Source organism: Stenotrophomonas sp. 3diitr2024, from assembly GCF_042136455.1.
In the GTDB taxonomy this organism is placed as follows: Bacteria; Pseudomonadota; Gammaproteobacteria; order Xanthomonadales; family Xanthomonadaceae; genus Stenotrophomonas; species Stenotrophomonas sepilia.
Window position 1 is genome coordinate 1 of record NZ_JBHHMJ010000557.1, and the last position, 53,841, is coordinate 53,841.

Annotated in this window: 53 protein-coding genes, 9 tRNA genes and 1 riboswitch; of the genes, 46 read left to right on the plus strand and 16 right to left on the minus strand. The window is 66.1% G+C overall.

Annotated features, from left to right (window positions below; all coding sequences use genetic code 11):
* Positions 1 to 229 precede the first annotated feature (229 nt).
* The 8 genes from ppnN to ABGA94_RS14215 all read left to right on the plus strand — a co-directional run bounded on the left by ppnN (position 230) and on the right by ABGA94_RS14215 (position 8,818).
* The gene (gene ppnN, locus ABGA94_RS14180) at positions 230 to 1,618 is read left to right on the plus strand and encodes a nucleotide 5'-monophosphate nucleosidase PpnN (RefSeq protein ID WP_005415960.1); all 1,389 of its coding nucleotides are present in this window, start codon (positions 230 to 232) and stop codon (positions 1,616 to 1,618) included.
* A 161-nt stretch (positions 1,619 to 1,779) separates the two neighbouring features.
* Positions 1,780 to 2,295 (plus strand): Tfp pilus assembly protein FimT/FimU, encoded by a 516-nt coding sequence (locus tag ABGA94_RS14185; RefSeq protein ID WP_005415961.1) that lies wholly within the window; start codon positions 1,780 to 1,782, stop codon positions 2,293 to 2,295.
* Positions 2,292 to 2,789, plus strand: coding sequence for a type IV pilus modification protein PilV (gene pilV / locus ABGA94_RS14190; RefSeq protein ID WP_005415962.1), 498 nt, complete (start codon positions 2,292 to 2,294; stop codon positions 2,787 to 2,789). Before ABGA94_RS14185 ends, pilV begins: the two co-directional genes overlap by 4 nt.
* An 8-nt stretch (positions 2,790 to 2,797) precedes the next feature.
* Positions 2,798 to 3,955, plus strand: a complete 1,158-nt coding sequence (locus ABGA94_RS14195; protein ID WP_065186108.1) for a PilW family protein — start codon at positions 2,798 to 2,800, stop codon at positions 3,953 to 3,955.
* A gap of 5 nt (positions 3,956 to 3,960) precedes the next feature.
* A complete protein-coding gene (locus tag ABGA94_RS14200; protein ID WP_095378756.1) occupies positions 3,961 to 4,482 on the plus strand; it encodes a PilX N-terminal domain-containing pilus assembly protein in 522 nt (173 codons plus the stop codon).
* Between the two features lie 13 nt (positions 4,483 to 4,495).
* Positions 4,496 to 8,263: a pilus assembly protein gene (locus ABGA94_RS14205; RefSeq protein WP_005415965.1), complete on the plus strand. Its 3,768-nt coding sequence runs from the start codon at positions 4,496 to 4,498 to the stop codon at positions 8,261 to 8,263.
* Between the two features lie 23 nt (positions 8,264 to 8,286).
* The gene (locus ABGA94_RS14210; protein WP_005415966.1) at positions 8,287 to 8,694 is read left to right on the plus strand and encodes a type IV pilin protein; all 408 of its coding nucleotides are present in this window, start codon (positions 8,287 to 8,289) and stop codon (positions 8,692 to 8,694) included.
* A gap of 47 nt (positions 8,695 to 8,741) precedes the next feature.
* Positions 8,742 to 8,818: transfer RNA gene (locus ABGA94_RS14215), tRNA-Asn, on the plus strand.
* A 52-nt stretch (positions 8,819 to 8,870) separates the two neighbouring features.
* Here ABGA94_RS14215 and ABGA94_RS14220 read toward each other — a convergent pair.
* A complete protein-coding gene (locus ABGA94_RS14220) occupies positions 8,871 to 9,416 on the minus strand; it encodes a GspH/FimT family pseudopilin (RefSeq protein WP_005415967.1) in 546 nt (181 codons plus the stop codon).
* 128 nt (positions 9,417 to 9,544) lie between these two features.
* On the opposite strand from ABGA94_RS14220, the gene uvrB reads away from it, so the two are divergent.
* The 3 genes from uvrB (at position 9,545) to ABGA94_RS14235 (ending at position 11,923) form a co-directional block, all read left to right on the plus strand.
* A complete protein-coding gene (gene uvrB, locus ABGA94_RS14225; protein ID WP_005415968.1) occupies positions 9,545 to 11,569 on the plus strand; it encodes an excinuclease ABC subunit UvrB in 2,025 nt (674 codons plus the stop codon).
* Positions 11,570 to 11,675: 106 nt separating this feature from the next.
* Positions 11,676 to 11,750, plus strand: a tRNA-Val gene (locus tag ABGA94_RS14230).
* Positions 11,751 to 11,848: 98 nt separating this feature from the next.
* Positions 11,849 to 11,923 (plus strand) — tRNA-Val (locus tag ABGA94_RS14235).
* A gap of 126 nt (positions 11,924 to 12,049) precedes the next feature.
* Here the strand turns inward: ABGA94_RS14235 and ABGA94_RS14240 are convergent.
* A complete protein-coding gene (locus ABGA94_RS14240) occupies positions 12,050 to 12,352 on the minus strand; it encodes a hypothetical protein (protein WP_005415969.1) in 303 nt (100 codons plus the stop codon).
* 182 nt (positions 12,353 to 12,534) lie between these two features.
* On the opposite strand from ABGA94_RS14240, the gene ABGA94_RS14245 reads away from it, so the two are divergent.
* Positions 12,535 to 12,675: a hypothetical protein gene (locus ABGA94_RS14245; RefSeq protein ID WP_005415970.1), complete on the plus strand. Its 141-nt coding sequence runs from the start codon at positions 12,535 to 12,537 to the stop codon at positions 12,673 to 12,675.
* A gap of 96 nt (positions 12,676 to 12,771) precedes the next feature.
* On the opposite strand, the gene ABGA94_RS14250 is transcribed toward ABGA94_RS14245, so the two are convergent.
* Both ABGA94_RS14250 and ABGA94_RS14255 read right to left on the minus strand, forming a co-directional pair.
* Positions 12,772 to 13,056 carry a hypothetical protein gene (locus ABGA94_RS14250; protein ID WP_005415971.1) on the minus strand — a complete coding sequence of 95 codons (285 nt, stop codon included), beginning with the start codon at positions 13,054 to 13,056 and terminating at the stop codon, positions 12,772 to 12,774.
* Positions 13,057 to 13,087: 31 nt separating this feature from the next.
* Positions 13,088 to 13,855 carry a MipA/OmpV family protein gene (locus ABGA94_RS14255; protein ID WP_111127111.1) on the minus strand — a complete coding sequence of 256 codons (768 nt, stop codon included), beginning with the start codon at positions 13,853 to 13,855 and terminating at the stop codon, positions 13,088 to 13,090.
* A 145-nt stretch (positions 13,856 to 14,000) separates the two neighbouring features.
* Between ABGA94_RS14255 and ABGA94_RS14260 the strand changes: the two genes are divergently transcribed.
* From ABGA94_RS14260 to ABGA94_RS14320, 13 genes are all read left to right on the plus strand, one after another.
* Positions 14,001 to 14,672, plus strand: coding sequence for a response regulator transcription factor (locus ABGA94_RS14260; RefSeq protein ID WP_005415973.1), 672 nt, complete (start codon positions 14,001 to 14,003; stop codon positions 14,670 to 14,672).
* A 1-nt stretch (position 14,673) separates the two neighbouring features.
* A complete protein-coding gene (locus ABGA94_RS14265) occupies positions 14,674 to 16,017 on the plus strand; it encodes a HAMP domain-containing sensor histidine kinase (protein ID WP_065177374.1) in 1,344 nt (447 codons plus the stop codon).
* Positions 16,018 to 16,076: 59 nt separating this feature from the next.
* Positions 16,077 to 18,476, plus strand: a complete 2,400-nt coding sequence (locus tag ABGA94_RS14270) for a DNA internalization-related competence protein ComEC/Rec2 (protein WP_197598918.1) — start codon at positions 16,077 to 16,079, stop codon at positions 18,474 to 18,476.
* A gap of 3 nt (positions 18,477 to 18,479) precedes the next feature.
* A complete protein-coding gene (locus tag ABGA94_RS14275) occupies positions 18,480 to 19,142 on the plus strand; it encodes a MotA/TolQ/ExbB proton channel family protein (RefSeq protein WP_005415976.1) in 663 nt (220 codons plus the stop codon).
* Positions 19,143 to 19,145: 3 nt separating this feature from the next.
* On the plus strand, positions 19,146 to 19,568 hold the full coding sequence (locus tag ABGA94_RS14280; protein WP_005415977.1) for a biopolymer transporter ExbD: 423 nt from the start codon (positions 19,146 to 19,148) through the stop codon (positions 19,566 to 19,568).
* Positions 19,565 to 21,313 (plus strand): lipid A export permease/ATP-binding protein MsbA, encoded by a 1,749-nt coding sequence (msbA, locus tag ABGA94_RS14285; protein ID WP_005415978.1) that lies wholly within the window; start codon positions 19,565 to 19,567, stop codon positions 21,311 to 21,313. The genes ABGA94_RS14280 and msbA overlap by 4 nt, the downstream gene beginning before the upstream one ends.
* A complete protein-coding gene (gene lpxK / locus ABGA94_RS14290) occupies positions 21,313 to 22,332 on the plus strand; it encodes a tetraacyldisaccharide 4'-kinase (protein WP_262221447.1) in 1,020 nt (339 codons plus the stop codon). The genes msbA and lpxK overlap by 1 nt, the downstream gene beginning before the upstream one ends.
* A gap of 75 nt (positions 22,333 to 22,407) precedes the next feature.
* On the plus strand, positions 22,408 to 23,181 hold the full coding sequence (kdsB, locus tag ABGA94_RS14295; protein ID WP_053500516.1) for a 3-deoxy-manno-octulosonate cytidylyltransferase: 774 nt from the start codon (positions 22,408 to 22,410) through the stop codon (positions 23,179 to 23,181).
* Positions 23,178 to 23,666: a low molecular weight protein-tyrosine-phosphatase gene (locus ABGA94_RS14300; protein WP_375367591.1), complete on the plus strand. Its 489-nt coding sequence runs from the start codon at positions 23,178 to 23,180 to the stop codon at positions 23,664 to 23,666. Before kdsB ends, ABGA94_RS14300 begins: the two co-directional genes overlap by 4 nt.
* Positions 23,663 to 25,075 (plus strand): hypothetical protein, encoded by a 1,413-nt coding sequence (locus ABGA94_RS14305; protein WP_111174715.1) that lies wholly within the window; start codon positions 23,663 to 23,665, stop codon positions 25,073 to 25,075. The genes ABGA94_RS14300 and ABGA94_RS14305 overlap by 4 nt, the downstream gene beginning before the upstream one ends.
* The gene (uvrC, locus tag ABGA94_RS14310; protein ID WP_053500510.1) at positions 25,072 to 26,916 is read left to right on the plus strand and encodes an excinuclease ABC subunit UvrC; all 1,845 of its coding nucleotides are present in this window, start codon (positions 25,072 to 25,074) and stop codon (positions 26,914 to 26,916) included. The genes ABGA94_RS14305 and uvrC overlap by 4 nt, the downstream gene beginning before the upstream one ends.
* 18 nt (positions 26,917 to 26,934) lie before the next feature.
* On the plus strand, positions 26,935 to 27,561 hold the full coding sequence (gene pgsA, locus ABGA94_RS14315; RefSeq protein WP_005412825.1) for a CDP-diacylglycerol--glycerol-3-phosphate 3-phosphatidyltransferase: 627 nt from the start codon (positions 26,935 to 26,937) through the stop codon (positions 27,559 to 27,561).
* A 236-nt stretch (positions 27,562 to 27,797) separates the two neighbouring features.
* A tRNA-Gly gene (locus ABGA94_RS14320) sits at positions 27,798 to 27,873 on the plus strand.
* A gap of 149 nt (positions 27,874 to 28,022) precedes the next feature.
* Here the strand turns inward: ABGA94_RS14320 and ABGA94_RS14325 are convergent.
* Positions 28,023 to 28,472 (minus strand): hypothetical protein, encoded by a 450-nt coding sequence (locus ABGA94_RS14325; protein ID WP_057500270.1) that lies wholly within the window; start codon positions 28,470 to 28,472, stop codon positions 28,023 to 28,025.
* Positions 28,473 to 28,836: 364 nt separating this feature from the next.
* Here ABGA94_RS14325 and ABGA94_RS14330 point away from each other — a divergent pair, with 364 nt between their 5' ends.
* The 6 genes from ABGA94_RS14330 (at position 28,837) to ABGA94_RS14355 (ending at position 34,760) form a co-directional block, all read left to right on the plus strand.
* Positions 28,837 to 29,943, plus strand: a complete 1,107-nt coding sequence (locus tag ABGA94_RS14330; protein WP_375367594.1) for an NAD(P)/FAD-dependent oxidoreductase — start codon at positions 28,837 to 28,839, stop codon at positions 29,941 to 29,943.
* Positions 29,944 to 30,059: 116 nt separating this feature from the next.
* A tRNA-Gly gene (locus tag ABGA94_RS14335) sits at positions 30,060 to 30,135 on the plus strand.
* 369 nt (positions 30,136 to 30,504) lie between these two features.
* A complete protein-coding gene (locus tag ABGA94_RS14340; RefSeq protein WP_111174720.1) occupies positions 30,505 to 31,968 on the plus strand; it encodes a TolC family protein in 1,464 nt (487 codons plus the stop codon).
* A complete protein-coding gene (locus ABGA94_RS14345; protein ID WP_262221450.1) occupies positions 31,965 to 33,104 on the plus strand; it encodes an ABC transporter permease in 1,140 nt (379 codons plus the stop codon). The genes ABGA94_RS14340 and ABGA94_RS14345 overlap by 4 nt, the downstream gene beginning before the upstream one ends.
* A gap of 10 nt (positions 33,105 to 33,114) precedes the next feature.
* The gene (locus ABGA94_RS14350) at positions 33,115 to 33,843 is read left to right on the plus strand and encodes an ABC transporter ATP-binding protein (RefSeq protein WP_032954076.1); all 729 of its coding nucleotides are present in this window, start codon (positions 33,115 to 33,117) and stop codon (positions 33,841 to 33,843) included.
* Positions 33,840 to 34,760, plus strand: coding sequence for an HlyD family secretion protein (locus tag ABGA94_RS14355; RefSeq protein ID WP_049431501.1), 921 nt, complete (start codon positions 33,840 to 33,842; stop codon positions 34,758 to 34,760). The genes ABGA94_RS14350 and ABGA94_RS14355 overlap by 4 nt, the downstream gene beginning before the upstream one ends.
* Before the next feature lie 6 nt (positions 34,761 to 34,766).
* On the opposite strand, the gene ABGA94_RS14360 is transcribed toward ABGA94_RS14355, so the two are convergent.
* The 3 genes from ABGA94_RS14360 to ABGA94_RS14370 all read right to left on the minus strand — a co-directional run bounded on the left by ABGA94_RS14360 (position 34,767) and on the right by ABGA94_RS14370 (position 37,503).
* Positions 34,767 to 35,018 (minus strand): hypothetical protein, encoded by a 252-nt coding sequence (locus ABGA94_RS14360; protein ID WP_229301604.1) that lies wholly within the window; start codon positions 35,016 to 35,018, stop codon positions 34,767 to 34,769.
* 189 nt (positions 35,019 to 35,207) lie between these two features.
* The gene (locus tag ABGA94_RS14365; protein WP_375367598.1) at positions 35,208 to 36,914 is read right to left on the minus strand and encodes a hypothetical protein; all 1,707 of its coding nucleotides are present in this window, start codon (positions 36,912 to 36,914) and stop codon (positions 35,208 to 35,210) included.
* Positions 36,915 to 37,029: 115 nt separating this feature from the next.
* Positions 37,030 to 37,503, minus strand: a complete 474-nt coding sequence (locus ABGA94_RS14370) for a hypothetical protein (RefSeq protein ID WP_005415993.1) — start codon at positions 37,501 to 37,503, stop codon at positions 37,030 to 37,032.
* Between the two features lie 133 nt (positions 37,504 to 37,636).
* On the opposite strand from ABGA94_RS14370, the gene ABGA94_RS14375 reads away from it, so the two are divergent.
* The 5 genes from ABGA94_RS14375 (at position 37,637) to ABGA94_RS14395 (ending at position 39,594) form a co-directional block, all read left to right on the plus strand.
* A tRNA-Gly gene (locus tag ABGA94_RS14375) sits at positions 37,637 to 37,712 on the plus strand.
* 142 nt (positions 37,713 to 37,854) lie between these two features.
* Positions 37,855 to 37,930, plus strand: a tRNA-Gly gene (locus tag ABGA94_RS14380).
* A 66-nt stretch (positions 37,931 to 37,996) separates the two neighbouring features.
* A tRNA-Cys gene (locus ABGA94_RS14385) sits at positions 37,997 to 38,070 on the plus strand.
* Between the two features lie 121 nt (positions 38,071 to 38,191).
* A complete protein-coding gene (locus ABGA94_RS14390) occupies positions 38,192 to 39,106 on the plus strand; it encodes an ADP-ribosylglycohydrolase family protein (RefSeq protein ID WP_111108373.1) in 915 nt (304 codons plus the stop codon).
* Positions 39,107 to 39,324: 218 nt separating this feature from the next.
* Positions 39,325 to 39,594 carry a hypothetical protein gene (locus ABGA94_RS14395; protein ID WP_005415995.1) on the plus strand — a complete coding sequence of 90 codons (270 nt, stop codon included), beginning with the start codon at positions 39,325 to 39,327 and terminating at the stop codon, positions 39,592 to 39,594.
* A gap of 22 nt (positions 39,595 to 39,616) precedes the next feature.
* On the opposite strand, the gene ABGA94_RS14400 is transcribed toward ABGA94_RS14395, so the two are convergent.
* Positions 39,617 to 40,699: an alpha/beta hydrolase family protein gene (locus tag ABGA94_RS14400; RefSeq protein WP_375367600.1), complete on the minus strand. Its 1,083-nt coding sequence runs from the start codon at positions 40,697 to 40,699 to the stop codon at positions 39,617 to 39,619.
* A 181-nt stretch (positions 40,700 to 40,880) separates the two neighbouring features.
* Here ABGA94_RS14400 and ABGA94_RS14405 point away from each other — a divergent pair, with 181 nt between their 5' ends.
* Entirely contained in the window at positions 40,881 to 41,714 is an 834-nt protein-coding gene (locus ABGA94_RS14405; RefSeq protein WP_053500376.1) for an AraC family transcriptional regulator, read from the plus strand.
* A gap of 3 nt (positions 41,715 to 41,717) precedes the next feature.
* Here ABGA94_RS14405 and crcB read toward each other — a convergent pair whose 3' ends face one another.
* A complete protein-coding gene (crcB, locus tag ABGA94_RS14410; protein ID WP_329915589.1) occupies positions 41,718 to 42,110 on the minus strand; it encodes a fluoride efflux transporter CrcB in 393 nt (130 codons plus the stop codon).
* Between the two features lie 81 nt (positions 42,111 to 42,191).
* Positions 42,192 to 42,255: riboswitch (Fluoride riboswitch) on the minus strand.
* Between the two features lie 22 nt (positions 42,256 to 42,277).
* The gene (locus ABGA94_RS14415; protein WP_061478466.1) at positions 42,278 to 42,679 is read right to left on the minus strand and encodes a helix-turn-helix transcriptional regulator; all 402 of its coding nucleotides are present in this window, start codon (positions 42,677 to 42,679) and stop codon (positions 42,278 to 42,280) included.
* 111 nt (positions 42,680 to 42,790) lie between these two features.
* Here ABGA94_RS14415 and ABGA94_RS14420 point away from each other — a divergent pair, with 111 nt between their 5' ends.
* Both ABGA94_RS14420 and ABGA94_RS14425 read left to right on the plus strand, forming a co-directional pair.
* On the plus strand, positions 42,791 to 42,994 hold the full coding sequence (locus ABGA94_RS14420) for a hypothetical protein (protein WP_005416000.1): 204 nt from the start codon (positions 42,791 to 42,793) through the stop codon (positions 42,992 to 42,994).
* A 359-nt stretch (positions 42,995 to 43,353) separates the two neighbouring features.
* Positions 43,354 to 43,590 (plus strand): hypothetical protein, encoded by a 237-nt coding sequence (locus tag ABGA94_RS14425; RefSeq protein WP_005416001.1) that lies wholly within the window; start codon positions 43,354 to 43,356, stop codon positions 43,588 to 43,590.
* Positions 43,591 to 43,599: 9 nt separating this feature from the next.
* Here ABGA94_RS14425 and ABGA94_RS14430 read toward each other — a convergent pair whose 3' ends face one another.
* The gene (locus ABGA94_RS14430) at positions 43,600 to 44,649 is read right to left on the minus strand and encodes a 4Fe-4S dicluster domain-containing protein (protein ID WP_005416002.1); all 1,050 of its coding nucleotides are present in this window, start codon (positions 44,647 to 44,649) and stop codon (positions 43,600 to 43,602) included.
* The gene (locus tag ABGA94_RS14435; RefSeq protein ID WP_014036651.1) at positions 44,646 to 44,933 is read right to left on the minus strand and encodes a hypothetical protein; all 288 of its coding nucleotides are present in this window, start codon (positions 44,931 to 44,933) and stop codon (positions 44,646 to 44,648) included. The genes ABGA94_RS14430 and ABGA94_RS14435 overlap by 4 nt, the downstream gene beginning before the upstream one ends.
* A 179-nt stretch (positions 44,934 to 45,112) precedes the next feature.
* On the opposite strand from ABGA94_RS14435, the gene ABGA94_RS14440 reads away from it, so the two are divergent.
* On the plus strand, positions 45,113 to 45,553 hold the full coding sequence (locus ABGA94_RS14440; RefSeq protein WP_032954077.1) for a group III truncated hemoglobin: 441 nt from the start codon (positions 45,113 to 45,115) through the stop codon (positions 45,551 to 45,553).
* Positions 45,554 to 45,597: 44 nt separating this feature from the next.
* On the plus strand, positions 45,598 to 47,007 hold the full coding sequence (gene hemN / locus ABGA94_RS14445; protein WP_111174731.1) for an oxygen-independent coproporphyrinogen III oxidase: 1,410 nt from the start codon (positions 45,598 to 45,600) through the stop codon (positions 47,005 to 47,007).
* Between the two features lie 21 nt (positions 47,008 to 47,028).
* Here the strand turns inward: hemN and ABGA94_RS14450 are convergent.
* Positions 47,029 to 47,115, minus strand: a tRNA-Leu gene (locus ABGA94_RS14450).
* A gap of 130 nt (positions 47,116 to 47,245) precedes the next feature.
* Between ABGA94_RS14450 and ABGA94_RS14455 the strand changes: the two genes are divergently transcribed.
* The 4 genes from ABGA94_RS14455 (at position 47,246) to ABGA94_RS14470 (ending at position 51,387) form a co-directional block, all read left to right on the plus strand.
* A complete protein-coding gene (locus ABGA94_RS14455) occupies positions 47,246 to 47,680 on the plus strand; it encodes a BLUF domain-containing protein (protein ID WP_005416006.1) in 435 nt (144 codons plus the stop codon).
* A gap of 143 nt (positions 47,681 to 47,823) precedes the next feature.
* Positions 47,824 to 49,110, plus strand: a complete 1,287-nt coding sequence (locus tag ABGA94_RS14460) for a nucleotide sugar dehydrogenase (protein WP_375367602.1) — start codon at positions 47,824 to 47,826, stop codon at positions 49,108 to 49,110.
* A 55-nt stretch (positions 49,111 to 49,165) separates the two neighbouring features.
* The gene (locus tag ABGA94_RS14465) at positions 49,166 to 50,788 is read left to right on the plus strand and encodes an FMN-binding glutamate synthase family protein (RefSeq protein WP_095377480.1); all 1,623 of its coding nucleotides are present in this window, start codon (positions 49,166 to 49,168) and stop codon (positions 50,786 to 50,788) included.
* 137 nt (positions 50,789 to 50,925) lie between these two features.
* On the plus strand, positions 50,926 to 51,387 hold the full coding sequence (locus ABGA94_RS14470; protein WP_053500365.1) for a GNAT family N-acetyltransferase: 462 nt from the start codon (positions 50,926 to 50,928) through the stop codon (positions 51,385 to 51,387).
* Positions 51,388 to 51,426: 39 nt separating this feature from the next.
* On the opposite strand, the gene ABGA94_RS14475 is transcribed toward ABGA94_RS14470, so the two are convergent.
* Both ABGA94_RS14475 and ABGA94_RS14480 read right to left on the minus strand, forming a co-directional pair.
* Positions 51,427 to 52,674, minus strand: a complete 1,248-nt coding sequence (locus tag ABGA94_RS14475) for a TIGR03862 family flavoprotein (RefSeq protein WP_197598909.1) — start codon at positions 52,672 to 52,674, stop codon at positions 51,427 to 51,429.
* Positions 52,661 to 53,095 (minus strand): FKBP-type peptidyl-prolyl cis-trans isomerase, encoded by a 435-nt coding sequence (locus tag ABGA94_RS14480; RefSeq protein WP_065179310.1) that lies wholly within the window; start codon positions 53,093 to 53,095, stop codon positions 52,661 to 52,663. Before ABGA94_RS14480 ends, ABGA94_RS14475 begins: the two co-directional genes overlap by 14 nt.
* A 70-nt stretch (positions 53,096 to 53,165) precedes the next feature.
* On the opposite strand from ABGA94_RS14480, the gene ABGA94_RS14485 reads away from it, so the two are divergent.
* Positions 53,166 to 53,531 carry a DUF6164 family protein gene (locus ABGA94_RS14485; protein ID WP_111202140.1) on the plus strand — a complete coding sequence of 122 codons (366 nt, stop codon included), beginning with the start codon at positions 53,166 to 53,168 and terminating at the stop codon, positions 53,529 to 53,531.
* The last annotated feature ends 310 nt before the right edge of the window (positions 53,532 to 53,841 follow it).

Here is a 53,841-nt window from a genome sequence, read left to right on the forward strand (position 1 = left end):
GTGGAAACGGCCGGGGAAACCCGGCCGTTTCCCGTTCAGGCGAAAGTCCTTGCAGGGCGTGGGGCAACGGCGTAGCATCCAGAAATGTGCGCGGTGCCAACGCCGCCGATGCGGTCCCGGAATGGCGGACGCGGGTGGCACACATCCAACGGTCGGGTTTCCCGGCCGTTTTGCTTTTTAAGGGGGCGGCAGTACAGTCGGAAACCTTGAAGGAAGCGAAAAATTGGATATGACCACGAACGAAAAATCGGCCCGTGCACTGCCGGTGCAGGATGCCCGGATCTACCCGCGCGGTGGGCTGGATGTGCTGTCGCGGGCCGAGGTGGCCCGCCTGCGCGATGCCTCCGCCGGCGGCATGCATGAGCTGCTGCGCCGCTGCGCGCTGGCCGTGCTGACCAGCGGCAGCGCCTCGGACGATCCGCGCGCCGCGCGCGATCTCTACCCTGATTTCGACATCCAGGTGGCGCAGCAGGATCGTGGCGTGCGCATCGATCTGGTCAACGCGCCGGCGATGGCCTTCGTCGACGGCGAGATCATCCGCGGCGTCGCCGAACTGCTGTTCGCCGTCGTGCGCGACCTGGCTTACATGGCCATCGAAATGGGCCCGGCCTACGCGGCCGAGCTGGAGTCATCCGAGGGCATCACCAACGCGGTGTTCGGCCTGCTGCGCAACGCGCGCATCCTCAATCCGGGTGATCCGAACCTGGTGGTGTGCTGGGGCGGACACTCGATCTCGCGCGACGAATACCTGTACACCAAGCAGGTGGGCTATGAACTGGGCCTGCGCGGCCTGGACATCTGCACCGGCTGTGGCCCGGGTGCGATGAAGGGCCCGATGAAGGGTGCCACCATCGCCCACGCCAAGCAGCGCCGTACCGCGACGCGTTACATCGGCCTGACCGAGCCGGGCATCATCGCCGCCGAGTCGCCGAACCCGATCGTCAACCACCTGGTGATCATGCCGGACATCGAGAAGCGCCTTGAGGCCTTCGTCCGCATCGGGCACGGCATCATCGTGTTCGCCGGTGGCGTCGGCACCGCCGAAGAGATCCTGTACCTGCTCGGCATCCTGCTGCGCGAGGAGAACAAGGACCTGCCGTTCCCGCTGATCCTGACCGGCCCGACGGTAGCGGCACCGTACTTCGAGCAGATTGATCGCTTCATCCGCCTGACCCTGGGCGATGCGGCTGCCGAGCGCTACGAGATCATCATCGGCGACCCGGTGGCGGTTGCGAAGAAGATGGCCACTGGCATCAAGCGCGTGCGCGAGCACCGCCTGGCGCAGAAGGACTCGTTCTTCTTCAACTGGTCGATCGAGATTCCGTGGGAGTACCAGCAGCCGTTCGTACCCACCCACGAAGCGATGGCGGCGTTGGACCTGCACCACGGGCGTGCCCCGCACGCGCTGGCGGCCGACCTGCGCCGCGCGTTCTCGGGCATCGTCGCCGGCAACGTGAAGGAAGACGGCATGCGCCGCATCGAGCAGTTCGGGCCGTTCCAGATCCACGGCGACCCGGACATGATGCAGGCGCTGGATGCGCTGCTGCGCGCCTTCGTCGAACAGCGCCGGATGAAGATCTCCGGCGAGTACCAGCCCTGCTACCAGGTGCTGGCCTGAACCCGGGCCGGCGCGATGGGGATCGCGCCGGCACTGGCAGGGAAGGGCGGGTCGTCAAGCCTTTGACGCCCGTCGCCCCGGATTGACCGTTCATCCTGCCGCCGCTTGCCGGTGGCGGGGCGATGGCCCATCGTGGCCACCAACACGCTGGGGAGCGTCCAATGTCTTTGCGCCGGCAAAACGGCTTCACGCTGGTTGAACTGATGGTCACGCTGGCCGTCTTCGTGGTCCTGGCGTCGATCGCCTATCCGAGCTTCCGCGGCATGATCCGCTCGAACCGGCTGGCGACCGCCAACAACGAGCTGATCGCGCTGGCCAACCTGGCCCGCAGCGAAGGCATCCGCAACAGCAACGGTGGCGGCGTCTGTGGCAGCGCCGATGGCAAAGCCTGTGATGGCGACTGGTCCAAGGGGGTACTGGCCTGGTCGGACCTGGATGGCGACGGCCAGATGGGCAGCAATGACGTCGCGCTGCGCTTTTCACAGGGCAATCCGCAGCTGAGCGTAGTTGGCCCGCCGGGCGCGGTCATCGCCTTCGACGGGCGCGGCCGGCGCAGGGCGGTCGCCGATCAGACGCTGGTGCTGTCGCCGGATGCGTGCAAGGCCGGCGAATCGAAAAGCACGTTGACGATCAACCAATCCGGCCAGGTCCGGGTGACCAAGGGAACCTGCTCATGAGCCGCCGCAACCTGGCCCGCCCGCGTTCGTCGCAGGGGGGCTTCAGCCTGATCGAAGTGATGGTGGCGGTGCTGATCCTGGCATTCGGGCTGCTGGGCTTCGCCCTGCTGCAGACCACCAACGTCCGCTTCGTGCAGAGCGCGAACTACCGCACCCAGGCGACCAACCTGGCCAACGACCTGATCGAACTGATGCGCGCGCAGCGCACCGACACCCTGGCCGGTGGCGCCTATTCCTCGGCCTCGTTCTCGGCCGGCTCGGTGAAGCCCAGCGGCGCCTGCGCCTGGCCGACCGGCGCCGCCGTGACGCCGCAGGCGAACGTCGCGCGCTGGCAGTGCGAGGTCGCACGCACGCTGGGCGAGAAGGCCAGCGCACAGGTGACCTTCGTGCAGAGCACCGGCGAGGTCACCGTGGCCATCAGCTGGGGTGACCAGCGCTGGGATCCGAAGGACCCCGACAGCCTTACCACCTTCGGCCTGACGACCTTCCTGTGAACATGCCCATGAGTCCAATTTCGCGCACCCGAGGCCTGTCGCTGATCGAACTGATGATCGCCATGGTCATCGGCCTGGTCCTGATGCTGGGCGTCACCCAGATCTTCATCGCCTCGCGTGCGGCATCGCGCCTGTCCGAAGGTGCGGCCCGTACCCAGGAGAACGCGCGCTTCGCGCTGGACTTCCTGCAGCGTGACCTGCGCATGGCCGGCCACTTCGGCTGCGTCAACGACCAGGCCCATGTGGTCAAGAACACCGGCGATGTGGGTTATCACCTGGGCATCAGCTCGGGCAGTGGCGACCCGCAGGATTTCTCGGTTCCGGTGCAGGGGTATGAGGCGGCAGGTACGGCGCCGGGCGCCACCCTGACCCTGGGCCGCGCGTGGAGCGCGGCGCAGTCGGTGCCGAAGAGCATCGCCAACCTCAAGCCGGCGCCACTGCCGGGCAGCGACATCCTGGTGCTGCGCCTGATGAGTCCGGAAGGGGCCGTGGTGACCGGCATCTCCGTGGCCGCGGGCGCGACCACGCTGACCGTCTCCAGTGATGGCATGGCCCGGCTGAAGGCCAACGCCGCAGGTGCGCCGACGGTCTTCGGCATAGCCGACTGCACCCGTGCCGACGTGTTCCCGGCCACCATCAGCGGTTCGACGGTGAAGGTGGACAAGGTCGACCTGAGCAACTATTCGATCAACAACGCGATGACCATGCTGTATCGCGCCGATGGCATGGCGTACTACATCGCGACCAATCCCAATGGCGAGCCGGCGCTTTACCGGGCACGCGCGAATGGCGCCGGCGGCTACGCAGATGGCGAGGAGCTGGTGGAAGGCATCGAGAACATGCAGTTCCTGTACGGACTGGATGCCACCCCGGATATCGCCCTGCCCACGCCGCCGACCGGTCGCATCGTCGACCAGCGCGTGGCCAGTGCGGTCAGCACCGGTACCGATGCCACCGCCGCAGGGCAGTGGCGCCGCGTCGGCATGGTGCAGGTCGGCCTGCTGGCGCGCAGCCCGCAGCGTGCGTCGGCCGAGGCGCCGGGCAGCGCGGCCACCTATCCGGCCATCCTCGGGGTGGGCTTTGCCCCGGCCAATCCTTACGACCAGCGCCATCGGGGCGCCTATGAAGCGTCCGTTGCGCTGCGCAACCGCTTGTTCGGGAACTGACGACCATGCGCACTCATCCTTCCTCCCGACGCCGTCCCTTCGTTGCCCAGGCACGACAGCAGGGTGCCGTTCTCTACGTCGCGCTGATCATGCTGGTGCTGCTGGCCCTGCTGGGCGTCATCGGCATGCAGGTGGCCGGCATGCAGGAGCGCATGGCGGCCGGCTACCGGGCGACCAACATGGCGTTCCAGAACGCCGAAGGCGCGGCACGCAGCGCCGAGAACGCGGTGGAGAACATCGCCAATCGCAAGGATGCCGGTGCCAATCCGGCCGTAGCGTCCGCCGACATCAGCCAGCAGTGCGATGACGGCTTCGATCCGTCGGCCTGGGTCGCGAAAACCAAGCTGGGCGGCAAGCCGGCCATCTATGTCCGTGAGATCCAGGGTTGCATCCAGGGGGAGGGTGCGCTGGACATGGGCAAGTCGGTGGAGAAGCCAACGCCGGTCTACCAGATCACGACCTATGCCGGTGATACCACCAGTGATGCGACGTCGCGTGCGGCGATCGATACCGTATTCAAGCTGTGAGGGTGGGGAACCCATGAACACTCGCAACCGCAGGATCCTGGCAGGCGTTGGCCTTGCCGTGTTGGCCGCTGGCGGCTATCTGGCGCATACCTTGTTTGCCGCACAGGCGCAGGGCGTGCTGGCACAGGAGCCGATGAACGTGCAGACTCGCGCGACACCGGCGTTCATCATGGCGGTGGACGATTCGGGTTCGATGAACTTCGAGCGCATGTTCCCCGGCGGTGACGGCCGCATGCGCTGGAACAGCAACACCAACAGCTTCTTCAACAACGACGGAAGCTTCTTCAGCGTGGGCTCGGCGTGTGCCAACAACTCGGTGGACTGTTACCTCTACCTTTACCCGCACGCGGAATTCAACAAGGAATATTCACCGGGCCGGGCCATTCCGCCGTTGGACATCTACGGTTTCGCGCGTTCGCATGTCTACAACGCCAGTTACTTCAATCCGGCAGTGACCTACCGGCCGTGGACCAATGCCGACGGCACGCTGTGGCCGAATGCCTCGATCACCCAGACCCGCGCCGATCCCCGGTCCGGGCAGCGCGGCTACAATGCCGTGTACAACATGACCGTCAATCGCGCCGAGACGTCGGAGAAGTTCCAGTTCGTCAGCGGCATGCGGATTCCCGACCTGTCCGGCACCGGCAATGAATACTATGTCGACAACTGGTGGGATGGCGGGTGGAAGACCGCTGCGATCAGCAACACCGGCAATACCACATACGCGATCAGCTACTTCCCGGCCACCTTCTACCTGCCGGCCGCAGCGCCTGCACCGGACGGATACAAGACCGACGACGCCAGTCGCCCGGTGATCAAGGGTGCCTGTGGTCCGGGCTGCGACATGCGCCGCTACCAGATCAAGCCGGGCAACTACTCGAGCCCGGCCGCCTACAACGCCGCGATCCAGAATTTTGCCAACTGGTTCCAGTACCACCGCAACCGCGTGCTGGCGATCGTCGGTTCGTCGACTGCGGCGCTGGTGAGCGTCGATACGATGCGCGTGGGCTACTTCACCATCAACAAGCTCAGCAACGCGACCATGTATGACATGGTCACCAATCGTGCCGATCTCTACAAGCAGATCTACACGCTCACCGGCAATGGCGGCACGCCCAACCGCCGCGCGGTTGAATATCTGGTCGACCAGTTCCGTCGTACCGATGCCGACGCCCCCGTGCAGCTGGCCTGCCAGCGCAATGGCGGCATGCTGTTCACCGACGGCTACACCAACTCCGGCAATGCACCCAACGGATCGTTCGGTGATGCGGACTCGGTGAATTCCACGCACCTGCCGTCCATTCCGTTCGCCGATGGCTACAGCAATACCATCGCCGACATCGCGGCGGCGGCCTATGCCGGCGCCCGCACACCCCTGCGCACCGGCACCAGCTTCCCGGCCGGCCAGGTGCCGGTCAGTGACAAGTGCAGTTCGCTGGACAAGAGCAGCCCGGACTGGAAGCGCCTGGACTGCCAGACCGACCTGCACATGAACTTCTACGGCGTGACCCTGGGCGCGCAGGGCAAGATCTATGGCGTCAACCAGGCAGCGACCGACGATCCCTACAAGAACCCGCCGAACTGGGCTGGCAACGGCAACCCGCTGAATGTCGACGACGGTACGGTCATCGATGAACTGTGGCACGCGGCCGTCAACAGCCGTGGCGAGTTCATCAATGCGCAGACGCCGGCCGACGTCACCGAGGCCATGCGCCGGGTACTGTCCTCGATCACCGGTGGTGCGTCGCCTTCAGGCACGATCGGTATCAGTGGTGCACGCATCGGTACCGGTTCGCTGGCGGTCACCCCGCGTTATGACATCACCAACAGCGGCACTGATTGGTCGAGCAAGCTGACCGCGTCCAGCGTCAAGGTCAACGCCAACCAGGTGGCCGAGCTCACCGAGGTGTGGGAAGCCTCCAGCCGCCTGACATCGTCCGGTCGCCGGATCGTCGCCAACAAGCTGGGTTCGCCGGTGGATTTCAACAGCGCCCGCATCAGCCTGCAGGACCTGTGCAGCAAGCCCAGCGGCAAGTACGCGACGATGCTGGTGTGCTCCACCGACAAGCTGACGGCGATCAAGGCTGATCTGGCCAGTGCCATCAACTATCTCAGTGCCGACAGCTCGACCGAGGTCCGCAACGGCGGCAAGTATCGTGACCGCACTACGCCGCTGGGTGACATCGTCAATTCGGCGCCGGTGGTGAGCTCGCCGCTGGACGACTACGGTTACCGCCAGTTGGGTGGCACCTACGCAAAGAGCTATACGGACTACCTGGCCACCAAGGCCAAGTCGCAGCGGTACATGGTCTATGTCGGCGCCAATGACGGCATGCTGCACGCCTTCGACGGCGGCATGAAGGCCGATGCCAAGCAGGACGGCACCGGTGGCACGGAGAGCTTTGCCTACATCCCGGCCACCGCGCTGGGCCACATGGCCAACCTGCTGTTCCCCTACAAGTCCGACACGGCCGACCAGACCTTCCGTCATCGTTACTACGTCGATGGTCCGGTGACGGTGTCCGATACGTTCAACGGCACCGCCTGGCAGACCAGCCTGGTAGGCACCACGGGTGCGGGTGGCCGTTCGGTGTTCGCACTGGACGTCACCACGCCGGGCAGCTTCGGCACCGGCAACGTGCTGTGGGAAATCAGTGACATCAATTCGTCGCTGCGGGATGAGGTGCGCAACAACATCGGTTTCGTGCTGGGCAAGCCGGTGATCGTGCCGGTGAAGAGTGGCACCGGCGTGGCCTGGAAGGCGATCTTCGGTAATGGCTACGGCAGCGCCAACGGCAAGGCGGTGTTGTTCGTGGTCGATATGGCCAGTGGCGACATCCGGATGATCGAAGCCGTCGAGGGTACCTCGGGCGCTGGCATCTCCGGTGACAACGGATTGGGCAATGTGGTCGTTGTCGATCGTTGGACCGGTACCAATCAGGATGCGCGCGGTCGTGATGGCCTGGCCGACACCGTCTATGCCGCCGATCAGCGTGGCGCCGTGTGGAAGTTCGACCTGACCAGCAGTGCGAATACCACGTTGACCGTGCCGATGTTCACCAGCCAGGTTGCCCAGGACTCCTCCAACAGGACCTACCGTCAGCCGATCACCGGTGGCATGACCGCCGCGACCGGTCCTTCGGGCGGCGTGATGCTTTACTTCGGCACCGGCAGCTTCTCCTTCACCAGCGACAAGGATGACAAGTCGCAGCAGGCGCTGTACGCCGTGAACGATCTGTCGGGGAAGACGGTGACCTCGACGGTGACCGCTGCCAACCTGGTTCCGTACACGGCCGCGGCCGCCGCTGCAGGCGTTGATGAGCGCAAGATCACCGCGGGTGCGGCGCCGGCCAACGCCCGCGGCTGGATGATCCAGCTGCCTGCCGGCAACGGTGAACGCGCAGTAGGTAACCCGATCCTGGTCAGTGGCATTGTCTTCATGCCGACCTATGTACCCAACATGGAAACGGTTGGCTGTTCGACCAGTGGTTCGAACTGGCTGTTCGGGTTGTCGTCGATCAGCGGCCTGCCGATGCTGGAGAACGTCCGTTATGGCTCGCCGACCGGCAGCCGACCCGCCTCCGGCACCGCAGCCATTGCATTGAAGACAGGAGGAACCGCGCCGGTGCGTGACGTTTCGCTGTCGGTGTTGCCACGTCCGACGGACAACAAGGCACCGCCCGGTGGCAGCTCCTGCTGGATGGCGGTGGGCGCTGCGGGCAGCCAGTCGCTGTATCTGCCTTACCCGTGCGGTCGCCAGTCCTGGCGCCAGCTCCAGTAACCCAAGTGCGAGGATCCACGCCCATGTTGCACACTCCCATGCCTCGCCGCGCGGCTGGCTTCACGCTGATTGAATTGATGATCGTGGTGATCGTCATCGGCATCCTGGCGGCGATCGCCATTCCGTCTTACCAGGAGTACGTGCGCCGATCGCATCGCGCCGTGGTGAAGGCGGACCTGGCCGAGTATGCGCAGCGTGCGGAGCGCTACCACACCAGCAACAACTCCTACACCGGCTACGCACTGCCGACCAAGGTGTCGCCGCGTGATGGAGGAACTGCGCGCTACAACCTGGATTACAAGGGAGACGGCACCAGCTTCACCATCACCGCCACCCCGCAGGGCACGCAGGCCAAGGACAGCTGTGGCAAGTTGAGCGTGGACCAGGCCAACCGCAAGACGGCCGACGGTGGCGTTGCCAGCTGCTGGTGAAACAGGTGTTGATCTTCCTGTAATCGACCAGTACAATGCGCCTCCCCGCCCGAATAGCTCAGCCGGTTAGAGCACTTGACTGTTAATCAGGGGGTCGTTGGTTCGAGTCCAACTTCGGGCGCCAGATACTGCAGAAGCCGCGAGAAATCGCGGCTTCTGCTTTTCTGCGCAGGCATTCAGCAGGGTGTATCGCGGTTCACGCGCTCACTCCGGACGCGGCCGCCATTGTTGACGATCAATGCGCCATGCAGCTGGTTGCCCGCGCAGATGCGCAGGGTCAGGTTGGCCCCCGGGCTGCGTCCATCTGCCTGGAAGAACAGCAGCGGACGCCCGCTGCTGGCCTGGGCAAGGATCGAGACGTCCGAGCGCCCGGTGTGGTGGCTCAGGATCGCCTCCGGCGAGGCAGGCTCCCCGCGCTGGTCGCCGCTGCGGTAGATGATCCAGCCGGCGCTCCAGTCGTCACTGCAGTGCCGGCCGTCGACACTGGCGCAGAGGCCGATCAGCTCCCGTCTGCGCACGGCCTCGCTGCGTGCGCCGGACAGGCTGGCATGCAGGGTCAGTTGCAGTGCATCGGCGCGTTGCCGCAGCAGCAGGGGCTGCAGCGCCGGCCAGGACGCGGCCAGCAGCACCGCCAGCACAGTGATGACCACCAGCAGTTCGGTCAGGTGCACGCCCCGCGCAGAGCGGGGGCCGAGCGGGCAGGGGGCTTGGGCAGTGCGCATGCATCCAGCCTCCGCGCCCGGCTGTGCGGCCGCCATCGGGAAACCCCGTAGCGTCCTGCCCGGCAACCCCTCAGCCGGCCGTCACCCCTCGCCCCGTATACTGCCCCTTCCCGGGAACTGGCAACACCATGAGCGACAGTTTTGAACTTGTCTCGCCGTATTCGCCGGCGGGCGACCAGCCCAACGCCATCGCGAAGCTGACCAGCAACTTCGAGGCCGGCATCGCCAAGCAGACCCTGCTGGGCGTGACCGGCTCGGGCAAGACTTACACCATCGCCAACGTCATCCAGAACGTTCAGAAGCCGACGCTGATCATGGCACCGAACAAGACGCTGGCGGCGCAGCTGTATGGCGAGTTCAAGGCGTTCTTCCCGCACAACGCGGTGGAGTACTTCGTCAGCTATTACGACTACTACCAGCCCGAAGCCTACGTGCCGTCGTCGGACACCTTCATCGAGAAGGACAGTTCGATCAACGAACACATCGAGCAGATGCGGCTGGCCGCGACCAAGACCCTGCTGTCGCGCCCGGACGCGATCGTGGTGGCCACGGTGTCCGCGATCTATGGCCTGGGTGCGCCGGAAGACTACCTTTCACTGCGCCTGATCCTGTCCAAGGGCGAGCGCATCGACCAGCGCGACCTGATCAACCACCTGACCCAGCTGCAGTACACGCGCAATGAGTACGAGCTGCAGCGCGGTACCTTCCGCGTGCGCGGCGAAGTGATCGACGTGTTCCCGGCCGAGTCGGACAGCGAAGCACTGCGCCTCGAACTGTTCGATGGCGAGGTCGAGAAGATCACCCTGTTCGATCCGCTCACCGGCGAGACGCTGCGCAACATGCAGCGCTTCACGGTCTACCCGAAGACCCACTATGCGACCACGCGCGAGCGCGTGCTGGCGGCGATCGAGACGATCAAGGTAGAGCTGAAGGAGCGGCTCGAGCAGCTCTACGCGCAGAACAAGCTGGTGGAGGCGCAGCGCCTGGCGCAGCGCACGCAGTTCGACCTGGAAATGATGGCCGAGGTCGGTTACTGCAACGGCATCGAGAACTACTCCCGGCACCTGACCGGCAAGAATGCCGGCGAGCCGCCACCGACCCTGTTCGACTACCTGCCGCCGGATGCGCTGCTGGTGATCGACGAATCGCATGTGACCATTCCGCAGATCGGCGCCATGTTCAAGGGTGACCGCTCGCGCAAGGAAACCCTGGTTGAGTTCGGTTTCCGCCTGCCGTCGGCGCTGGACAACCGCCCGCTGCGCTTCGAGGAATGGGAGGAGCGCTGCCCGCGCAGCATCTACGTGTCGGCCACGCCCGGGCCCTATGAACTGCGTGAAGCCGGTGACGAGATCACCGAACTGGTGGTGCGCCCAACCGGCCTGATCGACCCGGTGGTGGAGATCCGGCCGGTCGGTACCCAGGTCGACGACCTGATGAGCGAGGCCAACGCGCGCATCAAGGCGGGCGACCGCGTGCTGGTCACCACGCTGACCAAGCGCATGGCTGAAAACCTCACCGAGTACCTCACCGAACACGGTATCCGCGTGCGCTACCTGCACTCGGACGTGGATACGGTCGAGCGCGTGGAGATCATCCGCGACCTGCGCCTGGGCAAGTTCGACGTGCTGGTCGGCATCAACCTGCTGCGCGAAGGCCTGGACATGCCCGAGGTATCGCTGGTGGCGATCCTCGATGCCGACAAGGAAGGCTTCCTGCGCTCCACCGGCTCGCTGATCCAGACCATCGGCCGCGCCGCACGCAACGTGCGCGGCAAGGCGATCCTGTACGCCGACAAGATCACCCGCTCGATGCAGGCGGCGATCGATGAGACCGACCGGCGCCGTGCCAAGCAGGTCGAGTACAACGAAGAACATGGCATCGTGCCGCGCTCGGTGGCGCGCCCGATCGTCGATGTCCTCGAAGGCGCGCGTTCGGATGCCGCCGAGAAGGAAGCCAAGAAGGGTAAGGGCAAGGGCCGGGCGAGTGTGGCCGAAGAAGCGGCCGACTATCGTTCGCTGTCTCCGGCGCAGCTGGCGACCCGTCTCAAGGCGCTGGAACAACAGATGTACCAGCACGCCAAGGACCTGGAATTCGAAGATGCCGCACGGGTGCGTGACCAGATCCGGCAGCTGAAGGAAGCCAGCCTGGGCTGAACGTGGCAGTGCAGCATCATCTTCACAAAAGTGTTGCGCTTCACGGCCCGCATCCGTAATATACGCGGCCTGCACCGACGCAATCGCGGAAATGCAGAAGCAAAACGGGCGGTTAGCTCAGCGGTAGAGCACTACCTTGACATGGTAGGGGTCACAGGTTCGAACCCTGTACCGCCCACCACGAAGTCCTCGGAAGAGGGCTGTCGTGAACTGCAAAGCCCGGCCCTGGCGCCGGGTTTTTACGTAACAAGGCCAGCCTTCGGGCGGCAAGAACAAGATGGGCGGTTAGCTCAGCGGTAGAGCACTACCTTGACATGGTAGGGGTCACAGGTTCGAACCCTGTACCGCCCACCACCTGCTCCCGGCGTTGCCGGTGAAGTGGTGGAAACGATGAAAGCCGGCCCCGGGGCCGGCTTTTTTCGTTCCGGGGAGCCTGGCGTTCCCGCGAAGCTGCATCCGTGCCGGTTCAGTGGCATGAAATCAGTGGGTAATGCTGATCGAACGCTGGATGCGCCAGTGGCCGTCGACGCGTTCCCACAGCTGCGCCACACCTACCCGGGCCAGCGCAGGATGAGGGCTGGCGCCAGTGTCGTCTGGCGATTGCTGGCTGCCCAGCCGCAGCACGCGGTCCTGGCGCAGGTGATAGAGCTGAAGGGGCTGCGCTTCATGCATGGCCTGCCGATCTTCGTTGCGCAGGATCTGGCTGCGCAGGGCATCCTCGGTGGGCCCGCAGCCGTCGCCGAACAGGCTGGAGAACAGCAGGATCAGGGCAAGCATCGGCATGGCACGGTGCTCCAGCGGGAAAGTGCGTGCAGACTGGCATGGTCGGCCGGGCACCGCAGCCGGCCTGCGACGAAGGCGGGGATTGGGCCGCCAAAGGCAGGCAGATGGCGATGAATCCGGGCCGCGCAGGCGTAGACTCGGCGCTACTGCGCAACTGCGCAATTACTGCAAGGAACTGCCGCATGAGTGATCACGTCCCGGTGTCCAGGCCCAATCCGCTCCTGGAACGCCTGTTCGGCGGCAACATGCTGGAAGGCACGTTCAAGGCAGTGATCTGGGTCGCAATCCTGAGCGCGCTGCTGGCGTGGACCACGCTGCGCTGAACGACGCTGCCGCGCCCGGCCTGCCGGGTGGCGGGACCTGCTGACCCGATGGCTCCCGCTGCCGCTGGTGCGGCGGCAGTGCCTGTGCGGGTGCTGTCAGGCGCTGAAGGCCTGGCGCAGGCTGCGCAGGGTGGCCTGGCGATGTTCCCTGGCCGTTGGCTCGCCCATCTCCAGCTCCTGCAGGCGCAGTCCGACCAGAGTCATCGACAACGCATAGCCGCGTGCCGCGTCGGCAACGCGTGACAGGCCCACTGCACGGCGGGCCAGTGCATTCACATGTTCAAGGTCGGGCATCAGTCCCAGATAGGCGCGTTCTGCGCTGTCCAGGTCCGGTGCACGCAGGATCGCGTGAGCGTCTGCGGTGGGGAAGACGGAGGCCATGGGGGTCCTTGTCCGTAGCGGGGGCGCTCGTTCAGAACGAGCGCATCAGGGAAATGAAGGCCGAGGTCTGCGTGCCGCGTCGTGCCATCGGGCTGTCCTTCACTGCATCGCCGAACCACTGGTTGGCCACCACGCCGGTCGCGCGCCACTTCATGCCCAGTGGCGTGCTGACCGCGATCTGCAGACTCGGTGAGGTGGCACTACCCGGACGGTAGCTGGCAAGGCCTGAGCGCAGTGCCTCTTCGTCACTGATGCCGTAGTAGTAGTCGAGCAGCCGTGCACTGGAATGCACGACACCCACCCGCGGCACCCAGGTGAAGCGGCCTGCCTGGATCGGATGGCTGTAATGCAGGCGCGACTCGATACCACCGCCATGGCCGGTCACGTCCCGCATCACGCTGGCCTCGACCATGCCCCAGTCGGCACTGTACTCACCGTTGATGCCCGCCATGGCCGACATCTGCCGGCTGTGCAGGCGGCGCAGCTGAGCATCATTCACGTCGCCGGTCTTGAAGCGCAGGGTGTAGGGCGTGACCGCCGCCGACAGCCGCCACCCCCGATCCTTGTAGAGGTACATGCCAAGTGAACCGGGGCTGGCGAAGAAGCGCTCGCCCTGCCAGGCGATGGCCGGTACCACCAGCGGTTTGACGTCATAGTGCGCGTACGCACCGGAGGTCGCGCCAGCGCTGATGCCGGCCTGCACGCCGGGGTTCTGCCCGGCAGCGTGGGCGAGCAACGGCACGCCGAGGGCCGTGGTGAGCAGTAGCGGGCGCAGCAGGTGCGGGGACAGCGACGGCATCGATCAGCCACGTTGCAGGGGATGGCTGCGCATGGTGACGGGGCAACATTGTCAGAACATTGCGCCCGCGCGTTCGGCATGCATGGGCGCAAAATCACGGCGCCAGGCACTATGATCGGCAGCGTTTCCGGTTGACGAGTCCCTGATGCGCATCCTCCTGGTCGAAGACGATCCTGATCTGTCCCGCGCCCTGCAATCGGGCCTGGAGCGGCAGGGCGTGGTCGCCGATGTGGTCGGCAGCCTGGCCGAGGCCGCGCTCGCCTTGCGCGAACCGGTGCACCAGCTGCTGCTGCTCGATCGCCAGCTGCCCGATGGCGATGGCGCCGGATTCGTCGCGACGGCGCGTGCGCTGCGGCCGAACCTGGCGGTGATCATGCTCACCGCCAAGGGGACGCTGTCGGACAAGGTCGAAGGCCTGGACGTCGGTGCCGATGACTATCTGGTCAAGCCGGTGGCGATCGAGGAACTGATGGCACGCATCCGCGCGGTATCGCGCAGGCCTTCGGCGATGGTGACGCCGAGCCTGCGGCTGGGGCGGCTCGAGTTCGATTTCGAATCGCTGCAGGCACAGGTGGAGGGCCAGCCCCTGGCATTGCCACGTCGGCAGGTGCTGGTGCTGCAGGCGTTGGCGATGCGGCAGGGCCGCACGGTTACCCGCAGTGCCCTGGAGGCTGCAGTGTACGGGTTCGATGATGAGATCCAATCCAATGCGCTCGATGCGCATATCTCCAAGCTGCGCAAAGCGCTGCAGCAGGCCGGGGCGGGGGTGGAGATCCACGTGATCCGCGGCGTCGGCTACCTGCTGGCGGAGGCTTGAGATGGCCCGTCCGATCCGTTCGATCACCCTTGGCCTGGCTTGGCGCCTCTTCCTGGCGCAGGCCTTCACCGTACTGTTCGCGGTGGTCGCATTGATCCTGACCTGGGGTGACAAGGACTCCTGGGGCATGGACATGTTCGTTGCCGAGGCGGTGGCCAAGGCGGTGCACAGCGAAGGCGGGCGCCTGGTGCTGGACCAGGCGCGCTGGGACAAGCTCGATGCCAACGCCGGGGGCAATCTCTGGTTCGCCGCGGTGGATGACAAGGGCATGTGGCTCGAGCGCGGCACCATCCCAGCCATCCACGCGCCGATGCTCGCGCGGCTGCCGACCGTGGGCGCCACGGAACTGGGCTCGCTGGTGCCCCCCTATCTGGACGTGGCGCGGGTGATGATCCGCAACGAGGACGGGCGCCGCATCACCGTGATGGTCGGTGGCGCGCCCAAGGGCGGGCTGCTGGATGGCGCGCTGATGGTGCTGCGCCTGATCGGCCTGTGGTTCTTCCTGCCACTGATCGTGGTCACCCTGCTTGTGATGCCGACCGTGATCCACCGTGCCATGCGCGGCGTGCGCCGTTCTGCGCAGCAGGCCAAGGAACTGGATATCGGCCAGCCCGGTGCGCGGCTGGATGCGCGGCTGGTCTCCACGGAAGTGGCGCCGCTGGTGGAAGCCTTCAACGATGCCATCGACAAGGTGCAGCAGGGCTATGCAGCGCGCGACAAGTTCCTCGCCGACGCGGCGCACGAATTGCGCGTGCCGATCGCCGTGGTGCAGGCGCGACTGTCTCAGCTGCCGCAGGGCGAGCTGAAATCGCAGTTGCTGACCGATGTGGCGCGGCTGGGCAATGTTGCCGAGCACCTGCTTGATCTGCAGCGCCTTGACCGCAATGTCGGCGCATTGCAGCGGCTGGACCTGGCCCTGCTGGTGCGTGAGGCAGCCGCGGACCTGGCGCCGTTGGTGGTGGGCGCCGGCTATGGATTCGAAGTGGACGCGCCGGAGGCGCCGGTGTGGATCCACGGCGACAGTCTGGCGCTGGGGCGGGTGATTGCCAACCTGGTGCACAACGCGATCGTGCATGGTGGTGGCCGTGGCACCATCTGCGTGCGGTTGGATGCGCGCGGCTTGCTGGAGGTCAGCGATCAGGGTGCGGGCATTCCAGTGAGCGACCGCGAGGCGATCTTCGAGCCGTTCCATCGCCTGCGCGCGGCGGGCAGCGGCAGTGGCCTGGGCCTGCACCTGGTGAAGGAGATCGTGCAGCACCACGGTGGCTCGGTCAGTGTCGGTGAGGCTGCGGGAGGCGGCGCAAGCTTCCGGGTCAATTTCCATCGCGGTAGCGTCCGGCGCTGACGCGTTTGCGGGGAAAGTCCCGATAGGCAAGCTGCCGCCGGTAGCGGCAGGCTGGACCCATGGCCGTCCAGCTTTCCCCGTCTCCCTTGCTGGGCAGTGGCGCCGCTGCGGCGCTGACACTGGGGGCGCTGGCCTGCGTGCAGCTGCCGCGGCTGCCGCCGCTGTGGGTCTGCACGGTGATGATCGTGCTTGGCATGGCGGGGTGGGGCCTGCGTTGGCGGGGGCGCCTGCCCGCGGTCGTGCTGTTCGGTGCCGGATGGACGGCGCTGCACGGGCACTGGGCAATGCAGGAACAGCTGCCGCCAGGCCAGCCAGCACGGGATGTGGTGGTCAGTGGACGGGTCATCGATCTGCCGGACCATGGAGCCGCGCACACCCGCTTCCTGCTGCAGGTCAGCGAGAGCAGCGAACTGCCATCGCTGCGCGGCAAGCGCCTGCAGGTCACCTGGAACGATGCCTGGCGTGCCGCTGACGCCACCGACGCCGGGCGTGGGCGCCATCAGGTCCTGGCCGGCGCGCAGTGGCATCTGGCCTTGCGCGTGCGGGCGCCGCGTTCGCGGATCAATCCCGGTGGTTTCGACGGTGAACGCCACGCGTTGCTGCGCGGCGTGTCCGGCAACGGCACGGTGCGGGCGCCGGCCAGCGCGCGCGAGCTTCAGGCCGCGCATGGCCTGCCGGCATGGCGTGAACGCACCAGCGCCGCCATCGCCGCGCAGGTGGCCCATCCAGCCGCGCGCTTCGTGCAGGCACTTGCCCTGGGCGATACGCGTGGCCTGTCCGACGCCGATTGGGATCAGCTGCGGGCGCTGGGCCTGACCCATCTGGTGGCCATTTCCGGATTCCATGTCGGGGTGGTGGCCGGGCTGGGGGCGTTGCTGTGTCGAGGGCTGTGGTGGCTGTGCCCGCTGCTGGCCCGGCATTGGCCACGCCCCCAGGCGGCGGCCTGCGCCGCGGCCCTGTCCGCAGCGGGCTATGCGGTGCTGGCCGGCGGTGAATTGCCGACCGTGCGCACTGCACTGATGATCGGGCTGGTGGCGCTGGCGCGTAGCGGGCGGCGCCCACTGGGTCTCGTGCAGGGGCTTGCACTGGCGGCGCTGGCGCTGCTGCTGCCGGCGCCCCTGTCAGTGCTGTCCGCAGGCTTCTGGCTCAGCTTCGGCGGCGTCCTGTGGCTGGTCTGGTGCCTGCCGCAGGGACGTCCGCGTGGGGTGATCGCCAACCTGCGCGGGTTCCTGGCCGCACAAGGGGTGGCCAGCGTCGGCCTGTTGCCGCTGGGCATCGCCTTGTTCGGTGGCACCGCCTGGCTGGGGCCGTTGGTGAACCTGCCGGTCATCCCGTGGTGGACATTGCTGGTGGTGCCCTTGTCGCTGCTCGGCACCGCCCTGCAGGTGCTGCATGACGGCGCCGGGCGCTGGGCGTGGCGCGCAGCGGCGTGGTTGTTCGAAACCAGCTGGCAGGCCCTGCAGCCACTGGCTGCGCATCCACAGGCGATGTGGTGGTTGGCCGAGGCACCGGCCTGGGCAGTGCCGGCGGCGCTGCTGGGCGTGTTCTGGTGGCTGCTGCCACGCGGTGCCGGGGGCGGGCTGGCTGGCCTCCTGCTGTGCCTGCCGCTGCTGTGGCCGTTGCGCGAGCGGCCGGCCGAGGGAGAGCTGGAGCTGCTGGTGCATGACGTCGGGCAGGGCACGGCGGTATTGCTGCGTACCGCGCGGCATGCGCTCTGGTACGACGTGGGGCCGCCGATCGGAGGTGAGGGCAGCGAGCGGGTCCTGGTTCCGTCATTGCGGGCGCTGGGGCAGGCACGGCCCGACCGCGTGCTGATCAGTCACGACGATCTCGATCATGCCGGCAACCTGCCGAGCCTGCGCCTTCAGTTGCCGGAGCTGCCCCTGTTGGCGCCGCCGGGCAGCACGATCGCCGGGGCCGGGCGCTGCCAACGCGGCCTGCGCTGGCGCTGGGACGGCGTCGACTTCCAGGTGCTGCACCCGGATGCAGGCAGCCAGCGGGCTGAAAACGAGGACAGCTGCGTGCTGCGCGTGGCCAGCGCGTATGGTGGGGTCCTGTTGCCAGGGGACATCGGCCGCCCGGCCGAACAGGCGCTGCTGCGGGCGTCTCCGGCGGCGCTGAAGGCGGATGTGGTGCTGGTGCCGCACCATGGCAGCGGCGGCAGCTCCAGCGCGCCCTGGGTGGCGGCGGTGTCAGCCCGGCTGGCGCTGGTTTCGGCCGGGCACCAGAACCGCTTCGGCCACCCGCGCCGGGACGTGGTCCGGCGCTGGCAGGCGCAGGGAGCCGAGGTGGTGTCCACTGCGGAGTCCGGGGCGATCCGCGTATGGCTTGGCGCACAAGGGCTGCAGCTGCGTGAACAGCGTATCCATGCATCCCGGTGGTGGGATGCCGCTGGGCGGGCGCGGTCGGCTGTTATCCTATCGCCGATCAAACAAGCGGCCGTTGGGCCGGAGGGTTGAAACGTGTGGGAACTGGTCAAGGCCGGTGGCTGGCCGATGGTGCCGCTGCTGCTGTTGGGCGTACTGGCTTTGGCGATCATCCTGGAGCGTTTCTGGTCCCTGCGGCGGACTGAAGTGCTGCCGCCCGGCCTCGGCCAGGAAGTGCGCAACTGGGCCGCACGCGGCAAGCTTGACCCGGCGCACCTGCAGACCCTGCGTGCCAACTCGCCGCTGGGCGCATTGCTGGCGGCCGCGCTGGAAGCCCGCAATCGTCCGCGCGACCAGATCCGCGAGCGCATCGAGGACACCGGCCGCCACCTGGTGCACCGCATGGAACGTTTCCTCAACGCGCTGGGCACCATTGCCTCGGCCGGCCCGCTGCTGGGCCTGCTGGGCACGGTGATCGGCATGATCCAGATGTTCCTGGGCATCCTCGACCATGGGGTGGGCGACGTGAACCAGCTGGCCGGCGGTATCGGCAAGGCGCTGGTGTGCACCGCCACGGGCATGATCGTGGCCATTCCGGCACTGATGTTCCATCGCTACTTCAAGGGCCGCATCCACGGCTACGTGGTGGAAATGGAGCAGGAAGCCAGTGCCCTGCTGGACACGCTCGACGGTCGCCCCGGGGTGATGAACCCGGCCGCGCCGGCGCGACCGGCCAACGCCGCGACGGCGAAGGCCTGATCGATGCGTATCGGCAATGACCGCTCCCAGGATGAGCCGCATATCGATCTGGTTCCGCTGATCGACGTCATCCTGGTGCTGATCATCTTCTTCGTGGTCACCACCACCTTCGATGCGCGCTCGACGCTGCAGGTGCAGCTGCCTACCGCCAGTCAGCAGCCCAACAACGAGCCGCCGCGTTCGCTCAGCGTGCTGATCAACGCCGAAGGCCGCTATTTCATCAATGACCAGGAAGTGCTGCGCAGCGACGTCGAGTCGGTCAAGCAGACCATCGCGTCCGTGGCCGGCAGTGACCGCAGCCAGCCCGTGCTGCTGCGCGCCGACGCACGCACTCCCTACCAGGCCGTGGTGACCGCGCAGGACGCGCTCGGTCAACTCGGTTTCCGTCGTATCGCCATTGCAACTGCGCCAGAGGTGCGTCCATGAGTTCCCATCACGCGCCGGTGTGGCCGATCTACAAACGTCTGCTGGGCTACACCCGCACCTACTGGGTGTTCATGGTGGGCGCGGTCATCGCCATGGTGGTCGAGGCCCTGGCCGGCTACCACTTCACCAAGCTGATGGAGCCGCTGGTCAACGAAGGTTTCGTCGACCCGCAGCCGCGCGCGGCCGTGGTGCTGCCGCTGACCATCCTCGGCCTGTTCCTGATGCGTAGCGTGGCCACCTGGGTCAGCGACTACACGCTGGCCAAGACTGGCCGCAGCGTGGTCCGCGACCTGCGTGAGCAGGTGCTGCAGAAGTACCTGCACCTGCCGTCGTCGCACTTCGATACCGAAGCGACGCCGGTGATGGTCAGCCGCCTGAACTTCGATACCGAGCAGGTCACCCAGGCCAGCGCCGACGCGCTGAAGACCGTGGTGGCCGACACCCTCACCATCATCGCGATGCTGGCGGTGATGCTGCAGATGAGCGTCAAGGTGACCTTGGCAATGCTGCTGGTGGTGCCGCTGATCGGTGGCATCGTGTCCTACGTGGGCAAGCGCTACCGCCGCATCAGCCGCGGCATCCAGGACGGCATGGGCACCATGGCGCAGACTGCCGAGCAGTCGCTGGCCGCGCAGCAGGAAGTGAAGGTGCACGGCACCCAGCAGCATGAGATCTCGCGCTACTCGCGCCTGGCCAACCGCATGCTGGCGCTGAACATGAAGGTCGAGGTCACCCGCGCCGCCGCCTCCAGCGTGGTGCAGTTCCTGGCCGCACTGGCGCTGGCGGTGATCGTCTGGGTATCGACCCGCGAGGCCCTGGCGGGCCGGCTCAATGCCGGCCAGTTCATGGGCCTGATGACATCGATGATGGCCATCATTCCATCGCTGCGCCGCCTGACCAGCGTACAGACGTCGATTTCGCGCGGTGTCTCTGCTGCCGAGCGCCTGTTCGGCATTCTCGACATGCCAGTGGAGCGCGACCAGGGGCAGCGACACGTGCAGCGCGTGCGGGGCGAACTGGCGTTCGACCACGTCATGCTGCGTTACCGCGAGGACAGCGGCATCGCCCTGGATGACATCAGCTTCGTTGCCAAGCCAGGCACGGTGACGGCCATTGTCGGCCGTTCCGGCAGTGGCAAGACCAGCCTGATCCGGCTGGTGCCACGCTTCTACGAGCCCAGCGGCGGTGTCATCACCCTCGACGGCGTGGCACTGGACGACTACCCGCTGGCCGACCTGCGCCGGCAGGTGGCAATGGTCGGGCAGAAGGTCATGCTGTTCGATGACACCATCGCTGCCAACATCGCCTATGGCATGGAAGCGACCGACGAGCAGATCCGCGCGGCGGCCGAGGCCGCCAACGCGTGGGAGTTCATCGCACGCATGCCGCAGCAGCTGCAGACCCCGGTGGGCGAGAATGGCGCGCTGCTGTCCGGTGGCCAGCGCCAGCGCCTGGCGATTGCCCGCGCGATCCTGCGCGACGCCCCGATCCTGATCCTCGACGAAGCCACTGCGGCGCTGGACAACGAATCCGAGCGCCTGGTGCAGGACGCGCTGCAGCGCCTGATGCCCGAACGCACCACGCTGGTCATCGCGCACCGGCTGTCGACCATCGAGCATGCCGACCAGGTACTGGTCATGGATCATGGCCGCATCGTTGAACGCGGCACGCACAAAGAGCTGCTCGAACTGGGCGGCCTGTACCAGCATCTGCACAGCATGCAGTTCCGCGAAAGGCAGGACTGATGGCCGGCAAGGGCACCCAGACCCCGCCGTACTGGTATGACGGCACCCCGGTTCCGTGGGCGATGCGCCTGCTGGCGCCGCTGTACGCAGGTGTCACCGCACTGCGCCGGCGCGCCTATCGGCGTGGCTGGCGCAAGCGCCACTCGCTGCCGGTGCCGGTCATCGTGGTCGGCAACATCACCGCCGGTGGTACCGGCAAGACGCCGCTGACGATTGCCCTGGTCGAGCGCCTGCGCGCGGCCGGCTGGAAGCCGGGCGTGGCCAGCCGCGGCTATGGTCGCGAAGACGCCGACAAGCCGCTGTGGGTGCAGGCCGATACGCCAACCGCGAAGGGCGGTGACGAACCGGTGCTGATCGCCTGGAAGACCGGCGTGCCGGTGCGCGTGGACCGTGACCGTGTCGCCGCCGGCAAGGCGCTGATCGAGGCCGGCTGCGATGTAATCGTCTGCGACGACGGTTTGCAGCACTACCGGCTGGCGCGCGACATCGAGATCGAAGTGGTCGATGCCCAGCGTCGCTATGGCAATGGCCGGATGATCCCGGCCGGGCCGTTGCGCGAGCCGGTCAGCCGCGCGAGCGAGTGCGATTTCCGCGTGGTCAACCTCGGCCAGGCCGATGAGCAGACCGCGGCACAGGCCTGTGGCTTCGGCCAGTGGCCAATGTCCCTGCACATCGACAGTGCGCAGCCGCTGGCCGGTGGCCGCGCGCGCCCGCTGGCGTACTTCAAGGGCCAGCGGGTGCACGCGGTGGCCGGCATCGCCCATCCACAGCGCTTCTTCGACATGCTGCGCGCGCGCGGGATCGGCGTGGTGCCGCATGCGTTCGCCGACCACCAGGCCTACCAGCCGCAGGATCTGTCCTTCGGCAGCCAGTTGCCGGTACTGATGACCGAAAAGGATGCGGTGAAATGCCGGGCGTTCGGCAACGACTGGCACTACGCGGTTCCGCTGCGCGCCGAGTTGCCCGCCGCGTTCTGGGTGGCGTTGACCGATCGCCTGGACAAGCTGCGACCGAACTGAGTGGCGCGGCGGCGCTTGCATTCACGCGCCGCTGGCCGCATTCCCGTTGTAACGAGCCTGCCGAGAACCGCCCGCATGACCGAATTCGTCGTCGCCATTCCGGCCCGCTTTGCCGCCTCGCGGCTGCCGGGCAAGCCGCTGCGCCCGCTGGGCGGTGAGCCGCTGGTGCTGCATGTGGCGCGCCGCGCGCTGCAGGCCGGTGCCCGCGAGGTCTGGGTGGCGACCGACGACCAACGCATTTCCGATGCGCTGTCCGGGTTGGCCGAGGTGAAGGTGGCGATGACCGCGACCACGCATGCCTCGGGCACCGATCGCCTGGCCGAGTGCGCACGCATTGCCGGCTGGGCCGATGACACGGTGGTGGTCAACCTGCAGGGCGACGAACCGTTCGCGCCGGCGACCGGCATCCGCGCGGTGGCCGATGCGCTGGTCGCTGGCACTGCGCCGATGTCGACTCTCGCCACGACCGTCGAGGACGCGCACACCCTGTTCGACCCGAACGTCGTGAAGCTGGTGCGCAACGTGCGCAACGAGGCGATGTACTTCAGCCGCGCGCCGATCGCCTGGCACCGCGACGGCTTCGCACGCAGCCGCGACACGCTGCCGGACGGCCATCACTGGCTGCGCCACATCGGCATCTATGGCTATCGCGCCGGCTTCCTGCAGCAGTTCGCGGCGATGCCGCCGGGCCAGCTGGAGCAGGTCGAATCGCTGGAGCAGCTGCGCGTGCTGGAAGCGGGCTACCCGATCAGCGTGGCGATCTCGCCCGAGCCGTTCCCGCCGGGCATCGATACGCCCGAGGACCTGGAGCGCGCCGAGGGGCTGCTGCAGGCGATGGCCGCGCGATGAGGCTGCTGGTCGTCTGCCTCGGCAACATCTGCCGTTCGCCGATGGCCGAAGGCGCGCTGCGCGCACGCCTGGATGCCTCGCCGCTGGCCGGGCGGGTGCAGGTCGATTCGGCCGGCACGGGCGACTGGCACGTGGGCGAGCCGCCGGACCGCCGCGCGATCGCCTGCGCGGCCGGGCACGGCGTGGACATCGGCGGCCTGCGCGCACGCCAGCTGCAGGCCGTGGATTTCGAACGTTTCGACTGGATCCTGTGTGCCGACGAGGCCAACCTGCGTGATGCCGGGCGCCTGGCGACGGCGGCCCAGCGTGAACGGCTGGCGTTGTATCTGCCCTGGTCCGGCGGGCAGGGGCGGGTAACCATCCCTGATCCCTACACCGGCGGCAGCGATCATTTCGAACAGGTCTGGTCGCTGGTCGACGATGCTGCAAAACGTGCGGTGGCACGACTGTTGCATGACGCCGACTCCGGCATAATCAGGTCATGAACGTCCAGCCCGTCCCGGACCTGCCCGAATTCGCCACCTGGCTCAATGCCACTCCCTGCACCCTGACCGAACTGCGCGGCCGGCCGGTCGCGCTGCTGTTCGTCAATGCGGCCTCCGCCTGGAGTGCGCAACGCCTGGCCGAGTTCGGCCAATGGCTGTCGCGCCACCCGGGCAAGCTGCAGCCGCTGGTGCTGCAGGTGCCGCGTTTTGATTTCGAACGCGATGCCACGGCCGCACTGAAGCTGCTGCGCCGTCAGGGCCTGACCATGCCCGTGCTGCTCGATGCCGACTGGGATGGCTGGCGCCGCTTCGGCGTCACCGCCTGGCCGACCATGGTGCTGCTGGACGCGCAGGGCCGTGAACAGCAACGGCTGGTCGGGCAGGGCGCGCCCGGTGAACTGGAGCGCGCCTTGAACGCGCTGTGCCACGGCGCACCTTCGGCGCCGCCGCGTGGCGGCAGCGAACTGCATCCGGAACCGCGCCAGGCCCTGCGCTTCCCGCAGGGGCTGGCGGTCAGCACCGAACGTCTGTACATCGCCGACAGCGGTCATCACCGCATTCTCGAATGCAGCCATGGCGGCCGCATCCTGCGTCAGTTCGGCCTCGGCACCGCCGATTTCATGGATGGCAATCTCGCCGAAGCGGCGTTCCACCGCCCGCAGGCGCTGGTGCTGGAGCGCGATTCGCTGTACGTCGCCGATACCGGCAACCATGCCGTGCGCCGCATCAATCTGCTGACCGGCATCGTCGACACGCTGTGCGGCAACGGGCGACCCGGCGCGCCGGTGGAGGGCCCGGTGGCGCAGGCGCGGCAGGTCTCGCTGGACCATCCGGTTGGCCTGGCCATCGCCGACAACCAGCTGCACATCGCAATGGCCGGCGACAACCGCATCTGGAGCTACCACCTGGGCCAGCGCAGCCTGCAATGGCGCGCCGGCAGTGGTTCCATCGACGAGCGTGATGGCAGTGGTCATCTGGCTGCCTTCGCGCAACCGACCGCGCTGGCCGTGGTGCAGCAGGTGCTGTACGTCGCCGATGCGTTGGGATCCTCGATCCGTGCACTGCAACTGCGTGGTGACCTGGTGCAGACACTGGTCGGGCAGGGGCCGTGGCGCTTCGGCAGTGAAGACGGCCCGCGTGCGCAGGCCAGCCTGCAGTTCCCGCAGGCGATCGCACTGGGCGCGGACGCCCCGCTGCTGTGGATCGCCGACACCGGCAACGGTCGCCTGCGCACGCTGCGCCTGGGCGGCGGTGAACTGACCACCCAGCCGCTGCCGCGCCGCCTGCACGGCCCGGCTGGCCTGGCCGTGGGCGCAGGTGCGGTGTGGATCGCCGAGACCGACGCCCATGCCGTGCTGCGATTCGACCCCGACAGCGGCGTGCTCAGCGAAGTCCCGATCAGCGAATGACCGACGTTCCCGCCCCGGCCTTCGACGGCAAGGCCTTCGCGGCCCAGCTCAGCACCGCCCCCGGCGTGTACCGCATGTACGCGGCCGACGACACCCTGCTGTACGTGGGCAAGGCGCGCGCGCTGCGCAACCGCGTCGGCAGCTATTTCAACGGCAGCCCGAAGAACGCGCGGATCATGTCGATGATCTCGCAGATCACGCGCATGGACGTGACCGTGACGCGCTCGGAAGCCGAGGCGTTGCTGCTGGAGAATCAGCTGATCAAGTCGCTGTCGCCGCGCTACAACGTCTCGCTGCGCGACGACAAGACCTACCCGCATGTGCTGCTGACCCGCGAGGACTGGCCGCGCATCGCCCTGCATCGTGGCCCGCGCGCCATTCCCGGCCGCTATTTCGGGCCGTATCCGGGCGTGACCGCAGTGCGCGAAACGCTGAACCTGATGCACAAGCTGTTCAAGCTGCGCAGTTGCGAGGACAGCGTGTTCCGCAACCGCTCGCGGCCGTGCCTGCAATACCAGATCGGCCGCTGCAGCGCGCCCTGCGTGGAGCTGGTGCCGGCCGCGGACTACGCCGAATCGGTGCGCCGTGCTGCGCTGTTCCTGGAAGGCAAGAGCGACGAGCTGACCCGCGAGCTGGGCGAGCAGATGCAGGCCGCCAGCGAGGCCCTGGAGTTCGAGCAGGCCGCGCGCCTGCGCGACCTGATCTCCTCGCTGCGCAGCATGCAGACGCGCCAGTACGTGGACGGCCGCGCCGCCGACCTGGACGTGCTGGCGGTGGCCATGCAGGGTTCGCAGGCCTGCGTGCTGCTGCTGGCTTTCCGCGATGGCCGCAACCTCGGCACCCGCCCGTTCTTCCCGCGTACCAACGGCGAGGAGAGTCCGGAGGAAGTGCTGGCCGCGTTCGTCTCGCAGTACTACATCGAATTCGAGCCGCCGCGCGAGATCCTGCTGGATCGCGAGATTCCCGATGCCGACCTGCTGGTTGCGGCGCTGTCGGCCTCGGCCGAGCGCAAGGTGCAGCTGAAGTGGAACGTGCGCGGCGAGCGCGCCGGCTATGTGGAGCTGGCCAGCCGCAACGCGCAGCTGACCCTGGCCACTGAACTCAACAGCCGCAATGCGCAGCATGCGCGCAGCGATGCACTGCGCGAGATGCTGGGCCTGGCCGAGCCGGTCAAGCGGGTCGAGTGCTTCGATATCAGCCATACGCTGGGCGAGGCCACTGTGGCCTCGTGCGTGGTGTTCGACGCCGCCGGTCCGGTACGCGCGCAGTACCGCCGCTTCAACATCAGCGGCATCGAGCCGGGCGACGACTACGCCGCGATGCGCCAGGCCATCGATCGGCGCTTCCGCCGTGCGGTGGAAGAGCAGGGCGTGCTGCCGGACGTACTGCTGATCGACGGTGGTGCCGGTCAGCTGGCGCAGGCGCAGGCCGCGCTGGCCGACCTGGGCGTGGAAGGCGTGCTGCTGGTGGGCGTGGCCAAAGGCGTGGAGCGCCGCGCCGGCCACGAAGCGCTGGTGATGCCCGATGGCCGCGAGCTGCGCCCGGGCGCGGCCAACCCGGCGCTGCAGTTCATCCAGCAGGTGCGCGACGAGGCGCATCGCTTTGCCATCACCGGCCACAGGGGGCGCCGCCAGAAGGCGCGGATGACCAGCAAGCTGGAGGATATCCCCGGCATCGGGCCGCGCCGCCGCGCCAGCCTGCTCAAGCATTTCGGCGGTCTTGTGGGCCTGAAAGCCGCTGGCGAAGCGGAAATCGCCAAGGTGGAAGGCATCAATGACGCCCTCGCGGCACGTATCTACGCTAACCTGCACGGGTTGGCCACGCCTGATGCGGCCGAGTAGAGAGAGAAGCACGCAAGCATGAAGTTGACCCTGCCCACCTGGCTGACGTTGTTGCGGATCGTGATGATCCCGGTGCTGGTGCTGGTGTTCTACCTGCCCTACACCTGGACCAACTTCGCTTCGGCGGCGATCTTCGGCCTGGCCGCGATCACCGACTGGCTCGACGGCTGGATCGCACGCCGTTACCAGCTGGAGTCGGCCTTCGGTGCGTTCCTCGACCCGGTCGCGGACAAGCTGATGGTGGCAGTGGCACTGTTCCTGATCGTGCAGGGCCACCCGACGCCGTGGATGGCGTTCTGGGCGGCGGTGATCGTCGGCCGCGAGATCGCGGTGTCGGCGCTGCGCGAATGGATGGCCGAGCTGGGCCAGCGCGCGAAGGTGCGCGTGGCGATGATCGGCAAGATCAAGACCACCGCGCAGATGGTCGCGCTGCTGTGCCTGCTGTATTCGGTGGCGCCGAACGTGCCGGTGGAAGACATCTGGATGGGCTGGCCGGTGTTCCACATCGGCGACTGGACCCTGGCCATTGCCGCCGTGCTGACCCTGTGGTCGGGCCTGCAGTACCTGCACGCCGCTTGGCCGAGCCTGCGCGATGACGAGCGCGCCGCGCGCGAGCGTGCACGGCAGAAGAAGCTGGGCAACTGAGCCCCGGGGTCGGATCCCTTTCCGAAGGAAAGGGCTCTGACCCCATCGATGCGCTATCCACGCATGGCGTGGATGTACTGGAAATGCTGCGTCCACGGATGGTGCGGATCCATCGGTTTGCGGGGATGCCGTGGTAGATCCACGCCATGCGTGGATAGCGCGGTGCTGGGCGTCTCGCAGGTCCTGAAAAAAGCGCTTGACGCCATTCTTGGAATAGGTAAAATTTCGCCTCCCAAGCGGGAATAGCTCAGTTGGTAGAGCGCAACCTTGCCAAGGTTGAGGTCGCGAGTTCGAGTCTCGTTTCCCGCTCCAGATTCAAGAAGAACGCTCCCGCAAGGGGGCGTTTTTCGTTATGGGCCGTCAACGTGCCCCGAGGTGATTTCGAGCAGAGTATGGGAGTGGCTTGATGTGGTGGGCATCGCCATCTGCTTGCGAGGCTAGGTGCATTGCAGGAAGAGGGCCTAGAACGGCAACCCTCCGGAGACGATCGCCAGTTTTCCGTGCTTGTCGAATGTCATATGGATTCGATAGTTGCCGCATATCCAGCGCATGCGGCTGTTCTCCGGGTTCTTCCATTCTGGTTCGCCAAACATTGACAGGATTTCGTCCCTGCCTTGGCCGAAAGTGAGGTCGTGGGGCAAGGCACCTTGGTAAATGGAAAAGTCCCCAATCTGCCGTCCGTAGTAGCGGAAGTTGGATAGCACCAGCGCATTGGTCGGATAGTCGCGGGCAGGGGAGACCAAAGACTCAGAATCCGAGAGGGTCAGCTCGATACCTAGTGACTCATTTGATAGGTAGGCATCCGTCCATTCGGATTCCAACACGGGAACATCGACTATGCCAAGCTCCATCAGAAGGTGCTGGATTTCTTCTTCGCCGTAGTAGTATCCAAGATGGTCAAAGTGATCCATGTGCGTTCTCGAATGTTCTGATCCGGGCTGGTCGCTCGTCCCTGATTTCCATTGGGAGAAGACGTTGCGTGGAGTGTTCAGTTCCCCGCCGGCCGATTGACAACGTTCAATCGCTTCTGCCAATGCTCACCTGCAGCTTGCCGTTCTCATGTGACGGGTATCGGTTTGATTGGCAATCCCCAAGACTGGCTTGGTGATTCACTGACCGCAAAATATCGATGGTCATCCTGACTCAGTCCATACAAGTTTTCTGAATTGCTGGCTGATCGGAAGAGGTGGCTTCATCCCCACTTCACCCACACCCCATCGCCCTACCATCCGCGCTGGCGAACCTGCATCTCCGATTCTCCAAGGCGATGCAGCCATGCCCCAAACTCCTTCCGCCTACGACCATGATGTGGTCATCGTCGGCGCCAGTTTCGCCGGTGCCGCCTGCGCATTGGCCGCTGCCCAGTACGGGCTGCGCGTCTGCGTGGTGGAACGCAAGGCCGACCCCGGCGAGCGCTTGCACACCACCGGCATCGTGGTGAAGGAAGCGATGGAGCAGACCTGGCTGGGGCGCATGCCCGAACATCTGGTGCAACGGGTCGCCAACGTGCGCCTCTATGCGCCGAACCTGCGCAGCGTATTGCTGGCCGCACCGGGTTACTACTTCCTCACCACCGATACGCCGAACCTGATGCGCTGGCTGGCCAGCGAACTGCATGCGAACGGTGTCGACCTGCGCCTGCAGCAGTCCTTCACCGACGCCCATCGCCGCGGTGACGGCTGGCAGGTGGAAGGGGCAGGGAGCTGCGCCTATCTGGCTGGCGCCGATGGCGCGCGCTCACGCGTGGCCCGGCGCACCGGCCTCGGCCAGGTACGTGACAACCTCTACGGCGTAGAACGTGAGTTCGCCGGTCAGCAGGTGGCGCAGGGCGATGCGCTGCATTGCTTCGTCAGCAAGCGCTACGCCCCGGGCTACATCGGCTGGGGCGCCCAGAATCCGAGCGGTCTGCAGGTCGGGTTGGCGCTGCGTCACGATCCGCAACGGGTGCGGCCGCCGGACATTGAGGGTTTCCTCGACCACGTGCGCGGTGTGGTCAACATTCCGCCTTCGGCGCGCCCCTCGGCCACCCGCGCCGGCCTGGTGCCCTGCGGCCGACCGGATGGCCCGATCACTGGCCACCGGCTGATCCTGACCGGCGACGCGGCGGGCATCGTCTCGCCGCTCTCCGCCGGGGGTATCCACTCCTCGTGGCGGCATGGCTGGGCGGTCGGCGAGGCGATTGCCCGCCATCTGCGTGGGCAAGGGCCGGAAGCGGAACGGGTGGCGCAGCAGGTGGCGCCGGCGTTCCATGGCAAGCGCCTGCTGCGCTGGGCGATGGATCATCTGCAGGTGGACTGGCCGTTCAACGCGCTGCTGCATACGTCCGCCACGCGGCGCATCGCCGAGCAGATCTATTTCCATCGTCGTGGCGTACGCGCGTGAAGGGTACCGGCAGGCGTGCCTGGGCGCCGTCCCTCGCTTCCCGTGAAAATTCCTGTTGACGCCGTGCAGCGATATCGACACAATAGCGCTCCTTCGACGCAGGTCGAACGAAATCTGCGGGAATAGCTCAGTTGGTAGAGCGCAACCTTGCCAAGGTTGAGGTCGCGAGTTCGAGTCTCGTTTCCCGCTCCAGATTCATGAAGAACGCTCCCGAAAGGGGGCGTTTTTCATTTGTCATGATGTTGGCGGCAGGGGCCGCTACAGTCGCGCCACGGCATCTTCATAGCGGGCGTGATATCACTCGCCCGGCGTGACGAATCCGAGGTCAGTGTCGCAATCGGAATGGCGGGACGCATCGGTCGTGGGGACGACCGCAGGCGAGGGAAGCGGAGAGCGCGTCAACAAGACGCAATGGCCTGGATGTTGCACCAGCGTTCCGCGCGTCGCATGCACTGAAAGGCTGGCGAAAGGCCAACACCATCGTTGCCTGAACCGCACGCGTGTTGTGACCGTTTTCGGACCAATTCTCCATGTTCGCTCCACAATCGCACGGTAGCCTTCATGCTCCTTCTACACGTTGGCGGGCTGGTGGTCAGGCGTATCACTCCAGTGGCAGTGCCCAGGACCGGGCGCGGACTCTCCCTGCAGGCAGTGCTGCGCCCGGGCGCGCTGCTGACCAGCCTGGCGCTGGCGGGTTGCATGTCGGTGCCGGCTCCGGACCTGCCTGATCGCACACCCAGCACCTGGACCCAGGTGCCGCAGGGCCAGGGCGTGGCGGTGGATGCCAGGCAGTGGTGGAAGGTGCTGGCCGACCCGGCGCTGGACGGCCTGGTCGATCAAGCCATCGCCGGCAACCTTGATCTGCAGCAGGCCACGTTGCGCCTGCAAGCAGTGCGGATCGTCGCCGGCACCTCGGATTCGCGCTTCCTGCCGGAGATCTCGGCCAGCGCCAAGCAGGTACAGGACGCCGCCGCGGTCGACACCTATTTCCATGCAGGCATCGAAGCGATCTGGGACCTGGGCCTGTTCGGCGCCGCCGAGAGTGCCCATCTCAGCGCGCAGGCCTCGGCCGGCAATGCTGAGGCGTTGCGCAATGCCGCACAAGTGGCGGTGATTGCCGACGTGGTGCGCAGCTATCTGGACCTGACCGTAGCGCAGGCCCAGCAGGATCTGCTGGTCAGACAGCAGGCCGTGGATGATCGCGGCGAACAACTGGCACGGGTTCGCCTGCGCCTGCGCCTGGATGAGCCGGGCGAGCTGGAACGCCTGCGCGCGCGCCAGGCGGCGACCCGGGCAGCGACGGCGCAGGCCCGCGAAAATGCGGACAACGCGGCCCGCGCGCTGGCGCTGCTGCTGGGGCGTGACGGGCCGGATCCCGCCTGGCGCGCGTACCGCGCGCCGCCGAAGCTCGGTGCATTCTCGCTGCAGCAGGTCCCTGCGGATCTGCTGCGCTACCGCCCGCAGATCCTGCTGGCCGAATCAGAGGTGATGCAGGCAGCGGCCAGCAAGGGTTCGGCGCGCGCAGCGATGTATCCACGGGTCAGCCTTGGCGGCTCCATCCTGTACGCGTACAACCTCACCCAGAACGCCCGCTCCAATTCCGATTCGAGCCCGTCGATCGGCCCGTACATCGATATTCCGCTATGGGACTGGGGCCAGCGTCGCGCGCGCTTCCATGCCAATGAAAAGCAGCTGGATGCCGCCTTGCTCGGATACCGCAAGGCGGTGCTGGAAGGCGTGAGCGAAGTGGAAGGCGCGCTGGGCAGCCTGGCGCGGCAGGACAGCAGCATCCAGTCGTTGCGCGCGGCCAACGACGCCGCCGGGCAGCAGGTCAAGCGCCAGGCGCGGCAGGTGCAGCTGGGTCTGTCCAGCGAGTTCGATGGACTCGACACGCAACGCGCCGCACTCGCCTCGCAGGCTGATCTGATCGCTGCGCAGGGTGCGCGCGTTCTGGCCTTTGCATCGCTGTACCGCGCCCTCGGCGGCGCCCCGCTGCCTGCCGAGGGTGAGGGCGAACCACAATGATCGCACTCGCCCGCAAGACCCTGGCCTATGAGTGGCGCCGGTTCCTGCCGGTGGTGCTGGCGATGTGTTTTGCCGGTGTGCTGTTGATCGTGCAGGCCGCACTGGTGCTGGGCATCTTCGGTACCGCTGCGATCTATGTGAAAGCGTCCTCGGCTGATATCTGGGCTGGTTTCCCCGGCACCCAGAGTGTGAATTACGGCCATGCAATCAGCGCGGATGTGGAAAGCCATCTACGCATGGACCCGGATGTCACCCGCGTCGAGCCCTACGAGTGGGTCGATGGCGAATGGCGATCCGGCGCGCAGGGCACCGGCAATGTGTCGGTGTACCTGTCCGGTATCTCCACCCGGGACGATGCGATGATGTTCGCGCGCATCCTCCCTGCCAACCTGCGCGCGCAGCTGCGCGAGCCGGGTGCGGTGATCGTCGACAGCGCCGATCTGGATACGCTGGGCGTGGACCTGCAGAACAACCGTGCCTGGATCAATGGCAAGGCGGTGCGCGTGGTCGCTGCACAACCGGGCCTGCGGGGCCTGGGCGGCGTCAACGTGCTGGCCTCGCTGGATACTGCGCGTGCCATCGCCGGTACCGACCCACATGAGGGCAGTACCTACTTCGTGGCGGGCCTGCGCTCGCCGGCCCTGGCCGGTCGTGTGCGTGACCGCTTGTCCGCGTCGATGGGCCGGGCCACGCCGGTCGAGTTCTGGACCGCGCCGGAATTCGCCAGCCGCTCTCAGCAGTACTGGTTGTTCGATACCGGCGCGGGCATCGCGGTGTTGTTCATGGCCGTCATCGTCTGCTTCGTCGGCGCGGTGATCACCAACCAGTCGTTCGCGTCGGTGGTGGCTGGCTCAGTGCGCGAGTACGCCACGCTCAATGCGCTCGGTGCCGGTCGCTACGCGCTGGCGCGGGTGGTGTTCGAGCAGGCCTTGCTGATCGGCGGCGTGGGCATGTTGCTGGCGGCAGCCTTCAGCACGGTGGTCCTGTTGATCGCGCAGACCCAGCGCGTGCCGGTGCAGCTGACACCGATGGTGATCCTCGGCTGCGTGGCGCTGGTGGCGGTGATGGCCATGCTCTCCAGCATCATGGCGGTGCGCAGTGTCGTCCGCTCCGATCCATCGTTGCTGCTGCGTTGAGGACCGGCCGATGACTTCTACACGCGCCGTCGCTCCGACCCTGCGGGCCGACGCATTGGAAAAAGGCTTCATGTCCGGTGATGTGCAGGTGCCGGTGCTGCGCGGCCTGTCGCTGGACATCTATCCCGGCGAGCTGACCCTGGTATCCGGCCCGTCCGGCTGCGGCAAGAGCACGCTGTTGTCGCTGCTGTCCGGCCTGTCCGCACCCGATGGCGGTCGCGTGCACGCGCTGGGCCAGGACGTGGGCCACATGACCCGCAATGAAGTGGAGCGTTTTCGCCTGCACCATGTCGGCTTCGTGTTCCAGGGCTTCAACCTGTTCCCGGCACTGACTGCGCTGGAACAGGTGCAGCTGCCGCTGGGCTACCGCGGCATGCGCAATCGCGAAAGCGAGCCGCTGGCCCGCAAGGCGCTGGAAGAAGTCGGCCTCGGCCATCGAAGCCACATGCGCCCGGCTCAGCTGTCCGGTGGCGAGAAACAGCGCGTGGCGGTTGCCCGCGCGTTTGCCAAGTCGCCGACCCTGATCTTCGCAGACGAACCCACCAGCGCGCTGGATGCCGAGAACGGCCAGCGCGTGATCGACATCCTGCATCGCTACGCACGTGCGCATGGCGCCACCGTGCTGTGCGTGAGCCACGATCCGCGCCTGATCCGGCATGCCGATCGGGTGATCGCCATGGAAGACGGCATGGTCCGTGATGACCGCCGCCAGAACGAAACCGTAGAGTCCGCCCCATGACCAAGACGTCGCATCTGCTTCCCCTCAGCCTGGCCCTGTCCGCGGCACTGCTGCTCGGCGCCTGTTCCAGGGAAGCGCCCACCGCTGCATCGGCCCCCTCAGGCAAGGAGGGTACTGCCGCCGCCGGCAAGGTCGCCGTGGCGCGGGGCATCATTGACGTCGAAGGTGGCCTGATCGCACTGGCGCCGCCGGTGGATGGCTCGATCACTGCAGCGCCGGTGAAGGAAGGCGCCACGGTGAAGAAGGGGCAGTTGCTGCTGTCGCTGGATGGCGCCCTGTTGCAGCAGGAAGTGGCAATGGCCACCGCCGATCTGGCCTTGGCCAATGACCGCCTGAAGGGCAGCCAGGCGCAGCTGCGCGAACTGGAACGCAACGCCACCCGCCTGTCCACGGGCGCCAGCGAAGGTGTGTCCTCGAACCAGCAGGCCGATGCGGCCAAACAGCAGCTGGCCGGTGTGCGTGCCGATGTCGACGTGGCCGGTGCGCAGGTCGACATGGCGCAGCACAAGCTGGAGCACGCGAAGCTGAGACTGCAGCAGATGTCGTTGAGTGCGCCGGAAGCCGGCACCGTGGTCGGCCAGGTGCCGGGCGTCGGTGCCTTCGTGCAGGCCGGCAAGCCGGCGATCTCGTTGTTGCCGGCGCGCCCGCTGCAGGTGCGTGCCGAACTGAGCGCCGCCTACGCCGATGCGGTGCAGGTAGGCATGAAAGCGGCGGTGGTACCGGACAGTGATGGTGCCGAGAACACCGGCACGCTGCCGACCGCACGCGTGGTACGCATCAGCCCTGTGTTCGCGCAGGCACGCCTGCCTGAAGATGCAGGGCGTGGCGTGGCCAAGGTGGTGGAGTGTGTGCTGGAGTTCGATGGCGAGGCCAAGGCGCGCTTCGGCCAGCATGTGCGGGTAGAGTTCCGGAAGTAGGTCCGGTCAGCCGTTGAGCCAGCGGCGTAGGCGCGGGCAGGCGGAGGCCGCGACCACGACCAGTAGTGCCACAAGAAGAAAGGCGGCAACGGCGAGCACCCAGTTCAAATGCACATCGCGCACGGGTGATTGGTGCCTGGCGGTCACGCCCCAAAGTACTGTCCAGCCCAGCCAGGGAAAGGCACAGACAAACATCCGCAGCCACAGGCGGTGAAACCGCCATGGCTGCACGATCAGGCCCAGGACAACAATCTCCACCAGAATGATCAGCGCGAAGGTGAAGACTGAATCTGTGGGGTAAGGCAGTGTCCCGGGCTCGATGTGACACAGTTGCCAGTAGTCTGGCTTGAAGCCGGCATGGATGAGTGCGAAGGCCAGCAGCCATATAACGGATGCGGATAGCTAGAAGGCCTGGACTGCCGTCGGTTTCTGAAAGAACTCTGGCATCTACTCGGGCAGGTATCCCTGCTGCTTCCAGAAGTTCACCGCGAACGCATGATCTTTTGCGAAGTAGGGTGTTCTTCCTTTCAGTAGGCCTGAATTTGTGCCGTGCATTTCCCTTGCGCCACGCTTGAAAAGTTGTAGTGCGTCGGCCAGCGCCTCCCCTCCGACAGGATCTATCTGAACCGGCGAGTCTTCAGTGCGTAGGTCTGCCTTGTAACGAATGTGAACGCGCTCCCGTCCATCCATGCAGGTCTCAACGTAGTAGTAGTAGCTTTCGGTGACGCTGCTACCGTCGGTCTGTTGAAGTTCCCGTGAAAGTCGGAGCATGGGCCCCTCGCTGCCGGGCCCGCGTTTCTCTTGGCGAAACGCCGCATGACAGTGACCCACCCACAATCCGCAACGGTCACCATCGCCATAGTCGTCGTATGGCTGACAGATCGGAAGCGCCAGTAGACCGCGTATCTCGGCCGCTGAAATTGTCTCCGCAGTCCTTTTTCGGTTCGATGCGCCTTCCTCAAGAAATCGCCACCCGCCGAGGATGAGTGCGATGAAGGGTGGCTGGATGTCATGTGACTCAACCTCGTCCCATTCGCGCTGATCCTGTCCAGCATCGCTGCAGATGTACTTCAGTAGGCTCCAGCCAGATCCAGCACCTCCTATGTAAGAGGCCGTGGTGCTGGCGGTTGCATCGGTGCGCCACATTACGAGGCGTGCAGCGATGTTCTTCGAAGGATCTTCCATCTGCACGGTGTATACGCGGGCGTCGGCGTCGGCGTTGGCGGTGCCAGCACTTGCTAGAAGTGAGATGCCGCTGCGGTGGAATTCATAGGTCCGGGTATCCATGGGAAGCATGTCTTCTCCACAAATGCGTAGCAGGCTTTCTGCACTGACAGTGGCGTCGCTAAACAGGTTCATTGTGCATAGCATCGGGTCTCGCGCTGACAGACCCTCCGCACGGATGACGCTCTTCCCGGCAGTGAGCCTTTGCAGCATGGCTCCCGCGTCCAATGACCAGAAGCTGTCCGGACCCTCGGATTCGCGTAACAGACAATCGGGTTCGATGATCTGCTCAATTCCGTCGTCAATGATGGCTTCGTCGTCCATCCTGCGAATGCAGTGAACCGAGCCATCGAATTGCATGGAGTAGTCGGTCTGAATGAGAAGCGCTGCCTGGGTGTTCCCGACCACGTGCAGTTCCCCGTGGTTGTAGTCGCCCCAGAACAGCTCGCGGACCAGTAGGTTGCCGCCTACGCGGATTTCCTGTCCGCCGACGATGGCATTGGTTGTCGTCAGGTCGCCCGAGACAAGCAATCCGCATGCGCCGTCGGTTTCAAGGCTGTGAACATGGCGTGCTATCTCTGCATTGCCGCGAACCAAGATGAAACGGATGTACGCACCAAGATCTTCTTCCCGCCACGGGGCCAGCGGGTCGTCCAGGTCCAGCGTGTCGAGCTTGAGGTCGCCATCAACCAAGAGAACCAACTCATCGGGATCACCCCAGACGTAGTGCTCTGGTGCGTATGTTGAGTCCTGCGGTACCTCATCCTTGATGTCGGCGTATCGGACGACCTGAAAGGGGCAGGCTGCGGAAAGTCGCGTGGCAAGTTCCAAGGGCGTAATCGGGCGGTCTCCAGCCATTGCTGGCAACGCTGCGTCAAGCGGATCCGCGTCGTCGGGGAGCTGTGATGCCCGCTGGCTCGACTGCTGCATGATTTATCCCGGTTTGGCAGAGGCATATGCAGAGCAGCGGCAGTGAAAGTATTGCCGGCGCTGTGGGCCTCGGGTCAGGTACTGTCCTTCGCCGGTCCGCTGCGGGTCCATGCAACTATTCTGAAATGCGTAGGCCATCTCTGCGCGTCTTCTCCCTGCGGCAGCCATGCGGTGAGCTTATGAACGCCCGCCATGCACTCACCGCCGACACCCCGCACAGCGCCAGCAGCAATCCCACGTCCAGCAGCAGCAACCACAGCAGGTGCATGCCTTGTACCGGCGGCTGGTGCATCGCCGACAGCATCCACGGTATCGACCACACCAGCAGCAGGGCGAAGGCGATCAGCAGGCGCAGCCACAGGCGTTTGAGTTTCCACGGGCGCACGATCAGCGCCGCCACCACCAGTTCAACCGTGCCCAGCAATGCGAACACGATGACGGTGCTGGTCGGATAGGGCAGCTGGGCGCCTTCCAGGCGATGCAGCAGCCAGTAGTCCGGAGTGAAGCCAGCATTGACAAGTGCGGCGATCAGCGCCAACCAGGTCAGCGCGACCAGCAACCAGAACAGGCGGACGTAGCGTCTCGGCATCGGGGGTGTCCGTGCTTGGGCGGGGCAGCGTAACCCAGTGCGGACGCCCGTGACCGCATGATGTGAAGACTGTTGACGGCGTGAAGGAATTTGGACACAATAGCGCTCCTTCGACGCAGGTCGAATGGAATCTGCGGGAATAGCTCAGTTGGTAGAGCGCAACCTTGCCAAGGTTGAGGTCGCGAGTTCGAGTCTCGTTTCCCGCTCCAGATTCTACAGGGCCCCGGTAGGGGCCTTGTTTTTCTCCCGCCACGGCAAGGCGGGGCGCGTTGGGCCACAAGGCTTTGCGCGCAGTCAGAAAAGTGAAATCGCTGGTGTGTTTTCCGGATTTCCGGTAGCATGTCGGCTTACGCGGGAATAGCTCAGTTGGTAGAGCGCAACCTTGCCAAGGTTGAGGTCGCGAGTTCGAGTCTCGTTTCCCGCTCCATGTTCCGACAGGCCCCATCTTGGGGTTTTGTCTTGTCAGGGCTACGTTCCTGGCGCGCAGTACGTTGGCCTCATGGCAGAGTGGCTATGCACCGGATTGCAAATCCGTTTACAGCGGTTCGATTCCGCTTGAGGCCTCCAATTGAAAAGCCCTGACTCCGGTCAGGGCTTTTTTGTTGGCTGCGATCGCTTTCCCGCTCGCGCGATCATTGCGCGGCCTGGCAGTCAGTCATGGCAGATGCGGTGGCGCTACACTCGTGTGATGAACCAGATTGATCACTTCCGCGGCGCCTTGCTCGGCCTCGCGTGCGGCGATGCCGTCGGTACCACGCTGGAGTTCAAGCCTCGTGGCAGCTTCACCCCGATCACCGACATGGTGGGTGGTGGGCCGTTCCAGCTGCAGCCGGGGCAATGGACCGACGATACCTCCATGGCGATGTGCCTGGCCGAGAGCCTGGTGCGTTGTGACACCTTCGATGTGCACGATCAGATGAACCGCTACGCCAACTGGTACCGGCATGGGTACTGGAGTGCGACCGGCGAGTGCTTCGATATCGGTATGGCAACGCGGGCTGCCATCGACCGGTTCCTGCAGGACGGCCAACCGCTGGCGGGTAGTGACGACCCACGCAGCGCTGGCAATGGCTCGATCATGCGTTTGGCGCCGGTGGCATTGCGCTACGCCGGGACTCCCGACCTGCAGGCAATGGCCGAGCTGAGTTCGCGAACGACGCACGCTGCGCAGGAGTGCCTGGAGGCGTGCCGCTTGCTGGCGGTCGCGCTGGAGCGGGCGTTGGCAGGTGGCACCCGTGACGCGGTGCTGGATCTCAGCAATGTCCCTGTCGAGAGCGCGCGGCTGCGGCAGATCGCGGCGGGCGGCTACCGCGGTGCCGCGCGTGAGCAGATCCGTGGCAATGGCTATGTTGTCGACAGTCTGGAAGCTGCACTCTGGTGCTTTGATCGCCACGACACCTTTGAAGCCGTCGTACTCGAGGCGGCCAATCTTGGCGAGGACGCCGACACCACGGCCGCCATTGCGGGGCAGCTGGCGGGCGCATTCCATGGTGCGCGCGGAATCCCCGGGCGGTGGTTGCAGCGGCTGGCCCTGCGTGCCGAAATCCAGGCGCTGGCCGATGCGCTGCACGCCTTGAACCAGGGCAGCGACCGCGCTGCGTGAGTCGGGTTCCCTGCCTGTGAACTGCGCCGGCAGGATGCTCCCTGCCGCCGCCATTTCCGACGCCGCGCTGCTTCACCTGCAGCAGTCCGCCACGCCCCGGTCACCAGTCTCAGCGGGCCACGACATGGAAAGGCGCTATGGTCGAGTTCCACGTCTCAGGGAGCCGCAATGGCGAGCAAGGACATCACGCGTCGTTCCAGCCACGGAGCGAAACGGAAATGAGCAAAGTCACGGCAGATGTGCGCTGGTTGACCTTCCGCTTGAAGAACGGGCAATCCATTGGCCCTGATCGGCTGAAGGACGGATGGGTCATCGCCTCGGAAACCGCCCGCTGCGGGGTGCGCCGCGAGCATATCGAAGGGTCGGGCCTGGTGTATGCCCTGTACGCGCCGGCCAACCTGGCCTCACCACGGCGCGCGGAAATGCGCATGCGCGAATTCCTGATGAGCTCGGGCTACACCTTCACGATGGGCACGCTGGGCGGCTGAGCTGCGCGCGGGCCGCGATTGCTCAACGCTGCGCGGCCTTCAACGCCTCGATGATCTGCGCGCCGGAGAAGCCACAATGGCCTTCGCCAACGGGCGGCAGCACCTGTGGCAGCGGACGGGCGCCGGCCCGAGCGGCCGTCCGCGGATACACCGTCTGCATGCGCGGCACGATCGTCGGGTCGTTGTTGTTGAACTGGATCACCAGCGGTCGCCTCAACGCACCGCTCAATGCCAGCTCCCTGTGGACAGCGGCCTGCGCGGCAGGCACGGCGTCGACACGTTGCACGCCGGCATTGAACGCCATGTCGTCACCGAAGCCGCTGTAAGCCACACCTCTGTTGCCCACCGGCATGCCGCCACTGCGCGTGGCCAGTTCGTGCAGGACCAGTGCATGCAGGCTGATCGTGCCGGCCAGTGCATCAGCGGACACCTGCAGCCGCTGTGCCAGCAACGCGGCATGCGACGGGCTGCGTTGCAGCGCATTGGAGATGCCTTGGTACAGTTCGCCCTGTGGCAGCGCAGCCGCTTCGCGTGAGACCAGTCCCGCAGCCGGCAGGCCTTCGGCCTTGGCAAAGAAGTAATCGAAAGCGACCAACGTGGTCAGCAGATCACTCGCGATCTGTTCGCCACTGAGATTGGCGCCGCATAGCGACACACCACCGGCGTAGTGTTGCGGGAACCGCTCGAGGCTGGCGACGGTCACGGCTCCGCCCATCGAGAATCCCAGTAGCCAGGTGTGGCGCACATGCCGGAGTTCACCTGCTGCATGCCGGCGTAGGCGTTCCATGTCGGTAATCGCATCGGCCACCGCCCAGCCCTGGCTGGCATAGGCGCTCTGCGCGACGGCGTAGCCTGCAGCCAGCAGTGGCGCGGTGCCGTCATTGGCAGCCATTGGCGTAGCACGTGGCATGCCTACCGGCTCGTAGCCATGCGCCAGCATCACCAGGTCACCGTTCCAGTCAGCCGGCACATCCAGTCGCCACGGGGCGCCCTGCAGTTCGCCACTGAACGTGCGCGGTGATGCAGCGGGTGCGGCCATCACCTGTGTCGCGGGGAATAGCAGGGCGAGGGTGAGGTTGAGGGCACATCGTAGCCATCGACACATCACGGGCATTCCATCCGGGAATCGCGTCAGCTTAGACGCCGCCAGCAGCCTGCGCGCGCTGCACTGCCGCAGGAAGGGCGGGCTGGGAGCGCCCGCTCCCCGAGTCGATCACGTCCGCTACGGGAGGATTCCGATACGATGTGTCGCCTTGATCTCTTTCTACTTTACCCAAGGTCCCGTTATGGTCGACCGGCTCGCCATTCTGCTTGACCGCTTTGCGGTCACTGCCTCAGTGTTCCATGCCGGCGCGCTGTGCGGCATCAACTCGCTGGCGGGCGAGGATGACGCCGGGCAGCTGCACCTGGTGCGACGTGGCCCGCTGCAGGTCAGCCATGGCCAGCAGACCGTCCAGGTCGAGGTGCCGAGCCTGCTGCTGTACCCACGGCCGATGCCGCATCGGTTCAGCACCGATCCGCAGCACGGCGCCGACATGGCCTGCGCCAATCTGCATTTCGAGGGCGGGCGGCTCAACCCGATCAGCGCGGCGTTGCCCGATTTCATCTGCCTGCCGCTGGCCGATCTGTACGGCGGCAACGCAGCGCTGGAGCTGCTGTTCGAAGAAGCCTTCGAGCAGCGCTGCGGTCGTGCGGCGATGGTCAACCGGCTGTTCGAGGTGGTGATGATCCAGGTGCTGCGGCAGCTGATGGAAGGGGGGGAGATGCGTGGTGGCCTGTTTGCCGGGCTGGGGCATCCGCGGCTGCGGCTGGCGCTGGTGGCGATGCATGAAGCGCCCGCACAGTCCTGGACCCTGGAAGACCTGGCCGAGGTGGCCGGCATGTCACGCAGCGTATTTGCCGCCAGTTTCCGTGAGGCGATGGGCACCACCCCGGGCCAGTACCTGCAGGGCTGGCGGGTGGGCCTGGCGCAGCAGGCACTGCGTCAGGGGCGCCCGTTGAAGCGGATCGCTGATGACGTTGGCTATGGTAGCGAAGCCGCGCTGTCGCGCGCATTCAAGGCACATACCGGGCAGTCGCCGCGGGAGTGGCGCGGACAGGCCCGCGCCGGCGCGGGCTGAGCCTCAGCCCAGCACCAGCCGGGCCAGTTTCATGCCACCGAACAGGCCAACCAGGCCCAGTGCCACCGAACCGCCGGCGTACGACGCTGCCAGGCCATGCTGGCCGCGCTGCAGCAGCAGACCGATTTCCAGCGCGTAGGTGGAGAACGTGGTGTAGCCGCCGAGGACGCCGGTGGCCAGCAGAAGGCGCAGCTGCGGCGACGCGCCATTGCGCAGGGCGAAGGCTTCGACCAGCGCGCCCATCAGCAGTGCACCGCTGATGTTGATCAGGAAGGTCGACCACGGCCACGGGCTGCCGACCGCTACCCGCGTACCGATCAGGTTGCAGGCATGGCGAAGGCAGGCGCCGAGCCCGCCGCCGACGAAGACCAGCAGATAATTGTTCAATGCGTGCATCACATGCCTCGGTTGCGGGTTCGCTGATTTGATGGCGAACGCCGACGGCAGGCACGGCCCGCCATCGACGAAGACCGGTTCGTCCTGGCAGGAGCCATCAGCCCTTTCGGGCGGTTATCGGGGGAGCCCCATCCCCATCCGCGACCATGCTACCAGTGGTAGTGCATTCACGTCATCGAGGTCGTCAGCACCCGGATGACCTTGCTGCGGCTGAAGCCGTCCATCAGCAGTTCGAAGGCCAGCAGGTCCAGGGCCGCGTGGCGGCGATGGTCGATCTGCAATCCCTTCTCCTCCACCAGATGGCTGACCAGTTCGTAGGCGTCCTGCCAGACATCCAGGTGGGCCTGGCTGGGGATATAGGTATTGCCCCGCTCACCGACGCCAAGCCCGCTCACGCCGTACAGCAGTTCACGCGCGTCCAGTTTGGCCGCATCGGCGATGCGGAACAGCTGTTCGGCCTTCACATGGGCGGGGCTGACATGGTCGTTGAGCCAGTTGCTGATGGTTGCCGTCGTCGAATCGGCGGCGCGGGCCAGATCGGCCGGGCGAGGGTGCCCGGCTTTCTTCATGGCAATGGCGAGTCGTTGGCCGAGAGTATTCATCTATGCAAGCCAGCTTAACGCGTGGATCGCAAAGTTCCCTTGTTCCAAGAATAAGTCTGGTTAACAGAAGGACCGACCGTGACCGAATTCTGGAGCAAGGGGCAGGTACGCGCCCGGCTGGGTTTCCGGACCGATGCCGAACTGGCGCGCTTTTTTGGCATAAGCCGATCTGCCGTGTCGCAATGGCCCAAGAACTTCCCGATTCCTGCGCTACGCCAATACATCCTGCATCAGCGCTATCCCAACCTGTTCCCCGCGACTGAGGATACGCAGGGCGAGTAAGCCTCAACTGCGCCGCCTTTTGTCGCATATAGCACCCTAAGCGGCATTTGCTAAGTATGCTTAGCAATATTGGAAACTTCGATGAAACGGGGCTGGCCCATCGATGGCGCCTACCAAGGCGGGACCGGGGAAATCGGGGCAGTGTGTCGGGTCCGACCCATCCGGGCACCCCGTCTCCCCGTATGTGGTTTCGTGAACGATTAATAATTTCGATCACGAAAGTCGCGGTATGTAATTGACCTGTCGTGAAATCTATGACTAATTGGGATCAACCGGACGTGAAGCCCGGGAGTCTTTCAGTAGCTCGCAAGTGAGTCGGTAGACCGTCAACGATGCAGAACAAGTCCAACGGAGGTCGTATGGAATACGGCATGCATGGCTTGGCTGAACGGGTACGCCGCGAACTGGAAGCCAGTTATCACAAACACGGATGCGGTCCGGCGTTCTGGGATACCTACCAGCAGGTGCTGGACCGCCTGGTCCCGCAGGGGACCGAGCGTACCGAAGTCACCAATGAAATGGCGCTGATCATCGAGCAGCTGGGCATCGTGCGACGTGCGCAGCTGGTGCCGCCGCACGCCAACGGGCCGCGTTGATCCGTTGATTCAAAGCAGGCGCCAGGCGCCGCAGGCCAACAGCGCCAGCAGCATCGACAGCAGTGCCAGGGTCCGCGGTCGCCACCATTGCCGCGGTTGCCCGGCCATGGCCTGCGGACTGCAGTAGCGCACCAGCCCCGGGCCGAAACCGGCCTGGTGCTGCTGCCGCGAGCAGGCCTCCAGGCAGGCGCCGCAGGCCAGGCAATCGGCCTGAGGTCCCTGGCGGATATCCAGTTGCATCGGGCAGGCGCTGACACAGGCAGCGCAATCGGTGCAGTCGCCCAGGCGGTCGGCGCTGAAGGTGGGCATCGGTCCGGCCAGCAGCGGATGTGCAGCGCGGAACACGTAGTCCTGTGCGGTGGTCGGGTCGAGCAGGCCACGGCCGCGTCCGAGCACGCCCCCCAGCCCCGACGGACGCATGCCGCGCGGTTCGCCGCGGCGCGCGTCGTACAACATGCGGGGTGTATGCGGATCGGTCAGCAGCGGCTGCAGGCGCGCGAACGGGCACAGCGAACGGCACACCTGCTCGCGCAGGAAGCCGGCATTGCCCCAGGTGGCGGCGGCATAGAACAGCACCCAGAACGTTTCCCAGCCGCTCCAGCCGGCATGCGGCGCGGCGGCCACCAGTTCTTCGATCGGGCTGAACAGACCGACGAACGTGACGCCGGTCCACAGCGACAGCAGCCCCCATGCCACCTGGGTGGCAGGGCGCACGGCGGGCGCTGGCAAGGCCCGGGCCATGGCGCGCGCAATCCAGTCGAAGGCACGGCGCCATAGCGTCTGTGGGCAGGCGTGGCCGCACCAGATGCGGCCGGCGAGGTGGGTGAGCAGCGCGAGGCCCACCGCCAGCACCGCCAGCAACCCTATCAGCACGCCAACATCGCCGGGCCACAATGTCCAGCCAAACAGGTCAAAGCGCCGTGCGTTGATGTCCAGCAGCAGGGCCTGCCGCCCATTCCAGCGCAGCCATGGCAGGGCATAGAACAAGGCCAGCAAGAGCATGCTGAGCGCGGCGCGCCAATGCCAGCGGCGTGGGATTCCGGTGCAGGCCGTACTCATCCCAGCGGCAGCTCGTCGTCGTCGTCGCTTGGCATCGGTCGCTGCAGGTACCAGGTGACCGCGCTGGACAGTGCGGTCACCGACCAGAACATGAAGAATCCTGCCGTATAGCCCAGTTCGCGGCTGATCGCCGTACCCGGAAAGCTGATCGCCTGCAGACGCAGCGGGTCGACAAAGGCGAAGAACACCACGCTGGCCAGGCCTGCAGCGATGAAGCTGGGCCAGAGGATGGCGCCCCAGTGCTGGATCAGCTGCTGGCGGCGGCTGGGAGAGGGTCTGTTCATGCTGTCCCGGGTCGGAGTGAGGGCGGCGCGTATACTCCGCCGAGGCTGGCGCAGCATCCGCAGGGCATGCTTCCTGCAGGAATGCCAGACTAGGTGCAGCGGACTGCGCCGACATTGATCTGGATCAACGGCGGTGCCGGCCAGCTACGGCACACTGCCGGCAAGCTTTGGGTACCCCGATGAACGCAATATCGCCGCCTGTCCTGCCCGTCGCCTCGCCCGGGCTGTGCACTGAGCAGGAAGTGACCCGCCTGGTCCACGACTTCTATGCACGCGTGCGCGAGGAAGAGCGGTTGGGGCCTGTGTTCGAGGCACACGTCCACGACTGGCCGGAACATCTGGCGCAGCTGGTCGATTTCTGGTCGGCAATGCTGCGCGGCACGCGCCGCTTCAAGGGCTCGCCGATGTCCAAGCACATGGCCATCGAGCTGGACAAGGACCTGTTCGACCGCTGGCTGGTGCTGTTCCGGATCACCACCGCCGAGTGCGGCAACCCGCCCATGCAGGCGCTGGCCAACGACGTGGCCGCGCGCATCGGTGACACCTTCTGGAAGCGCTACCAGATGCTGCGCTGGCCGCAGGTCGGCCTGCCGGTGCTGGAAATCCCCACCCGCGATTGATCTGGGTCAAGGCGGTGGCGTCCGCCCGGCGCGATGCTGGCGGCATGGACACGTTCTCACCCGCCGCCGGCGGTCTTGCCTGGACCTTCGACCCCGACCTGCTGCGCCGGCATGACCGGCCGGGGCCGCGCTACACCTCGTATCCGACCGCGCCTCACTTCCACGATGGCTTCGATGCGCCGGCGCTGCGCCAGGCAATCGCCGACAGCAACCAGCTGGCCCGCGCGCTGTCGCTGTACGTGCATGTACCGTTCTGCTCCAGTCCCTGCTTCTACTGCGGCTGCAACCGGGTGATCACCCGCGACCGCGGCCGTGGCCACAGCTACGTCGCGCGCGTGCTGGCCGAGGCCGACCTGCTGGCGCCGCAGTTCGAGGACGGCCGTGAAGTCATTCAGCTTCACCTGGGCGGTGGCACGCCGAATTTCCTCGAGGCCGAGGCGATGACCACGCTGGTGGAAGGGCTGCGCCGGCGCTTCGATTTCAGCGATTCACCGCAGCGCGATTTCTCGATCGAACTCGATCCGCGCTTCATCGATACCCGCGATGTCGCCATGCTGGCGCGGCTGGGCTTCAACCGCGCCAGCCTGGGCGTGCAGGATTTCGACCCAGAGGTACAGGAAGCGATCAACCGCGTGCAGGGCGTGCAGCAGACGCTGGACATCCTGCAGGCCTGCCGCGACAGCGGCATGCGTTCGGTCAACGTCGACCTGATCTATGGGCTGCCGGGACAGAGCCTGGAAGGGTTTGGCCGCACCCTGGAACGGGTGCTGGCATTGCGCCCGGATCGCCTGGCGGTGTACGGCTACGCACACCTGCCGCATCTGTTCCGCGCACAGAAGCAGATCGACGAACGCCGCTTACCTTCGCCGGAAGACAAGCTGGCGCTGCTGGGCCTGGCGGTGGAGAGGCTCTCCACTGCGGGCTACCAGTACATCGGCATGGATCACTTCGCACTGCCGGAAGAAGATCTGTCACGCGCGCAGCGCGCCGGGCAGCTGCATCGCAATTTCATGGGCTATACCACCCACGCCGATACCGATCTGCTCGGCCTGGGCGTGAGTGCGATCAGCCACATCGGTGCCACCTACAGCCAGAATCCGCGCGACCTGCCGTCATGGGAGGATGCCGTGGACCAGGGGCAGTTGCCGGTGTGGCGCGGCGTGGCGCTCAGCGCCGACGACCAGCTGCGCGCAGAACTGATCCAGCAGCTGATGTGCCAGGGCGAAGTGGACGGTGCGGTGCTGGGCCAGCGCCATGGCGTGGATTTCGAGCAGTACTTCGCCGAAGACCTGCGTTCGGTGCAGCGGCTGCAGGAGGACGGTCTGGCCGAGTACCGTGACGGTGTAGTGCGCGCCAGCGAGCCTGGACGGCCGTTGCTGCGGCTGCTGGCGATGTGCTTCGACCCGTACCTGCGTGCGGCCTGCGAGCAGCCGCGCTACTCGCGTGCGATCTGACGTTCGTCGTGAAAAGTGCGATGGTGCCCGGAGCCGGAATCGAACCGGCATGGGGTTGCCCCCGGCGGATTTTAAGTCCGATGCGTCTACCAGTTTCGCCATCCGGGCCTGCAGCGCGGCGCCGATTGTAGCCCAGCTGCGGAATCCCGACCGGATTGCAGTGGAGCGGCGGTGTGCTTAACTGTCGCTCCCATTCATGTCATAGTCCAAAGCATCGTTCCCAGGGGGGAGCCACCCGATGTCGCTGCACGCGATTGCCTATGCCAGCGAGGCCCGCGCCGACCTGCAGACAACCGATCTTGACCGCCTGCTGGCCGATGCCACCGCATTCAACCGAGTAGCCGGTGTCACGGGTGTGCTGATGTTCGATGGCAGCCGTTTCCTGCAGTACCTGGAAGGCCCGGAGGATGGCATCGATTCGGTGTACCAGCGCATCGCCAATGCGCGTAGCCATGGACAACTGAAGGTGCTGTGCCGCGCGCCGGTGGCGCAGCGGGCATTCCCGCGCTGGTCGATGGGGACCCGGCGCATTGAGGCAGAACTCCTGGTACAGATCGTCGACGCCTCATGGCCGGGCTTCGTGCTTGGCTGCGGTGGCTTCGAGCGCCTGCTGCAGGCCTGGACCGGCGCCGATGGTGAACTGGAGCCGGCCGCGGTCGCACTGGGCTCCTGACCCCACCTTGGCGGCCGGGCACCCGGGCCGTTAGGCTGTAGCCTTTCTGGCATGGATCTTCCCGGAGTGGCAAAGCGAATGAGTAGGTCGGCCATGCTCATGGCAGTACGCATGCGATTTCAGCCGTTGCATGGGATGCGGCGTTGAGCGCGCCGCTTGCGGCAGCAGCTTCGCCGCGCTTCGCGGTGATCGGGCTGGGCTACGTGGGCCTACCGCTGGCGGTGGCCTTCGGCCGACACTGGCCGACGCTGGGCTTCGACATCGATGCTGATCGCATCGCCGAGCTCCGCGACGGCCAGGACCATACGCTGGAAATGGAGGCCGATGAGCTGGCCAGTGCACAGCAGTTGCAGTACGGCAGCGATCCGGCATTGCTCGATGCCTGCAATGTCTACATCGTTACCGTGCCGACCCCGATCGACGCCTATGAGCAGCCCGATCTGGAGCCGCTGCGTTCGGCAACGCGGCTGATCGCCAGCCACCTGCGTGCGGGTGACCTGGTGATCTACGAATCCACGGTGTACCCCGGCACCACCGAAGAGGTCTGCGTGCCGTTGCTGGAGCAGCTTTCCGGGCTGCGCTTCAACGAAGACTTCTACTGTGGTTACAGCCCGGAGCGGGTCAGCCCCGGCGACCGCCAGCGGCGCCTGGCCGATATCCGCAAGATCACCTCGGGGTCGACACCGGAAGTGGCTGCGGTGATTGATGGCCTGTACCAGCGCATCATCGCCGCCGGCACCTTCCCGGCGCCGTCAATGCGTGTGGCCGAAGCGGCCAAGGTGGTGGAGAACATCCAGCGTGACGTCAACATCGCGCTGGTCAATGAGCTGGCGCTGATCTTCGACCGGCTCGGCATCGACACCCAGGATGTGCTCGACGCCGCCGGCAGCAAGTGGAACTTCCTGCCATTCCGGCCGGGCCTGGTCGGCGGCCACTGCATCGGCGTGGACCCGTACTATCTGCTGCACAAGTCCGAGAGCGTGGGCTACCACCCGGACCTGATCCACACCGCGCGGCAGGTCAACAACCGCGTCGGCGAGCATGTGGCGTCGCGTGTGCTGGCAATGCTGGCCGAACGTGGCCGCGTACCTGCGCAGTCGCGTATCCTGGTGCTGGGCGTGACCTTCAAGGAGGATTGCCCGGACCTGCGCAACAGCCGCGCGCTGGAACTGGCGCAGCGCCTGCGTGATGCCGGCGCACAGGTGGAGGTCAGCGACCCGTGGGTCGGCCCGGCGGCATTGGCCGACGCGGGCGTGCACTGGCTGGCCGAGCCGGTGGCGGGGAGTTACGACGCCGTAGTCCTGGCAGTGGCCCATGCCCTATTCAAAGCCATGGATGACGCCGCAATCCAGGCGCTGCTGGCACCCGGCGGCATCGTCTACGACGTGAAATCGGCCTGGCCGCGCAATGTGGTTGACGGTCGCCTGTAAACGCCGGTGACGGCCGGCGCGGTAGACTCGCAGGCAGTTGCAACCAAGGAACGCCATGCACCGGTATATCGTCTACCTGCTCGCCATCCTGATGTTTCCCATCTGCCTGTGGTTGGCCACGATCTGGCCGGCCTGGTACTGGGGCGTCGGCCTGACTGCCGCGATGGTTGCGCTGGGGACCTGGGATCTGCTGCAGAAGCGCAGCACGCTGCGCCGCAACTATCCGGTGATGGCGCATTTCCGCTATGGCCTGGAATCAATCGGCCCGGAAATCCGCCAGTACTTCGTGCAGAGCGACCTGGAGGACGTGCCGTTCTCGCGCCAGCAGCGTGCGCTGATCTACCAGCGCGCAAAGAACGAAATGGACACGGTGCCCTTCGGTACCCTGCGCAGTACCTATGCGGTGGATTACGAGTGGATCAACCATTCGCTGGCTCCCACCTCCATTGCCAAGCATGATTTCCGCGTGCTGATTGGGCCGAACTGCGCCAAGCCTTATTCGGCCAGCGTGTTCAACATCTCGGCGATGAGCTTCGGTTCGCTCTCGGCCAACGCGATCCGCGCATTGAACGAAGGTGCGCGGCGCGGCGGCTTCTACCACGACACCGGCGAAGGTTCGATTTCGCCCTACCACCGCGAGATGGGCGGCGATCTGGTCTGGGAAATCGGCTCGGGCTACTTCGGCTGCCGTGACGAAAAGGGCGGTTTCAGCGAAGAGCGCTTCGTCGCCAACGCTACCGATGACCAGGTCAAGATGATCGAGATCAAGCTGTCGCAGGGTGCCAAGCCGGGCCACGGCGGCGTGCTGCCGGCACCAAAGGTGACCGCCGAAATATCGGTGACCCGTGGTGTTCCGATGGGGGTGGACTGCGTATCGCCGTCGCGTCACTCGGCATTCTCGACGCCGGTCGAACTGTTGCAGTTCGTGGCCCGGCTGCGCGAGTTGTCCGGTGGCAAGCCGGTCGGTTTCAAGCTGGCCATCGGCCACCCCTGGGAATGGTTCGGCATCGCCAAGGCGATGCAGGAAACCGGGCTGCTGCCGGACTTCATCGTGGTCGATGGTGCCGAGGGAGGCACCGGCGCGGCGCCGGCTGAATTCGTCGACCATGTCGGCGTACCGATGCATGAAGCACTGCTGCTGGTGCACAACACCCTGGTCGGCCTGGACCTGCGCGAGCGCATCCGCATCGGTGCCGCTGGCAAGATCACCAGTGCGTTCGACATCGCGCGCACCATCGCGCTGGGTGCCGACTGGTGCAATGCCGGCCGAGGCTTCATGTTCGCGCTGGGCTGCATCCAGTCGTTGAGCTGCCACACCGACAAATGCCCGACCGGCATCGCGACCCAGGACCCTGCGCGCTGGAAGCATCTGGATGGACCGGACAAGGCCACCCGTGTGTACAGCTATCACGAGCACACGCTGCATGCCTTGAAGGAACTGTTGTGCGCGGCGGGCCTGAACGATCCGGCCGAGCTGGGGCCGGAGCACATCCTGCGTCGCGTGTCGCCGGTGGAAATCCGTTCGCTGGCGTCGCTTTACCGCTACCTGGAACCGGGCGAGCTGCTGCACAAGGTGCCCGACCATGCGGTATTCCATGCCTTCTGGGCCGATGCGCGCAGCGACTCGTTCCAGCCGCCGCCGAAGATCCAGGCTCTGCGCGCCAGCAAGTCGCGGTAGCGTGATGTTGTAGAGCCGAGCCCATGCTCGGCTGTTCTTCGTTCCGACCTCGCGATAACTGATTGAAAAGCAGTCAAGCATGGCTTGACTCTACAGAAAGGCAGCCGAGCATGGGCTCGGCGCTACAAGGAGGCGCCATGCAGTTCAGGACCGGTAGCATCGACGATGTCGCCACGCTGTGGGCGCTGCGCACGCGCTGTGTGCGCGAAACCTGCAGCAGCCATTACCCTCCCGAGGTCATTGCACCGTGGTCGGCCTCGCCGCCACCGTCGCAGTACGCGCGGCTGTTGTCGCAGGGCGGATGCGTGGTGGCCGAGGACGGGCAGGGTGGCCTGCTCGGCTTCGGCGTCTTTGATGTCGATGCCAATGAAGTCGACGCGTTGTTTGTCAATCCCGATCGTGGCGGCGAGGGGATCGGCCAGGCGCTGATGCAGCGCCTGTTGGCAATGGCCGATCGTGAGCGCGAGGTGGTGCTGTCGGCGTCGCTCAATGCCGTGCCGTTCTATCAACGGCAGGGCTTTGTCAGCGTGCGTGAGGAAGCCTATGCGCATCCCAGCGGTGTGGCGTTGGCCTCGGTGAGCATGCGCAGGCCGTGGTGATGTGGCGTCGAGCATGGGCTCGACGCTACCCCGCAGGCGTCACCGCTCCGCCAACCAACCGATCACGCCCTCGGCGGCACGCCGGCCACTGGCGTAGCACGCGGTCAGCAGGTAGCCGCCGGTGGGGGCTTCCCAGTCCAGCATTTCACCGGCGCAGAACACGCCGGGAACGGACCGCAGCATCAGGCCGTCATCCAGCGCATCCAGGCGCACGCCACCGGCGGTGCTGATCACCTCGACCATCGGCCTTGGGCGCAGCAGGCGCAGCGGCAGGCGCTTGAGCGTGGCAGCCACAGCCGGCAGGTCGTTGCCGGCCTCCCTGCCAAGAATCTCGAACACGAGTGCGGCCTTCACCGCATCCAGACCCGCCTGGCGGCGCAGGTGCTCGCCGAAGCTTCGGCCCTTGCGGGGACGTGACAGGTCGGCCAGCAGGCGCGCCTCGTCGCGACCGGGCACCAGGTCCAGCCACAGCATTGCGTGGCCATCGCGGTTGATGGTCTCGCGCAGGTCGGCGGCCAACGCGTAGACCAGACTGCCTTCAATGCCATATTCGCTGGCCACGCACTCGCCCTGCAGCGACCGCGGTTGTCCAGCCAGGTCGATCCAGTGCGCGATCACCGGCTTCAATGGTGCGCCGGCATTGCGCTGGGCAAAGAACGGCGTCCAGTCCACGTCGAAGCCACAGTTGGCTGACTGCAGCGGCGCGATGTCAACGCCACGCGCCTGCAGTGGCACGACCCAGGCGCCATCACTGCCCAGCTGCGGCCAGCTGCCCCCGCCCATCGCCAGCACGGTGGCATTGGCGCGGACATCGACTTCGCCCGCATCGGTGGCAAAGCGCAGGGCGCCGTCGTCGCTCCAGCCGATCCAACGGTGGTTGGCGTGCAGGCGCACGCCCTGTTCCTTCAACCGGCGCACCCAGCCGCGCAGCAGCGGCGCCGCCTTGCGGTCGACCGGGAACACGCGGCCGGAGCTGCCCACATAGGTTTCTACGCCCAGGCCGTTGGCCCAGTCACGCAGTGCCTGTGCGTCGAAGCCGTCCAGCCAGCTGCCGACCACAGCGGCCTGCTCGCGGTAGCGGCTGTCGAACAACGGCCGCGGATCGGAATGGGTGAGGTTGAGGCCGCCCTTGCCGGCGATCAGGAACTTGCGGCCAGGCGACCCCTTGGCCTCGTACAGGTCGACCTCCAGCCCAGCGGCACGCAGGCGTTCGGCGGCGAACAGGCCCGCCGGGCCGCCGCCAATGACGACCACCCGATGGGGCATGGCGGCATTACGGTTTGACATCGAGCAGCTCGACGTCGAACACCAGCGACGAGCCCGCCGGAATCGGGCCGACCTTGCGGTCCCCGTAACCGTAGTCCGGCGGAATCATCAGCGTACGCTTGCCACCGACCTTCATGCCGGCCACGCCCTCATCCCAGCCGCGGATGACCTGGCCGGCGCCGAGCGCGAAGGTGAACGGCTCGCCGTGCTTGAAGGAGCTGTCAAAGGTCTTGCCGTGCTTGGTTTCGGTACGGTTGTCGTAGATCCAGCCGGTGTAGTGCACCGTGACCTTGTTGCCGGCGATGGCTTCGGCGCCGGTGCCGGGCACGGTATCGATCCGCTCGAAGGTGGTCAGCGTGCCGCCGGGCGGCGGGCCGGATGGTTCGGTCGAGCAGCCAGCGGCGGCGAGGGACAGCAGCAGGGGAAGCAGCAGGCGGCGCATCGGGCGTCTCCAGAAGGGCGCGGGGCGAGGGCGGCAAGGGTAGCGCATCGGCGCCGGGTATCATGGGGCCATGGCAAAACTCCTGCTCAATCTGCGTAATGTCGGCGACGACGAATATGCCGATGTCTGCACGCTGCTCGACCAGCACGGCATCGCCTGGTATCGCACTGAACCCAGTCCGTGGGGCATTTCCAATGGTGGCCTGTGGCTGCGCGACGACGATGATCATCCGCGTGCGAAGGCGTTGATGGCCGAGTACCAGGCCGAGCGCGGCCCTCGCATCCGCGCTGAGCGTGAGCAGGCATTGCGTGATGGCACGGCCGAGACCTTCGGCAGCCTGTTCCGGCGCCGGCCGGCCTATGTGGTGCTGGTGCTGCTGGCGATGGCCGGTGCGGCGGCACTGGTGCTGCTGCCGTTCCTGCTGTTGCGGGGGTAAGGGGTTTCGACCGGGTTGCACCCGGCACCCGCCGAAGCAAGGTCAACGGCAACGTCAAAAGCCGGGCTTCAGTGGGAGGGCGTGGCGGTGTGGACAGGCGGGACACGCCGTGAACCCCGCTCCGCGGTCCGGCCCAGCCGCTGTCGGCTGTGCGTTCGGGCGCCTGCGAAGCAGTGCTTCGCAAGCAAAGCGCCTCACCCCTGGGGGCTCGATGGCGCCTTGCTCGTGTGCGCTGTCCTGCGCACACGGCAAGACCGGGGTTGGGCGTCCTGCCCAACCCGCCCGAGGCATGCCTCGGGCCCCTGGCGCC

Coding starts and splice junctions, on each gene's coding strand:
- ABGA94_RS14195 (WP_065186108.1), top strand. CDS start 2,798: ATGAGTCCAATTTCGCGCACCCGAGGCCTGTCGCTGATCGAACTGATG.
- ABGA94_RS14245 (WP_005415970.1), top strand. CDS start 12,535: ATGAGTGATCACGTCCCGGTGTCCAGGCCCAATCCGCTCCTGGAACGC.
- ABGA94_RS14400 (WP_375367600.1), bottom strand. CDS start 40,699: ATGTGTCGATGGCTACGATGTGCCCTCAACCTCACCCTCGCCCTGCTA.
- ABGA94_RS14300 (WP_375367591.1), top strand. CDS start 23,178: ATGAGGCTGCTGGTCGTCTGCCTCGGCAACATCTGCCGTTCGCCGATG.
- ABGA94_RS14280 (WP_005415977.1), top strand. CDS start 19,146: ATGCGTATCGGCAATGACCGCTCCCAGGATGAGCCGCATATCGATCTG.
- ppnN (WP_005415960.1), top strand. CDS start 230: ATGACCACGAACGAAAAATCGGCCCGTGCACTGCCGGTGCAGGATGCC.
- ABGA94_RS14415 (WP_061478466.1), bottom strand. CDS start 42,679: ATGAAGAAAGCCGGGCACCCTCGCCCGGCCGATCTGGCCCGCGCCGCC.
- pgsA (WP_005412825.1), top strand. CDS start 26,935: ATGAAGTTGACCCTGCCCACCTGGCTGACGTTGTTGCGGATCGTGATG.
- lpxK (WP_262221447.1), top strand. CDS start 21,313: ATGGCCGGCAAGGGCACCCAGACCCCGCCGTACTGGTATGACGGCACC.
- ABGA94_RS14240 (WP_005415969.1), bottom strand. CDS start 12,352: ATGCCGATGCTTGCCCTGATCCTGCTGTTCTCCAGCCTGTTCGGCGAC.
- ABGA94_RS14395 (WP_005415995.1), top strand. CDS start 39,325: ATGAGCAAAGTCACGGCAGATGTGCGCTGGTTGACCTTCCGCTTGAAG.
- ABGA94_RS14480 (WP_065179310.1), bottom strand. CDS start 53,095: ATGCGCCGCCTGCTGCTTCCCCTGCTGCTGTCCCTCGCCGCCGCTGGC.
- ABGA94_RS14475 (WP_197598909.1), bottom strand. CDS start 52,674: ATGTCAAACCGTAATGCCGCCATGCCCCATCGGGTGGTCGTCATTGGC.
- ABGA94_RS14345 (WP_262221450.1), top strand. CDS start 31,965: ATGATCGCACTCGCCCGCAAGACCCTGGCCTATGAGTGGCGCCGGTTC.
- hemN (WP_111174731.1), top strand. CDS start 45,598: ATGGACACGTTCTCACCCGCCGCCGGCGGTCTTGCCTGGACCTTCGAC.
- crcB (WP_329915589.1), bottom strand. CDS start 42,110: ATGCACGCATTGAACAATTATCTGCTGGTCTTCGTCGGCGGCGGGCTC.
- pilV (WP_005415962.1), top strand. CDS start 2,292: ATGAGCCGCCGCAACCTGGCCCGCCCGCGTTCGTCGCAGGGGGGCTTC.
- ABGA94_RS14220 (WP_005415967.1), bottom strand. CDS start 9,416: ATGCGCACTGCCCAAGCCCCCTGCCCGCTCGGCCCCCGCTCTGCGCGG.
- ABGA94_RS14390 (WP_111108373.1), top strand. CDS start 38,192: ATGAACCAGATTGATCACTTCCGCGGCGCCTTGCTCGGCCTCGCGTGC.
- ABGA94_RS14340 (WP_111174720.1), top strand. CDS start 30,505: ATGCTCCTTCTACACGTTGGCGGGCTGGTGGTCAGGCGTATCACTCCA.
- ABGA94_RS14325 (WP_057500270.1), bottom strand. CDS start 28,472: ATGGATCACTTTGACCATCTTGGATACTACTACGGCGAAGAAGAAATC.
- ABGA94_RS14265 (WP_065177374.1), top strand. CDS start 14,674: ATGGCCCGTCCGATCCGTTCGATCACCCTTGGCCTGGCTTGGCGCCTC.
- ABGA94_RS14440 (WP_032954077.1), top strand. CDS start 45,113: ATGAACGCAATATCGCCGCCTGTCCTGCCCGTCGCCTCGCCCGGGCTG.
- ABGA94_RS14365 (WP_375367598.1), bottom strand. CDS start 36,914: ATGCAGCAGTCGAGCCAGCGGGCATCACAGCTCCCCGACGACGCGGAT.
- ABGA94_RS14305 (WP_111174715.1), top strand. CDS start 23,663: ATGAACGTCCAGCCCGTCCCGGACCTGCCCGAATTCGCCACCTGGCTC.
- ABGA94_RS14435 (WP_014036651.1), bottom strand. CDS start 44,933: ATGAACAGACCCTCTCCCAGCCGCCGCCAGCAGCTGATCCAGCACTGG.
- msbA (WP_005415978.1), top strand. CDS start 19,565: ATGAGTTCCCATCACGCGCCGGTGTGGCCGATCTACAAACGTCTGCTG.
- ABGA94_RS14370 (WP_005415993.1), bottom strand. CDS start 37,503: ATGCCGAGACGCTACGTCCGCCTGTTCTGGTTGCTGGTCGCGCTGACC.
- ABGA94_RS14355 (WP_049431501.1), top strand. CDS start 33,840: ATGACCAAGACGTCGCATCTGCTTCCCCTCAGCCTGGCCCTGTCCGCG.
- ABGA94_RS14465 (WP_095377480.1), top strand. CDS start 49,166: ATGCACCGGTATATCGTCTACCTGCTCGCCATCCTGATGTTTCCCATC.
- ABGA94_RS14205 (WP_005415965.1), top strand. CDS start 4,496: ATGAACACTCGCAACCGCAGGATCCTGGCAGGCGTTGGCCTTGCCGTG.
- ABGA94_RS14200 (WP_095378756.1), top strand. CDS start 3,961: ATGCGCACTCATCCTTCCTCCCGACGCCGTCCCTTCGTTGCCCAGGCA.
- uvrC (WP_053500510.1), top strand. CDS start 25,072: ATGACCGACGTTCCCGCCCCGGCCTTCGACGGCAAGGCCTTCGCGGCC.
- ABGA94_RS14330 (WP_375367594.1), top strand. CDS start 28,837: ATGCCCCAAACTCCTTCCGCCTACGACCATGATGTGGTCATCGTCGGC.
- ABGA94_RS14210 (WP_005415966.1), top strand. CDS start 8,287: ATGTTGCACACTCCCATGCCTCGCCGCGCGGCTGGCTTCACGCTGATT.
- ABGA94_RS14250 (WP_005415971.1), bottom strand. CDS start 13,056: ATGGCCTCCGTCTTCCCCACCGCAGACGCTCACGCGATCCTGCGTGCA.
- ABGA94_RS14470 (WP_053500365.1), top strand. CDS start 50,926: ATGCAGTTCAGGACCGGTAGCATCGACGATGTCGCCACGCTGTGGGCG.
- ABGA94_RS14430 (WP_005416002.1), bottom strand. CDS start 44,649: ATGAGTACGGCCTGCACCGGAATCCCACGCCGCTGGCATTGGCGCGCC.
- kdsB (WP_053500516.1), top strand. CDS start 22,408: ATGACCGAATTCGTCGTCGCCATTCCGGCCCGCTTTGCCGCCTCGCGG.
- ABGA94_RS14185 (WP_005415961.1), top strand. CDS start 1,780: ATGTCTTTGCGCCGGCAAAACGGCTTCACGCTGGTTGAACTGATGGTC.
- ABGA94_RS14270 (WP_197598918.1), top strand. CDS start 16,077: ATGGCCGTCCAGCTTTCCCCGTCTCCCTTGCTGGGCAGTGGCGCCGCT.
- ABGA94_RS14255 (WP_111127111.1), bottom strand. CDS start 13,855: ATGCCGTCGCTGTCCCCGCACCTGCTGCGCCCGCTACTGCTCACCACG.
- ABGA94_RS14260 (WP_005415973.1), top strand. CDS start 14,001: ATGCGCATCCTCCTGGTCGAAGACGATCCTGATCTGTCCCGCGCCCTG.
- ABGA94_RS14425 (WP_005416001.1), top strand. CDS start 43,354: ATGGAATACGGCATGCATGGCTTGGCTGAACGGGTACGCCGCGAACTG.
- ABGA94_RS14455 (WP_005416006.1), top strand. CDS start 47,246: ATGTCGCTGCACGCGATTGCCTATGCCAGCGAGGCCCGCGCCGACCTG.
- uvrB (WP_005415968.1), top strand. CDS start 9,545: ATGAGCGACAGTTTTGAACTTGTCTCGCCGTATTCGCCGGCGGGCGAC.
- ABGA94_RS14350 (WP_032954076.1), top strand. CDS start 33,115: ATGACTTCTACACGCGCCGTCGCTCCGACCCTGCGGGCCGACGCATTG.
- ABGA94_RS14405 (WP_053500376.1), top strand. CDS start 40,881: ATGGTCGACCGGCTCGCCATTCTGCTTGACCGCTTTGCGGTCACTGCC.
- ABGA94_RS14485 (WP_111202140.1), top strand. CDS start 53,166: ATGGCAAAACTCCTGCTCAATCTGCGTAATGTCGGCGACGACGAATAT.